Annotated in this window: 55 protein-coding genes, 4 pseudogenes and 1 other annotated feature (1 of these 60 running past the window's edge); of the genes and pseudogenes, 48 read left to right on the forward strand and 11 right to left on the reverse strand. The window is 36.5% G+C overall.

What is annotated here, in order from left to right:
- The first annotated feature begins 254 nt into the window (after window positions 1–254).
- The 12 genes from G7057_RS08795 (at window position 255) to rplT (ending at window position 12,849) form a co-directional block, all read left to right on the forward strand.
- Entirely contained in the window at window positions 255–722 is a 468-nt protein-coding gene (locus tag G7057_RS08795; RefSeq protein ID WP_076766853.1) for a hotdog family protein, read from the forward strand.
- 25 nt (window positions 723–747) lie between these two features.
- Complete coding sequence (gene polA, locus G7057_RS08800) at window positions 748–3,399, forward strand: DNA polymerase I (protein ID WP_166162890.1); 2,652 nt, start codon at window positions 748–750, stop codon at window positions 3,397–3,399.
- Window positions 3,400–3,466: 67 nt separating this feature from the next.
- Window positions 3,467–4,318 carry a DNA-formamidopyrimidine glycosylase gene (gene mutM / locus G7057_RS08805; RefSeq protein WP_166162893.1) on the forward strand — a complete coding sequence of 284 codons (852 nt, stop codon included), beginning with the start codon at window positions 3,467–3,469 and terminating at the stop codon, window positions 4,316–4,318.
- Complete coding sequence (gene coaE, locus G7057_RS08810) at window positions 4,319–4,918, forward strand: dephospho-CoA kinase (RefSeq protein ID WP_166162896.1); 600 nt, start codon at window positions 4,319–4,321, stop codon at window positions 4,916–4,918. It abuts the gene before it with no gap.
- Window positions 4,919–4,982: 64 nt separating this feature from the next.
- A complete protein-coding gene (nrdR, locus tag G7057_RS08815; protein WP_166162899.1) occupies window positions 4,983–5,486 on the forward strand; it encodes a transcriptional regulator NrdR in 504 nt (167 codons plus the stop codon).
- 2 nt (window positions 5,487–5,488) lie between these two features.
- Entirely contained in the window at window positions 5,489–6,919 is a 1,431-nt protein-coding gene (locus tag G7057_RS08820) for a replication initiation and membrane attachment family protein (RefSeq protein WP_166162902.1), read from the forward strand.
- Window positions 6,919–7,845, forward strand: a complete 927-nt coding sequence (gene dnaI / locus G7057_RS08825) for a primosomal protein DnaI (protein WP_166162905.1) — start codon at window positions 6,919–6,921, stop codon at window positions 7,843–7,845. The genes G7057_RS08820 and dnaI overlap by 1 nt, the downstream gene beginning before the upstream one ends.
- A 57-nt stretch (window positions 7,846–7,902) precedes the next feature.
- Window positions 7,903–8,123 (forward strand) — a binding site (T-box leader).
- An 88-nt stretch (window positions 8,124–8,211) separates the two neighbouring features.
- Entirely contained in the window at window positions 8,212–10,146 is a 1,935-nt protein-coding gene (thrS, locus tag G7057_RS08830) for a threonine--tRNA ligase (protein WP_166162908.1), read from the forward strand.
- 65 nt (window positions 10,147–10,211) lie between these two features.
- Entirely contained in the window at window positions 10,212–11,405 is a 1,194-nt protein-coding gene (locus tag G7057_RS08835) for an amidohydrolase (RefSeq protein ID WP_227004588.1), read from the forward strand.
- Window positions 11,406–11,689: 284 nt separating this feature from the next.
- The gene (gene infC, locus G7057_RS08840; protein WP_076766840.1) at window positions 11,690–12,211 is read left to right on the forward strand and encodes a translation initiation factor IF-3; all 522 of its coding nucleotides are present in this window, start codon (window positions 11,690–11,692) and stop codon (window positions 12,209–12,211) included.
- Window positions 12,212–12,232: 21 nt separating this feature from the next.
- Window positions 12,233–12,433: a 50S ribosomal protein L35 gene (rpmI, locus tag G7057_RS08845; protein ID WP_076766838.1), complete on the forward strand. Its 201-nt coding sequence runs from the start codon at window positions 12,233–12,235 to the stop codon at window positions 12,431–12,433.
- Window positions 12,434–12,486: 53 nt separating this feature from the next.
- Entirely contained in the window at window positions 12,487–12,849 is a 363-nt protein-coding gene (gene rplT / locus G7057_RS08850) for a 50S ribosomal protein L20 (protein WP_166162911.1), read from the forward strand.
- A gap of 61 nt (window positions 12,850–12,910) precedes the next feature.
- Here the strand turns inward: rplT and G7057_RS11875 are convergent, their stop codons facing one another.
- The 3 genes from G7057_RS11875 to G7057_RS11885 are packed head-to-tail and all read right to left on the reverse strand — an operon-like array spanning window position 12,911 to window position 14,077.
- Window positions 12,911–13,246 carry a tyrosine-type recombinase/integrase gene (locus tag G7057_RS11875; protein ID WP_319592861.1) on the reverse strand — a complete coding sequence of 112 codons (336 nt, stop codon included), beginning with the start codon at window positions 13,244–13,246 and terminating at the stop codon, window positions 12,911–12,913.
- Window positions 13,247–13,261: 15 nt separating this feature from the next.
- On the reverse strand, window positions 13,262–13,780 hold the full coding sequence (locus G7057_RS11880; protein ID WP_227004709.1) for a site-specific integrase: 519 nt from the start codon (window positions 13,778–13,780) through the stop codon (window positions 13,262–13,264).
- Between the two features lie 18 nt (window positions 13,781–13,798).
- Window positions 13,799–14,077 (reverse strand): Arm DNA-binding domain-containing protein, encoded by a 279-nt coding sequence (locus G7057_RS11885; RefSeq protein WP_227004589.1) that lies wholly within the window; start codon window positions 14,075–14,077, stop codon window positions 13,799–13,801.
- A 58-nt stretch (window positions 14,078–14,135) separates the two neighbouring features.
- Between G7057_RS11885 and G7057_RS08860 the strand changes: the two are divergent.
- From G7057_RS08860 to G7057_RS08885, 6 genes and pseudogenes are all read left to right on the forward strand, one after another.
- A pseudogene (locus G7057_RS08860) lies at window positions 14,136–14,549 on the forward strand (tyrosine-type recombinase/integrase); the annotation flags it as partial.
- Between the two features lie 153 nt (window positions 14,550–14,702).
- A complete protein-coding gene (locus tag G7057_RS08865) occupies window positions 14,703–15,110 on the forward strand; it encodes a MarR family winged helix-turn-helix transcriptional regulator (protein ID WP_166162914.1) in 408 nt (135 codons plus the stop codon).
- A 38-nt stretch (window positions 15,111–15,148) separates the two neighbouring features.
- Window positions 15,149–16,162, forward strand: coding sequence for an NADP-dependent oxidoreductase (locus G7057_RS08870; protein ID WP_166162917.1), 1,014 nt, complete (start codon window positions 15,149–15,151; stop codon window positions 16,160–16,162).
- Window positions 16,163–16,239: 77 nt separating this feature from the next.
- Complete coding sequence (locus G7057_RS08875) at window positions 16,240–16,878, forward strand: nitroreductase family protein (RefSeq protein ID WP_166162920.1); 639 nt, start codon at window positions 16,240–16,242, stop codon at window positions 16,876–16,878.
- A gap of 14 nt (window positions 16,879–16,892) precedes the next feature.
- Window positions 16,893–17,180, forward strand: coding sequence for a putative quinol monooxygenase (locus tag G7057_RS08880; RefSeq protein WP_161903186.1), 288 nt, complete (start codon window positions 16,893–16,895; stop codon window positions 17,178–17,180).
- Window positions 17,181–17,182: 2 nt separating this feature from the next.
- A complete protein-coding gene (locus G7057_RS08885; RefSeq protein WP_161903187.1) occupies window positions 17,183–17,542 on the forward strand; it encodes a DUF1304 domain-containing protein in 360 nt (119 codons plus the stop codon).
- 24 nt (window positions 17,543–17,566) lie between these two features.
- Here G7057_RS08885 and G7057_RS08890 read toward each other — a convergent pair whose 3' ends face one another.
- Window positions 17,567–18,481, reverse strand: coding sequence for a hypothetical protein (locus G7057_RS08890; protein ID WP_166162923.1), 915 nt, complete (start codon window positions 18,479–18,481; stop codon window positions 17,567–17,569).
- Between the two features lie 1,074 nt (window positions 18,482–19,555).
- On the opposite strand from G7057_RS08890, the gene G7057_RS08895 reads away from it, so the two are divergent.
- From G7057_RS08895 to G7057_RS08935, 8 genes and pseudogenes are all read left to right on the forward strand, one after another.
- On the forward strand, window positions 19,556–20,125 hold the full coding sequence (locus G7057_RS08895) for a recombinase family protein (protein ID WP_096741732.1): 570 nt from the start codon (window positions 19,556–19,558) through the stop codon (window positions 20,123–20,125).
- Window positions 20,126–20,290: 165 nt separating this feature from the next.
- Window positions 20,291–22,004, forward strand: a pseudogene (locus G7057_RS08900) (site-specific DNA-methyltransferase); the annotation flags it as partial.
- A 2-nt stretch (window positions 22,005–22,006) separates the two neighbouring features.
- Window positions 22,007–22,387 (forward strand): annotated as a pseudogene (locus G7057_RS08910) (DEAD/DEAH box helicase family protein); the annotation flags it as partial.
- Window positions 22,377–22,517: pseudogene (locus G7057_RS08915) on the forward strand (50S ribosomal protein L20); the annotation flags it as partial. The pseudogenes G7057_RS08910 and G7057_RS08915, both read left to right, overlap by 11 nt.
- Window positions 22,518–22,622: 105 nt before the next feature.
- Window positions 22,623–23,117, forward strand: a complete 495-nt coding sequence (locus G7057_RS08920) for an aldehyde dehydrogenase family protein (RefSeq protein WP_166164196.1) — start codon at window positions 22,623–22,625, stop codon at window positions 23,115–23,117.
- Window positions 23,118–23,288: 171 nt separating this feature from the next.
- On the forward strand, window positions 23,289–24,716 hold the full coding sequence (gene hemG / locus G7057_RS08925) for a protoporphyrinogen oxidase (RefSeq protein WP_166162935.1): 1,428 nt from the start codon (window positions 23,289–23,291) through the stop codon (window positions 24,714–24,716).
- A gap of 178 nt (window positions 24,717–24,894) precedes the next feature.
- Entirely contained in the window at window positions 24,895–25,635 is a 741-nt protein-coding gene (locus G7057_RS08930; protein WP_166162938.1) for an MBL fold metallo-hydrolase, read from the forward strand.
- A gap of 33 nt (window positions 25,636–25,668) precedes the next feature.
- On the forward strand, window positions 25,669–26,682 hold the full coding sequence (locus tag G7057_RS08935; RefSeq protein WP_166162941.1) for a lipoate--protein ligase: 1,014 nt from the start codon (window positions 25,669–25,671) through the stop codon (window positions 26,680–26,682).
- A gap of 315 nt (window positions 26,683–26,997) precedes the next feature.
- Here G7057_RS08935 and trpS read toward each other — a convergent pair whose 3' ends face one another.
- Window positions 26,998–27,987: a tryptophan--tRNA ligase gene (trpS, locus tag G7057_RS08940; RefSeq protein WP_166162944.1), complete on the reverse strand. Its 990-nt coding sequence runs from the start codon at window positions 27,985–27,987 to the stop codon at window positions 26,998–27,000.
- Window positions 27,988–28,323: 336 nt separating this feature from the next.
- Here trpS and spxA point away from each other — a divergent pair, with 336 nt between their 5' ends.
- Complete coding sequence (spxA, locus tag G7057_RS08945) at window positions 28,324–28,728, forward strand: transcriptional regulator SpxA (RefSeq protein ID WP_166162947.1); 405 nt, start codon at window positions 28,324–28,326, stop codon at window positions 28,726–28,728.
- A 48-nt stretch (window positions 28,729–28,776) separates the two neighbouring features.
- Here the strand turns inward: spxA and G7057_RS08950 are convergent, their stop codons facing one another.
- Window positions 28,777–29,673, reverse strand: a complete 897-nt coding sequence (locus tag G7057_RS08950; protein ID WP_166162950.1) for a LysR family transcriptional regulator — start codon at window positions 29,671–29,673, stop codon at window positions 28,777–28,779.
- 186 nt (window positions 29,674–29,859) lie between these two features.
- On the opposite strand from G7057_RS08950, the gene G7057_RS08955 reads away from it, so the two are divergent.
- The 7 genes from G7057_RS08955 to pepF all read left to right on the forward strand — a co-directional run bounded on the left by G7057_RS08955 (window position 29,860) and on the right by pepF (window position 36,554).
- Window positions 29,860–30,255 carry a CidA/LrgA family protein gene (locus G7057_RS08955; protein WP_166162953.1) on the forward strand — a complete coding sequence of 132 codons (396 nt, stop codon included), beginning with the start codon at window positions 29,860–29,862 and terminating at the stop codon, window positions 30,253–30,255.
- A complete protein-coding gene (locus tag G7057_RS08960) occupies window positions 30,248–30,955 on the forward strand; it encodes an LrgB family protein (protein WP_166162956.1) in 708 nt (235 codons plus the stop codon). Before G7057_RS08955 ends, G7057_RS08960 begins: the two co-directional genes overlap by 8 nt.
- A gap of 34 nt (window positions 30,956–30,989) precedes the next feature.
- Window positions 30,990–32,105, forward strand: a complete 1,116-nt coding sequence (locus tag G7057_RS08965) for a lactate oxidase (protein WP_166162959.1) — start codon at window positions 30,990–30,992, stop codon at window positions 32,103–32,105.
- Between the two features lie 221 nt (window positions 32,106–32,326).
- Window positions 32,327–32,968, forward strand: a complete 642-nt coding sequence (locus G7057_RS08970; RefSeq protein ID WP_166162962.1) for an adaptor protein MecA — start codon at window positions 32,327–32,329, stop codon at window positions 32,966–32,968.
- Between the two features lie 141 nt (window positions 32,969–33,109).
- Window positions 33,110–33,529: an HIT family protein gene (locus G7057_RS08975; protein ID WP_166162965.1), complete on the forward strand. Its 420-nt coding sequence runs from the start codon at window positions 33,110–33,112 to the stop codon at window positions 33,527–33,529.
- A 70-nt stretch (window positions 33,530–33,599) separates the two neighbouring features.
- Entirely contained in the window at window positions 33,600–34,664 is a 1,065-nt protein-coding gene (locus G7057_RS08980) for a competence protein CoiA (protein WP_166162968.1), read from the forward strand.
- A 75-nt stretch (window positions 34,665–34,739) separates the two neighbouring features.
- The gene (gene pepF / locus G7057_RS08985; RefSeq protein WP_166162971.1) at window positions 34,740–36,554 is read left to right on the forward strand and encodes an oligoendopeptidase F; all 1,815 of its coding nucleotides are present in this window, start codon (window positions 34,740–34,742) and stop codon (window positions 36,552–36,554) included.
- Window positions 36,555–36,830: 276 nt separating this feature from the next.
- Here pepF and G7057_RS08990 read toward each other — a convergent pair whose 3' ends face one another.
- Together G7057_RS08990 and G7057_RS08995 are read right to left on the reverse strand one after the other, a co-directional pair.
- Window positions 36,831–37,526, reverse strand: coding sequence for a DsbA family protein (locus G7057_RS08990; protein ID WP_166162994.1), 696 nt, complete (start codon window positions 37,524–37,526; stop codon window positions 36,831–36,833).
- A 263-nt stretch (window positions 37,527–37,789) separates the two neighbouring features.
- Window positions 37,790–38,383, reverse strand: coding sequence for a CYTH domain-containing protein (locus G7057_RS08995; protein ID WP_166162997.1), 594 nt, complete (start codon window positions 38,381–38,383; stop codon window positions 37,790–37,792).
- Between the two features lie 158 nt (window positions 38,384–38,541).
- Between G7057_RS08995 and G7057_RS09000 the strand changes: the two genes are divergently transcribed.
- From G7057_RS09000 to mgtE, 5 genes are all read left to right on the forward strand, one after another.
- On the forward strand, window positions 38,542–39,183 hold the full coding sequence (locus G7057_RS09000) for a GTP pyrophosphokinase (RefSeq protein WP_166162999.1): 642 nt from the start codon (window positions 38,542–38,544) through the stop codon (window positions 39,181–39,183).
- A 12-nt stretch (window positions 39,184–39,195) separates the two neighbouring features.
- A complete protein-coding gene (locus tag G7057_RS09005; protein ID WP_166163002.1) occupies window positions 39,196–40,002 on the forward strand; it encodes an NAD kinase in 807 nt (268 codons plus the stop codon).
- A 20-nt stretch (window positions 40,003–40,022) separates the two neighbouring features.
- On the forward strand, window positions 40,023–40,982 hold the full coding sequence (locus G7057_RS09010; protein WP_166163005.1) for an NAD(P)-dependent oxidoreductase: 960 nt from the start codon (window positions 40,023–40,025) through the stop codon (window positions 40,980–40,982).
- Between the two features lie 83 nt (window positions 40,983–41,065).
- Window positions 41,066–42,004: an RluA family pseudouridine synthase gene (locus G7057_RS09015; RefSeq protein ID WP_166163008.1), complete on the forward strand. Its 939-nt coding sequence runs from the start codon at window positions 41,066–41,068 to the stop codon at window positions 42,002–42,004.
- Window positions 41,979–43,352, forward strand: coding sequence for a magnesium transporter (gene mgtE, locus G7057_RS09020; protein ID WP_166163011.1), 1,374 nt, complete (start codon window positions 41,979–41,981; stop codon window positions 43,350–43,352). The genes G7057_RS09015 and mgtE overlap by 26 nt, the downstream gene beginning before the upstream one ends.
- Window positions 43,353–43,387: 35 nt before the next feature.
- Here the strand turns inward: mgtE and G7057_RS09025 are convergent, their stop codons facing one another.
- Window positions 43,388–43,822: a GNAT family N-acetyltransferase gene (locus G7057_RS09025; protein WP_166163014.1), complete on the reverse strand. Its 435-nt coding sequence runs from the start codon at window positions 43,820–43,822 to the stop codon at window positions 43,388–43,390.
- A 258-nt stretch (window positions 43,823–44,080) separates the two neighbouring features.
- Between G7057_RS09025 and G7057_RS09030 the strand changes: the two genes are divergently transcribed.
- The 3 genes from G7057_RS09030 to G7057_RS09040 all read left to right on the forward strand — a co-directional run bounded on the left by G7057_RS09030 (window position 44,081) and on the right by G7057_RS09040 (window position 48,691).
- On the forward strand, window positions 44,081–45,463 hold the full coding sequence (locus G7057_RS09030) for an FAD-dependent oxidoreductase (protein WP_166163017.1): 1,383 nt from the start codon (window positions 44,081–44,083) through the stop codon (window positions 45,461–45,463).
- Between the two features lie 122 nt (window positions 45,464–45,585).
- Complete coding sequence (locus tag G7057_RS09035; protein ID WP_166163020.1) at window positions 45,586–46,953, forward strand: hemolysin family protein; 1,368 nt, start codon at window positions 45,586–45,588, stop codon at window positions 46,951–46,953.
- 160 nt (window positions 46,954–47,113) lie between these two features.
- Entirely contained in the window at window positions 47,114–48,691 is a 1,578-nt protein-coding gene (locus G7057_RS09040; RefSeq protein WP_166163022.1) for a peptide chain release factor 3, read from the forward strand.
- A 54-nt stretch (window positions 48,692–48,745) separates the two neighbouring features.
- Here the strand turns inward: G7057_RS09040 and G7057_RS09045 are convergent, their stop codons facing one another.
- Complete coding sequence (locus G7057_RS09045) at window positions 48,746–49,021, reverse strand: DUF1827 family protein (RefSeq protein WP_076766779.1); 276 nt, start codon at window positions 49,019–49,021, stop codon at window positions 48,746–48,748.
- 204 nt (window positions 49,022–49,225) lie between these two features.
- Complete coding sequence (locus G7057_RS09050; RefSeq protein WP_166163024.1) at window positions 49,226–51,427, reverse strand: ATP-dependent Clp protease ATP-binding subunit; 2,202 nt, start codon at window positions 51,425–51,427, stop codon at window positions 49,226–49,228.
- 381 nt (window positions 51,428–51,808) lie between these two features.
- On the opposite strand from G7057_RS09050, the gene G7057_RS09055 reads away from it, so the two are divergent.
- The 6 genes from G7057_RS09055 to G7057_RS09080 all read left to right on the forward strand — a co-directional run.
- A complete protein-coding gene (locus G7057_RS09055) occupies window positions 51,809–52,075 on the forward strand; it encodes a phosphocarrier protein HPr (protein WP_076766775.1) in 267 nt (88 codons plus the stop codon).
- Window position 52,076: 1 nt separating this feature from the next.
- The gene (gene ptsP / locus G7057_RS09060; protein WP_166163027.1) at window positions 52,077–53,807 is read left to right on the forward strand and encodes a phosphoenolpyruvate--protein phosphotransferase; all 1,731 of its coding nucleotides are present in this window, start codon (window positions 52,077–52,079) and stop codon (window positions 53,805–53,807) included.
- Between the two features lie 132 nt (window positions 53,808–53,939).
- Window positions 53,940–55,145 carry a glycosyltransferase family 4 protein gene (locus G7057_RS09065; RefSeq protein WP_166163030.1) on the forward strand — a complete coding sequence of 402 codons (1,206 nt, stop codon included), beginning with the start codon at window positions 53,940–53,942 and terminating at the stop codon, window positions 55,143–55,145.
- 169 nt (window positions 55,146–55,314) lie between these two features.
- Window positions 55,315–56,184: an NAD(P)-dependent oxidoreductase gene (locus G7057_RS09070; protein ID WP_166163033.1), complete on the forward strand. Its 870-nt coding sequence runs from the start codon at window positions 55,315–55,317 to the stop codon at window positions 56,182–56,184.
- Window positions 56,185–56,294: 110 nt separating this feature from the next.
- Window positions 56,295–56,525 carry a YkuJ family protein gene (locus G7057_RS09075; RefSeq protein WP_076766760.1) on the forward strand — a complete coding sequence of 77 codons (231 nt, stop codon included), beginning with the start codon at window positions 56,295–56,297 and terminating at the stop codon, window positions 56,523–56,525.
- Window positions 56,526–56,707: 182 nt separating this feature from the next.
- Window positions 56,708–57,671 carry the 5' portion of a homoserine dehydrogenase gene (locus G7057_RS09080; protein ID WP_166163035.1) on the forward strand. 278 nt of this gene lie beyond the right edge of the window, so 964 of the gene's 1,242 nt are visible here — the first part of the coding sequence; it begins with the start codon at window positions 56,708–56,710; its stop codon lies off the right edge, out of view.

Genomic DNA, 57,671 nt, shown 5'->3' on the forward strand with positions numbered 1-57,671 from the left:
TGACCTAGTGAAAAAAAGATAAATTTGCCCCATTGCGCGCTTCGCTGCTCGCTAACGCATATCATTCGACTAACCCGCTGAAGCGTGAAGTCTCCTGAAAATTCAGGGTCAAATTTCCTATTCTTTTCATAGGTCAAGGCGGACTTGTCCGCTTTTCTTATTAAACAGGCTGGTAGAATCGCTTGTGATAGATAAGTCGGTTAGAGTTTGCTAAAATAAAGATAATCATAAGTGTGCAGAAAGGAACGATAGCTATGGCGTTGGAGGATATTAAAATCGGTAAAACGATTGATGAGATTGAAGAAGGGGATTCACTGAGTGTAACGGAAGTCATTGAATTGAAAGATATTTTACTCTATCTAGGATTGACAAATGACAACAATCCGCTCTATCTTCAATATGATTACACGCAATTGACAAAATATAAAAAACCAATTGTGCCAGCTGTCTTGATTATTGGAATTTTAACAAGTAATGTTTCCAAACATCTTCCAGGACCAGGTTCAAATGTGGTTGATGTCTCACTCGATATATTAGAACCCATCCACCATAGTACAACGATTACCTTTGAGTTTGAAGTAAAACGGGTAGATGAACGAAGAGAGCAAGTGACGATTGCGGTAGAAGGAAATTCACTTTCAGGTGATCGCTTGTTGGAAGCTGAATTAATTGTTGAGACACCGGAAAAACTGATTGTTTCACATCCGGAAACCATTGAATAAAAATGAGAAAGTTGGTTTTAAACAGATGGCAGAAAAAAAGAAATTATTATTATTAGACGGAAGCAGTTTGGCTTTTCGATCGTTCTACGGTTTATTAGATTTAAATCGTTTTAAAAATCAAAATGGCTTGCATACCAATGCCTTATTTGCTTTTAATCGCTTTTTAGATAAATTGTTAGAAACAGAAAATCCAACACATATGTTGGTTGCATTTGATGCAGGGAAAACAACTTTCCGTACAGAAGCTTACAAAGAATACAAGGGTGGCCGTCAATCGATGCCGTCAGAATTGGCTGAGCAATGGCCTTATTTTAAAGTATTAATTGATGCACTAGGAAGTAAAACCTATGAATTGGTTAATTACGAGGCTGATGATATTATCGGAACTTACGCAAGGCAAGCAGAAAAGCAAGGCTTTGATGTTGTTATTATAACTGGTGATAAAGATTTGACTCAATTAGCTTCAGACCAAACGCGAGTGGATATTACGGTTAAAGGAGTTTCTGAATTAAAGGCTTATACACCAGCTTCTATTCGAGAGGAAATGGGAATTGAGCCCCTTCAAATCATTGATCTAAAAGGCTTGATGGGCGATACATCGGATAATTATCCAGGTGTTAGAAAAGTTGGCGAAAAAACAGCCCTTAAATTAATCCATGAATACGGCTCAGTTGAAAACCTTTATGACCATATTGATGATATGAAAAAAAGTAAAATGAAGGAAAACCTTATTGAAGATAAGGACAACGCCTTCTTATCTAAGCAATTGGCAACCATTGATGTCACTACACCGGTTGAAATGGACCTTGAAGAACTAGCGCTTAGTGAGAAAGATCATGAGAAACTAGTAGCCTTTTACCGTGAAATGAACTTCAATAGTTTCTTAGACAATCTCGGTCATTCAGAAGAAGACCAGTCTGAAGCCTTTAAAGACATCCATTATGAACGTGTGGAAGACATTACAGATAAACATTTTAGCGATAAAATGGGTCTTTATGTTGAAATGCTAGACGACAATTACCACTACGGCAAAATGATAGGTGTGGCTTGGGGAGATGCCAATCATTTATATGTCGCGCCAATCGAACACATTTTAGAATCAGAAGCCTTTAAAAAATGGGCGGCAGATGATAGTAAAGAGAAACTTGTTTATGATGCCAAACGAACGATAGCGATGTTACACTATGGCGGTATTAGCTTAAGGGGCGTATCGTTTGATGTTTTATTAGCGTCGTACATTATTAATACCAATGATAGTGGCAGTGATATTGCAGCTGTTGCTCAAGAGTATAACTATACGGATGTTTCTTTTGATGAAACGATTTATGGTAAGGGTGCTAAGTTAGCTGTACCTGAAGATGAATCGGTTTTGTTTGAGCATTTAGCTCGAAAAGTTCAAGCTATCTTGAAACTAGAAGAACCGCTACAAATCGAACTAGAAAAAAACAATCAGCATGACCTTTATTTTGATATGGAATTACCACTTGCTAAAATTTTAGCCAAAATGGAATTAAGAGGAATTAAGGTAGAGCCAGAGAAATTGGAGAAAATGAAAGTAGAATTCTCTAAACGATTAGATGAAATGGAAGAAGCAATCTATGAAGAGGCTGGCGAACCCTTTAACGTCAATTCACCAAAGCAGTTAAGTGTTATTTTATTTGAAAAAATGGGACTGACACCAATTAAGAAAACGAAGACAGGTTTTTCAACAGCCGTTGATGTGTTAGAAAAATTAAGTGCGACAGCGCCTATCGCTCAAATGATATTAGATTATCGCCAGTTAGCTAAACTACAATCGACTTATGTGGAAGGGTTATTGAAGTTTATTAAAGCTGAAACAGGTAAGGTACATACACGTTATGTGCAAACATTAACCCAAACTGGACGGTTAAGTTCAACGGATCCTAACTTGCAGAATATTCCGATTCGCATGGAAGAGGGGCGTAAGATTCGCCAAGCCTTTGTGGCTGAAAAAGAAGGGTGGAAGATTTTTGCATCTGACTATTCTCAAATCGAATTGCGCGTATTGGCTCATATCTCAGGTGATGTTCATATGAAGGAAGCCTTCGTTGAAAATCAAGATATCCATACCTCAACTGCTATGCGTGTCTTTGGTATCGAAAATGAAGCGGATGTCGACAGCAATATTCGCCGCCAAGCAAAAGCTGTAAACTTTGGAATCGTTTATGGGATTAGTGATTATGGACTGTCACAAAACTTGAATATTACACGTAAACAGGCTAAAGAGTTTATTGACCGTTACTTTGAGAAATACCCAGGCATCCAACAATTTATGGCTGATATTGTTGAAGAAGCTAAGGAAAAAGGATTTGTGGAAACACTCTTCCACCGCAGACGTTACTTACCCGACATTACGAGTAGTAACTTCAACTTACGCTCATTCGCAGAACGAACTGCGATTAACTCGCCTATTCAAGGATCAGCAGCCGATATTATTAAAGTGGCAATGATTCGTATGGAAGATGAGATTGAAAAACGTGGCTTACAAGCAAAAATGCTCCTACAAGTACACGATGAGTTAATCTTTGAATGCCCTGAAGAAGAAGTGGCTATTTTAGAAGAGCTTGTCCCGCAAGTGATGGAGCATGCGGTTGAATTAAGTGTGCCGCTAATTGTCGATAGTAATTACGGTGATAGCTGGTACGAAGCAAAATAAATAATCATTCAGAAAGGAAAATAGGCGTGCCTGTTTTCTTTTCTGTTCTTATAAGGAGAAGATAAGTATGCCAGAACTTCCAGAAGTAGAAGTTGTTCGCAGAGGATTAAATCAAACGATTGCCCATTCGACGATTAGTCATGTGGATGTCTTTTGGAGTCGCATGATTACACCACCATTTTCATCTGAAAAATTTAAAGACGTATTAGCTGGTGAAACCATTCATACGGTTGAGAGACGAGGCAAATATTTGATTTTCCTATTGGATAACTGGGCTATGGTTTCTCATTTGAGAATGGAAGGCAAATACGAAGTCGTTGACAGTAAGGAAGACTATAAAAAGCATACCCATGTGGTTTTTCATCTAAGTGACGGCAGGGATTTGCGTTACCTTGATGTGAGGAAATTTGGTCGTTTTTCACTTGTACCCATTGATAAGCAAGATGATTACGAACCCTTTAAAAAATTAGGTCCAGAACCAACAGCAGAAAGTTTCCGTTTTTCAGATTTTAAACAGCGCTTATCTCGTACTAGTCGTGCCATTAAAACGGTTATTTTAGACCAGCACGTGGTGGCAGGTGTCGGCAATATTTATGCGGATGAATCGTTATTTGAAGCAGGTGTTAATCCTCAAAAACCAGCCAACGAGTTGAATGAAACAGAAAGTCGGCAACTTCATCAAGCTATTATAGCGGTTATTGGCCGGGCTGTTTCAGCAGGCGGTTCGACCATCCGAACCTATAAAAACAGCTTTGGTGAAGAAGGGCATTTCCAAATTTATTTAAATGTTTATGGGAAAAAGAATCAAGCTTGTCCACGTTGCGGCACGCCAATTGAAAAAATAAAAGTCGGCCAAAGAGGCACTCATTTTTGTCCCAACTGCCAGTATTACGCTAGTGAACAAGAGGGGGACAAGTAAATGTTTGTACTTGGTTTGACAGGCTGTATCGCAACTGGGAAATCAAGCGTATCGCGCTACTTAGCCTCTAAAGGAATAGCCCTTGTAGATGCTGATATAGGAGCTCGCCAAGTGGTTGAAATAGGTAGTCCTGGCTTACAGGCCATTGCTGACTATTTTGGTCCAGACGTGTTGTTGGAGGATGGCAGTTTAAATCGAAAAAAATTAGGCAGCCTTATTTTTTCAGATTCTGAAAAAAGAGCAGCCCTCGATGGCTTATTGGACGGGTATATCCGCCAATGGATGCGTGATCAAATTGATTTTCATCGTCAAAATGGCGTTGATTTATTAGTATTAGATATTCCGCTCTTATTTGAAGCAGGCTACGAGCCTCTATGTGACGCTATTATGGTTGTTTATACGCCAAAGGAGTTACAGTGTCAGCGTTTGATGCAACGTGATGACTTAACCAAAGCTCAAGCCATTGACCGCATGAACAGCCAACTATCGATAGAGATAAAAAAAGAAAAAGCAGATATTGTCATTGATAATAGTGGCGATTTGGCAGAAACCTACTTACAAGTTGATCAATGGCTAGCTAAAAGAGCTGTTGAAAACTAGCCCGAGCTCTTGATAAATATGGTATAATTGCCGTAATAAAGAAGACTAGAAAGGGGTTAAGAAGATGCAATGTCCAAAATGTCATTATAATGGAAGTCGGGTTGTGGACAGCCGCCCCATCGATGATAATAACTCGATTCGTCGCAGACGTGAATGTGAGAGTTGCCACCATCGTTTTACAACATTTGAACGAATTGAACAATCACCATTATTGGTTATTAAAAAGAACGGCACACGTGAAGAATTTAGCCGTGAAAAATTGTTACGTGGTCTCGTGCGGTCGTGTGAGAAACGCCCAATTGCACTGGAACAATTAGAAGACTTAGTCAATACCGTTGAAAAAGAAATCCGCTCACAAGGTGAGAATGAAATTTCATCTCTAGAGATTGGCAAGTATGTGATGGATGAATTGGTAAAAATTGACGATGTTGCTTACATTCGATTCGCCAGTGTTTACCGCCAATTTTCAGACCGTCAAACCTTTTTAGATGAGCTGAAAAAATTGGAAAAGAAAGAACCTCGTGAAGCGGATGCCCCAGCATCAGGGCAAGATGGAGAGGATTCTTAACCATGACTTATCCTTGGAAAGAATTAAGCCCAAAAGACCCATTGACGGTTCGCCAAACTGCCTTTATTTCTGATAGTGATAAAACGATAGTCACATTCTTATATCAACCTATTATCGGGCCTCATGCTTATAGTTTATATATGCTGTTGTTAGCCGAAGTGGCGGGTGGCCTTTATAAGAGTGAAGACCGCCTTCATGCTGATTTGTTGAGCACATTAGGGCTAGGTATTCCAGAGCTTTATCAGGCTCGGGTTCGTTTGGAAGCCATTGGATTATTAAATACCTATCTTAAAAAAGAGGGCGATAAGCATTATCTTTATGAACCATGCCCACCTCTGACGAGTAAGCAATTTTTTGAAGATGATTTAATGCGTCTATTGTTAATGGAATATGTGGGAGAGAACAAACTACGATTACTACAAGAAAAGTTTACTTATCCACTCGTTGATCAAGCACATTTTCAAAAGATTACGAAGTCATTTTTAGATGTCTATGATTTATCGAGTCAAGCTTATAGCAATAAAGCTCAAGTATTGCCACAAGGGCAGGCTTATCTACAAGCTAAAAATGGCCAATCACCTAAACTAAGTACAGCGACATTTGATTTTCAATTGTTAAAGCAATTCTTACAAAAGGAATTTTTTAACCAGGACGCTTTAACAGACGAGGTTCAATCTGCCATAGTCGTTTATCACCACATGTATGGTCTGGATGAAATGGCAATGGCGAACCACTTACTTCGTGCAGCTAACTTGGAAACAGGTCACATTAACTTAAGAGAACTCGAAAAAAGTGTTTTAGATGCGAGAGACCAGCCTGTTCATCCTGCTATGCCACTGCAAGATAAGGTGATGTCAACGATTGAGAAACAGAGCCAGAAAGCTGATGACCGCAAAAAAGAATTAACACAAGCGGGTTATACACCGGCGGAAATCGCGTTAGTTCTCCAAAGCGAACGCATGACACCGATGGCTTTTATTAACGGGATAAAGAAGCAAAAAAATGGAACTGTTACGTCTGCTGAGAAGAAATTAGTGTCTGTCTTACTAGCAGACCACAAATTAGAGCCAGCTGTTTTGAATATGCTTATTTATTATTCCTTAGTCATTCAAAAGCACCCGACTTTGGTGAAAAATATCGTTGAGGCGATTGCCAATGACTGGACACAGTCTAATGTGACTAAACCTGAGCAAGCTATTGAAAAAACCAAACAGTTTGTAGGTCAGAAAAAAGCTGCTGCAGAAAAACGAGAAGAAAATCGCTCAGCCCGTTACTACGGTAAAAATGTGGTTCGAAAGGTTGAGAAATTACCTGATTGGGCCAAAGACAATCAAGGTCCTGTTACGGAAGAATTATTACCAGAAGACGTTCAGAAGAAATTTAATGAACGATTGAAGAAATTTAGAAATAGTGGAAAGGCAGGGGATTCATGATGGATCATGTGGGAAAAGGATTTCGAAATTATATGAACCGTCCCGGTAACAGTGAAAAATTTGAACAAATGGTTCAATCCATTCTTGCCGACTCCGATGTTCAACTCTTTTTGTCTAAACATGAAGACCAATTATCGCAAGCAATGGTAACCAATAGTTACTCAAAATTGCATGAATTTGTTCAAGAAAAAAGAAAGTTAGCAAGAGGGGAAGACGGGCAAAATCCTGGTTATATCCCTGAACTTGCGATTAATGCGGGCTATATTGATGTGGTTTATAAACCAAGTCCAGATACGATACGTAAGGAACGTGAGAAAGAATTGCGCAGTCGTATTAACTCGATTAATATCTCTAAGGACGCGCGTTCTGCCACCATGGAGAAGTTTTTACAGACTTCTGATAGAATGGAAGTTTTGGAATTAGCTTTTAATTTCGTTGAAGCCTATCATGAAAATCCTAAAGACCACCACCAAGCTCTTTATTTACACGGACCATTTGGTGTTGGAAAAACCTATCTACTTGGGGCAATTGCCTACGAATTATCCTTGCATGGGCATTTAACGACCTTAATGCATTACCCAACCTTTACTCAAGAGATGAAGGCCTCAATCGCTGATCAAACCGTTCAGGAGAAACTAACGATTATTAAGAACAGCGAAATATTGATGCTGGATGATATTGGCGCTGAAGTCAATTCAACTTGGATTCGTGATGAAGTGTTAGGTGTTATTCTGCAGCACCGTATGCAAGAAAAATTACCGACTTTCTTTTCTTCGAATTTAACCTTTGAAGAATTGGAACACCATTTACGAATCGGGAACCGTGGTGAAGATGAACCGATTAAGGCAAAACGCTTAATGGAACGGGTGAAATACTTGTCTCAGCAAGTTACTATGACGGGTAAAAACCGCCGCTTGGAATCTTAATATAAAAATAAACTTGCTTTTTAAAAAAGATAGTGGTTTAATATGGTCAGATCATAATAAAAATCGTTGAGAAAGACACACAACTAAAGTGTTATTTGTAGAGAGAGATGGCTTGGTGAAACATCTCAATAAGCTTTGGATTGGACCACTTTCGAGAAGACTTTCTGAATTGAGTAGGAAAGGCCGGGCACGCCCGTTATAGCGTCTAAAGAGTTATCAGCCTAATTGGCGGTAACTGAATTTGGGTGGAACCACGTTAAATTTGAAGCGTCCCATTTCTAGGTGTCAATGCACTTAGAAATGGGGCTTTTTTGTTTTTTGGTCCCAAATTAAACACTCATTCAATAAAAAAATGGAGGAATTAAGATGGCAGAAATTAAAATTACTTTTCCAGATGGCAATGTAAAGTCATTTGAACAAGGTGTGACTGTTGAAGAAGTCGCAAAAAGCATTAGTAATAGCTTAGCTAAAAAAGCTTTGGCTGGTAAATTAAATGGCGAATTGATTGATTACACACGCGCAATTGAAGAAGATGGGGCACTTGAAATTGTGACAGCTGACCATGAAGATGCGCTTGGTATTTTGCGCCACTCAACAGCTCACTTGATGGCCCATGCCCTAACACGTCTGTTCCCAGGTATCCACTTTGGCGTAGGTCCAGCAATTGAAACTGGGTTCTACTATGACACTGATATGGCTGAGCAATTAACTGAAGAACAGTTACCGTTAGTTGAAGAGGAAATGAAAAAGATTATCCGCGAAAATTACCCAATTGTTCGCAGAGAAGTGAGTCGTCAAGAAGCACTTGATTTATTTAAAGCAGATCCTTATAAAGTTGAATTAATTACAGCTTTGCCTGAAGATGAAGTCATTACTGTTTATACTCAAGAAGACTTTACCGACCTGTGTCGTGGTGTTCATGTTCCGTCGACAGGGAAAATCCAAATCTTTAAATTACTATCATTAGCTGGTGCATACTGGCGTGGAAACTCAGACAACAAAATGATGCAACGTGTATACGGAACAGCATTCTTTGATAAAAAAGCGTTAGCTGAGTTCTTGAAAATGCGTGAAGAAGCTAAAGCCCGTGACCACCGTAAATTAGGTAAAGAGCTTGACTTGTTTATGATTTCGCCAGAAGTAGGATCAGGCTTGCCATTCTGGTTACCAAAAGGGGCAACGATTCGTCGTACATTAGAACGTTATATTGTCGATAAAGAAGTGAGCTTAGGTTACCAACACGTTTACACACCAATTATGGCGAATGTTGATTTATATAAAACATCTGGTCACTGGGATCACTACCATGAAGATATGTTCCCACCAATGGATATGGGTGACGGCGAAATGCTAGTGCTACGCCCAATGAACTGCCCACACCATATGATGGTTTATAAAAATGATGTTCACAGCTACCGCGAATTGCCAATTCGAATTGCTGAACTAGGTATGATGCACCGTTATGAAAAATCAGGCGCATTGTCTGGTTTACAACGTGTGCGTGAAATGACATTGAATGATGCTCACGTTTTTGTTCGCCCTGATCAAATCAAGGAAGAATTTAAACGCACACTTGAATTAACATTAGAAGTTTACAAAGACTTCAGTATTACAGACTATCGCTTCCGCTTGAGCTACCGCGATCCTGAAGACAAAGAAAAATACTTTGACGATGATGACATGTGGAACAAAGCAGAGAGCATGTTAAAAGAAGCTATGGATGAAATGGGACTGGAGTATTTTGAAGCAGTAGGCGAAGCAGCCTTCTACGGTCCTAAATTAGACGTTCAATTCAAGACTGCTATCGGCCTTGAAGAAACAATGTCGACAATTCAATTAGACTTCCTATTACCAGAACGCTTCGATTTAACTTATGTTGGCGAAGATGGTGAAAATAACCACCGTCCCGTTGTTATCCACCGTGGGGTTATTTCAACAATGGAACGTTTTGTAGCTTACTTGATTGAAGAATACAAGGGTGCTTTCCCAACATGGTTGGCTCCTGTTCAAGCAACAATCATTCCGGTTAACTTAGATCTTCATGCTGATAAAGCTTATGAATTGAAAGCTGAAATGGCGCGTCTAGGCATGCGAGTAGAGGTTGATGATCGTAACGAAAAAATGGGATATAAGATTCGTGCATCACAAACGCAAAAAATTCCATACCAAATCGTTATTGGTGATAAAGAAGTAGAAGAAAATACAGTAACTGTTCGTCGTTATGGTTCAAAAGACATGAATACTCTATCAAAAGCTGAATATTTAGAATCTGTTGTGGACGAAATTAGAAATTTCAAATAAAATAGACGCTAATAAGAAAAACCCCTCATTTAAAAGGGGTTTTTCTTAATAGAGAGGTGAATAAGGTGTTACGAGATAAATTAATGAAACGCTTGACTGAGCGAGAAGAAGAAATGATTGCATTGCGTCGTCATTTTCATGAGAATGCGGAGATTTCTCACCACGAATTTCAAACAGCAGAAACGATTGCTGCTTTTTATGAAGGGAAAGATGTCCATATTCAACGTAATGTTGGGAATGGTGTTGGAATCGTTGTAACGATTGAAGGAAAGTCTCCAGGTAAAAAAATTGGTTTACGAGCAGATTTTGATGCTCTTCCAATAGAAGAAGAAACAGGTTTGCCTTTTTCATCTAAAAATCCGGGTGCGATGCATGCTTGTGGCCATGATGGGCATACGGCTTATTTAATGATTTTGGCGGATAGCTTGATTGAATTAAAGGGTGAATGGTCAGGAACGGTTAAGATTGTCCACCAACATGCTGAAGAAGAACCACCATCCGGCGGTAAGAGTATTGCTGAGTCAGGTGTCTTAGATGACTTAGACGAAATTTATGGTATCCATTTCTTCCCAAATTTTGACGTTGGTGAAATCAATTATACAAGCGGCTGGGCATTTGCTGGCTGTAGCGATTTATCAATTAAGATTAAAGGTAAGGGCGGTCATGGTTCAATGCCGCATTTAAGTAATGATGCTATTGTTGCAGCCTCATCATTAGTAATGAATTTACAAACGGTTGTTTCTCGCCGTGTTAATCCTTACGATATGGCCGTTGTTACGATAGGTTCGTTTGAAGGAGTAGGCGCAAGTAACGTCATTAAAGATAGCCTGATTCTTCGTGGCGATGCGCGCTATATGGATGTTGAAGTCGGTAAGCAAATCGAGAAGGAAATCAGACATTTACTTCGCGGTTTGGAAGAAAGTTTCGGCGTTGAAACAGAATTTGAATACTTATGGGACTATCCACCTGTTTACAACCATCCTGAGCAAACAGAAAAAGTTGTTGCAGTTTTAGAAAAATATGGTGTAGGCGACTACATGGATAAGGTTGTAGCGGGACCTGCTTCAAATGGAGCAGAGGACTTTGGTCAATACTTATTAAAAATACCGGGATCATTTGTTAATGTGGGTTGTAAACCAGACACAGAAGACTACTACATGAACCACCATCCGAAATTTGATTTAAATGAAAAAGCTCTCTTAGTTGCTGCAAAAGCAGTAGGTGATATTGCCTTAAGTGTTTTAGGGGAACAAGATTAAATCATAATAAATAAACTCTTGCAGAAAGACTGTAAGAGTAGTAAAATCGTCTAAGGATGAAAAAAATTGTAAAAACATTTGACATCTTCGGAAGTCCATTATATAATATAAAAGTTGAGAAATGTAAGCAGAAGCACCCGCTTCTCGCCTAAGTCGATAATTGTGTCCTTGGGCTTGATATGTACAAGTTTGTTGCAGTATGGAATACTGTAACTGAGTTGGCGGGTACTTTATGTGCCCGTCAATTTTTTTCTGCCCTTTTCTCTCAAAAATTATGGAGGTGTATGACCATAGCTAAAGATATGATGGTAAATGACGGCATCCGTGCTCGTGAACTTCGAGTTATCGGTAGTAATGGTGAACAAGTCGGAGTTGTAACGAAAGCAGAAGCTTTAAAACTAGCTGAAGCAACGAATCAAGATCTTGTATTAGTTTCGCCAAATGCAAACCCGCCAGTAGCCCGTATTATGGATTACGGAAAATTCCGTTTCGAACAACAAAAACGTGAACGTGAAGCTCGTAAAAACCAAAAAGTGGTCAACATCAAAGAAGTGCGACTAAGTCCTTCCATCGATGAGAATGATTTCCAAACGAAGATGCGTAATGCGCGTAAGTTCTTGGAAAAAGGCGATAAAGTGAAAGCCTCTATTCGCTTTAGAGGACGTGCGATTACTCATAAAGAAATCGGACAAAAAGTCCTAGATCGTCTGTCATCTGAACTTTCAGATGTTTCTACAATCGAATCCCATCCACGTATGGACGGCAGAAGCATGTTCTTGATGCTGGCTCCAAAAACAGAGAAGTAACTTATTTAGGAGGAAAGACTAATGCCAAAACAAAAAACACACCGTGCCTCAGCGAAACGCTTTAAGAGAACTGGTAATGGCGGACTGAAACGCTACAGTGCTTTTACTAGCCACCGTTTCCACGGAAAAACTAAGAAACAAAGACGTCAATTACGTCGCCCATCTATGGTATCTGCATCTGATATGAAACGTATCAGCCAACAGTTATCACAAATGAAATAATTACAAACTAACGAATACAGAAGAGACGAAAGTTCTCATAAGGAGGAATTACCATGCCACGTGTAAAAGGTGGAACAGTAACACGCCAACGTCGTAAAAAAGTATTGAAATTGGCTAAAGGTTATTATGGTTCAAAACATACATTATTTAAAACAGCTAAACAACAAGTGATGAAATCTCATATGTACGCATACAGAGACCGTCGTCAGAAAAAACGTAACTTCCGTAAACTATGGATTGCTCGTATTAACGCAGCAGCTCGTATGAACGGCCTAAGCTACAGCAAACTAATCCACGGTATGAAAGTTTCTGGAAACGAAATGAACCGTAAAATGTTGGCTGACTTAGCAGTTAATGATGCAGCAGCTTTCACTGCAATTGCAGAACAAGCCTCAAAAGCCCTAGAAAACAAGTAATAGGCAACTTTTGAATACCCCGAACCCACTATAATCAGTGGGTTTTTTATTTTGCATTTTGTTATATTTCATTCATGAATTCAGCAAAACGATTAGCTGTTTTATCTCTTTGGTCTTTGGATAAGTGAGTGTAAATGTTCAGTGTCGTTTTCACATTAGAATGTCCAAGTCTTTCTTGAGCTTCTTTAATTGGGATATTTGCTTTGTATAATAAACTTGCATGTGTGTGCCTAAAACCGTGCATTGTGATTGTTTTGATTTCTTTACCAGTCTTTTTCCTATACAATCTCTGAATTGTTAAAAACCACTCTTTAGTTATACCTGATTCGAGATAAGTATTTTTGTAATTAGAAAAAATAATCTGTTTAGGATTTAGCTTAGGTAAATCAAATTTTATTGCTTGTTTTTCCTGCTATGTTTTTAAAGCTACTAATGTGGTATCGTCCAAGCTTATTCTTCTAAAACCAGCCTTTGTTTTCGGTGGGTGAATTAGGGTTTTGTTTCTGTCTCCTTTAGCAACTGTTTTAGTTACTTCTAAATACTTCTCGTCAAAATTAATATCCTCCCAAGTTAAAGCAAATGCTTCTCCTTTGCGTAATCCAGTAAATGCCAATGTTCTAAAAAAGGCATATCTTTCAGAATCAAATTTTTCTTTTGTAAATCTCAGAAACTCGATTAATTCTTCTTTAGTAAAAAAATTTGAAAACTCTTCATACTGATTTAAATTAAGATTGGTTACTGGTTTTTTAACATTAGCCATTGGGTTTTGATAGATTAATTCTAAGAACATAGCATGTTCCATTACTCTATTAAAATAGTAAATAAACCTACTAGCTCTTTTTGGTTTATCTTTATACCATTCATTTACTATTTGCTGACAATAGATTGGAGTAATGTCTTGGATTCTCATTTCTTGAAATTTTGGTAATATAGCATACTTGAATTCACATTAAGCTGTAACTGCAGTACTTTCCTTTACTAAGTTGCAATACTGCTTATACCATAGTGTGAAAATTTCATTAAAGGTATGGTGTTTCTTAGGTACATACTGTTCAGTTGCAACCAAAAGACTTAATTCCGCTAATGCTAAACTAGCTTCTTCCTCTGTTTTAAACCCCCTTCTAGTTGTTTTCTGTTTCTTCCCATTCTTAGGATTAACACCTACATAGTAGTCAAACATGTAATTGATAGTGCCATCTTGCTTTTTGTATGGTTTGATTTGTGCCATAAAAATTCTCCTTTTTATGGCATAGGATAAAGTTAAGAACATTATATGATATCGAGTAATAGAAGATGTGAAAAACAAGACTCAAACAGAAATTATTGAAATAAAAACTGGGAAAAGAAGAACTCTTCATCTAAAATCCTTAACATCAAACATTATTGACTATCTTAATACAGAGCATGATGGTGAATCTGAGTGGCTATTTCCAAGTCCAACAGATAGTAGTAGACAACTAGCCAGTCATCAATATTATAAAATTCTACAGAAAGTTGCTGACAATCTAGATTTAGATTATATTGGCACTCACACACTTAGAAAACCATTTTCCTACTTCTTTTTACAACAGAATAAAGGAGATATTGTTACTCTGATGAAGATTTTCAATCATAGTAGCCAAGCAGTAACTTTGCGATACGCAGGAATCGAAGAGGAAGATATTAAAGCAAAGTTAGAAGATTTTAACCCATTTAATTAGGTGAAGCACAATTTTATTAGATTGTGCTTTTTTATTTGATAATAACGAATAAATTTTTAGAGTTAATTTAGGCAAACTACTTTTCAAAGTAATGAAAATGAGTTATATTTGATTGGTCAACTATTGATTAATCACATATGAAAGGAGTAATAGATGAATTTAAGAAAACTTAGCAAACTATTTTATCAACTTAAACTTGCCAATCAAGAAATGACCACTAAATTTGAAAAAGAAACAGGATTTAGTATTACACGTTATGAATTAATGTTGTTTCTGAAAGAGAATGGACAGTGTTCGCAAACAAACTTGCAGAATGAGTTGAAAATAGATAGTGCTGCGGTCACTAGACATTTAAAGATTTTAGAAGAAAAAAATTATGTTATACGTGAAAGAAACAAAAATAATAATCGAGAAGTTGTTGTTAGAATTACAGAGAATGCAACAAAAGAACTGGAACATTGTGAAAGAGAATTTGGTCATCCAAATAAAACGATGATGTCGCCATTGAATGAGGAAGAAGAAAATACTCTCCTAAATTTATTAACAAAATTAGTGAAATAAATATAGGAAATTAGCTTGGCGAATAAAGGAGAGGACATATGTTTGCGTATCAAATAAAGCAATACGGAAAGCAAGAACAACTTTTTTTGAATGAAATACAAAAACCTGTACTGTCTGAGAATAGTATAATAATCAAAGTTCATTCAGCAAGTTTGAATCCAGTTGATTACAGAATTCGCAATGGTGATACAAAATTTGTTTTGCGTTATTCAATGCCCTTGACACTAGGGCATGATTTTTCAGGCGTTATAGAAGCTGTGGGTTCAAAAATCACACAATTTAGAGTAGGTGATTCTGTATATGGAAGAACACCGATGACAGGGGCTTTCCAAGAATACGTTGTTGTTGGTGAAAATGATATAGCGAAAGCACCAAAAAATCTTTCTCTTGTTGAATCAGCTTCAGTTCCGCTTGCGGGATTAACTGCCTATCAAGGATTGTTTGACTGGCTTCAACTAAAGGAAAAACAATCTATTTTAATTCTTGGTGGGTCAGGTGGAGTAGGTCACATAGCTATTCAACTTGCTCTTTTAACCGATGCAAAGGTTTATACGACGGCAAGTAAGGAAGGACAAGCTTTTTTACAACAATTTGGAAGTATTGAATTTATTGACTATCATAAAGAAAATTTTTATGAAGTGCTGCCTCCAGTAGATGCTGTTTTTGACATGAGAGGCGGAGATGAACTAACGCATTCATTTGATGTTGTGAAAACCGGAGGAAAAATTGCCTCTATCACGAGTATTCCTACGCCATCTTATGCCAAATCAGCAAACATGAATTGGTTTTATCAAATGATTTTGCGAGCATTTACTGCAAAAATGTATCACTTATCAAAAAAAAAGAATATTGTTTTTCATTCTTTTTTAACGCAGTCTAATAGACAAGAACTCGAAAAAATTACAGAGCTTGTTGAGTCGGAAAAATTGACTATTTCTATTCAAAAGATTTATCCTATTTCAGAGATTAATACTGCTATGAAAGAAATAAGCAACGGACGTGTGAAAGGGAAAATTGTAGTTGATTTTACGAATAAAGAGAGAAATGAGTAGAATGAAGACCCATAAAAAGCGTAATAGCATAAATTGGTTTTTAAAAATTATAAATATGAAATGGAAGAGGAAAGAATATGTCCAAAAATTTAGCAAACAATGATTTTTCAGAAATTACATTTGGAAGAAAGTCTGTTCGTGGATATGATGAAACAGTAAAAATATCTCATGAAGAAATGCTTGAAATGATTCAAGAAGCAACGACTGCACCATCATCAGTGAATATGCAACCTTGGCGTTTTGTCGTTGTTGAGAGTGATGAACAAAAATCTAAACTAAAACCATTAATTCGTTTCAATACAAAGCAAAACGATACTTCCTCAGCAATGGTTTTGATTTTTGGTGACATGCAATGCTATGAATTAGGGGAAGATATTTACAACCAAGCAGTTGAAGAAGGTAAAATGTCAGCTGAAGTAAGAGACCAACAATTGGCTGCAATTATTCCATATTACAAAAATTTTACTAAAGAGCAGATGAATGATGTAGTAAAAATTGATTCAAGTTTAGCTGCGATGCAATTCATGCTCATTGCTCGGGCACATGGATATGAAACGAATCCAATTGGAGGATTCGAGTCTGACCAGTTAGCAGAAGCTTTTGGGTTAGATAAAGAGAGATATGTACCAGTAATGATTTTATCTATCGGAAAAGAGAAAGAAGCTGGATATACTTCTGTTCGATTGGCTGCTGAAAAAATCACTGAATTTAAATGATGGGAGGGAGAAAAATGAAAATTATACAAGCAAATTTTTATGTAAAAAATGATAAAAGAGAAGATTTTTTAGCGGATATAGTACCTTTAATCGCTTCTACACGATTGGAAGAAGGCTGCTTGCTATATGATTTATATGAATCAGTGGAAAAGAAAAATCAGTTTGTTATGATTGAACATTGGAAAAACCAAGAATCAATTGATAAACATAACCAAAATCCACTATTAATAAACTTATTTGGAAAAATGTCAGAATATGCTGAGAAGAAAACAGAATTAATTATCACAGAAAAGGAGGAATAGAGATGTCTATAATTTCAACTGTTTTAATCGTATTTGTTGCTTTGGAATTCTTCTATATCATGTATCTAGAGACTTTTGCAACTACATCAGGTGCAACGAGTAGAGTTTTTAATATGACAAAAGAAGAATTGAAAAGAAATTCTGTAAGTACTTTATTTAAAAATCAAGGGGTATATAATGGTCTAATTGGTGTAGGGTTGCTGTATAGCGTATTTTCTTCAACAGCTTCACTTGAAATTAGTCGATTATTATTAGTTTATATAATTTTAGTTGCTTTATATGGTAGTTTAACAAGTAATAAAAAGATTATTTTAACACAAGGTGGTTTAGCCATTCTAGCACTTGTTTCAACCTTCTTTTAAAGAGAAAAGCAAAACCACAATCAATTAAGTTTGTGGTTTTTGCTTATCTTTTTTTAATTGAACAGTATTATACTTTTCTTTATTCAAATAACTTTGAAAATACAAGTCATCTGCATTATCATACTCTGTTTTGTCATTAGAAAGATAAATAGTATCTTTAGAGCCTTTGTTCAGGGTTAAATAATAGAAGAAATCAACTATAGAGGGAATTGCTTGTAATTTATATTGATTATTTTCTTTCACAAAGTAACAGAGTTTGTTAGAATCATTCAGGTAAATCAAAATATCATCCCTGATATAAGTGGTGTTATTTTCCGAGTTTCTAAACGAGACATCTGCTAAGTTAGATTGTATTGCTGGAATAAACTCTTTAGTGGGAATAGCTAATACATCAACAGTTTCTAAAGAGGTTGTATAATATTTTTCTTGTAGTATATCTGAAAAAGAAGCTACTCTAATTGGGAATTTAGTCAATTCGTTGACGATAAAATGGGCAAAATATTTTCTGTCTTGTTCATGAATTAATTGATTGACTATCATATTTGCAAGTTTTTTTATAGATTCATCATTTTTATAGTTATACTTACCTGAGGCATATACTGAAATATAGAGCTGTTTATTCTTATCTAAGGAATCATTCACTTGAATTTTATTGGTATACAAGCCAATTGTAACCAAATATTGAACGACCATTGACTGCAAGTCTAAATCTTTCATATGTTTCAAGTCATAGTTATTAACATAATAGAAGTGTTTATTTAATTTTCCTCTAGATATTATTTTATTCTTTTTTAAGGTCTTTAATCGTGACTCTAAGCTGATGCGATTGCATTGTAACAGCTTAATCAAGGTGTTTTCATATATTCCGTTCGATTGAGCAATGATATCTAATAATTCCTCATAATCAATAGCCCGATTGTTTACAATAAGTGTGTTCATGTTCACTCCCTCCTATAGTTTTATCTGTTTTATTTTTAAAAGTATACATTCTCGTAAATATCCATTAGTAACCCAACACTCATAACTATCCATTTTCATTTCTATCCATCATTTGGTGATGGTATTCAGATAGAAAATTTTTCCATTTTTTGCTTATGCAGCTGCTTTGGAAAATTCACGGAGGTTTCCATTGTAATTTCTCCGAATTCACCTCATAAATGACATAGTTTTCAAAAAGTTATCACAAAAGTTATCATTTTGTTATCATTTGATTTTTTGAAAAAACCTCTTTTTTAGGGTTGATGTAGGGATTAGGTAGGGGTTCGTAATTCAATAAAGTATCCCAGGTTTACGAAAATATCTATCTCATAAGTATCCTTTAAAGATTATCCACCCCTACATTACCCCTTCATTATACCATCCGTTTCTTAGTACTGGAAATTTGAGTGTTGTGTGTAAGTCTACTTGTCTATAAAAGTGATGTGTGATTAATAAATTAGTGTTATTTAGATTTTTGTGTATTCTAATTCTGTAACGCTTATTATTTACAGACACAAAAATAATTTATTTGGAAGTAGAAATTGGATAATCTTGGTATCAAAAAGAATCTAGGTGAAAGTATGAAAGAAATGGTCCTCAGAGATACACTTAATAAAAGATTTACAGTAATTGAGGTGTTACGACCGATTAGTTACGATTACAACGACTACTGAAAGTCCAAAACTTGTTCCGTTTTTCATAAAACAGTCTCCTTTATTAGTTATTTTATTGTTTTCCGAAATTATACCTATTTCAAACTGTTTTACAAATTATAGCGTCTCTTATTGGTTAGAAAACATTATTATAACAGTGTTTTCTACTGACTTTAAAGGTAAATAATAGAAAAGAAAAGGCATAAGTTATTTGCTGGACAATCGTTATATTTGATGTGATAATTAAATTACCTTAACGAGAAGTATTTTAAATCATCTCTGTTTATATTGTTTATTTACCCTGACTTATAAGAGAAGTCAGGGTATTTTTAATATTTCAAAAAAATCATTACACTAATATGGAGGAAAGGAGGAGTATATAATGGCAAATAAAATTATTGGTTATATTCGAACGAGTAAAAACACACAAGATTTAGGATTAGAAGTGCAAAGGAAGGCTCTAGAAAACTATGAACCAGATGAATTATTTTCTGAACAGATTAGTGGTAGGAAAGAGAATCGAACAGAACTCGATAAAGCATTAAAACGTTTAGAAAAAGGAGATACTTTACTTATTTACAATTTAGCTAGATTAAGTAGGTCAAGCAGGCAATTAGTGAACTTGATGTCTGAGTTGAATGAGAAAGAAATTTATCTGAAAAGTATTCAAGAATCGATTGATACCAGAACAGCAAGTGGACGATTATTTTATACTGTCTTAGCTGGAATAGCAGAATTTGAAGCTGAAAATATTAGCATCAGAACAAAGGAAGCCTTAGCTAATACTGACAAGACCTTGGGAAGACCACCAATAAAACAAAGTAAACGTAAGAAAATCATTGTTTTATATAAGGGGAATCAGCTATCACTGAAAGAAATTGCTGTAAAATGTGGTGTGTCTGAGAAAACTGTTTATAACATTGCTAAAAAAGCTGGTTTGTCCCGAAAATGAGACTTGATAAATTATCAATCTAAGGGTAACATTATTGGAGGGAAGCAAGATTTTACCGGCAATAAATCAACGTTTTTTACCGATACTACATAAAAAAATAATTTACATAAAGAAGACGATTGTATCAACATTTTTGAAGTTGATGGAATGGTCTTATTTTGTTGTGGCAAAAACGTTCAATATAATACTGATGTGGTGTTAGACTTTCCTTATAAAGATTGTGTTCTAGAGGGTGAAATGACTAAGGAAGATGCTGGGAAAGAAGAAGTTTTCTATAATGAGGTTATTGCAAGAGATGAAATAGATACCCTTTTAGCACCAAAAGCATTAGTGAATGTAGAAAAATATGATGCTGATGGAGAACATACAGTTGATTCTTTCAGTGATGAAGATAATTTAATTATCAAGGGAAATAACTTATTAGCTTTACATTCTCTGAAGGAAAGATATGCAGGAAAAGTAAAATGTATTTATATTGACCCACCCTATAATACTGGTAATGATTCCTTTAAATATAATGATAGATTTAATCATTCTACATGGCTAACTTTTATGAAAAATAGATTAGAAATCGCAAGAGAATTACTTGCTGATGATGGTGTTATAGCAGTTCACATAGATGATAATGAAGGTGCATATCTAAATATATTATTAGATAATATATTTGGTAGAGAATCTAAATTAACTACTCAACATATTTTGGTTAGATATGCTGAAAAGACTCTAAAGCAAGATATGGATTACCATAAACAAATTGAACAAATTCATTATTATGCTAAAAACAAATCAATGGTAACTCCGAACAAACCAAAATCTGAATATTCATATGATAAATTTATTTTTGATATTAAAACTAAAGAACCTAATAAAGTTTTAAATTTAGGTAATAAGAAAGTAGAGATGTTTTCACCTAACAATTATGTTATAAAAAAATCACAACAGGGGTCAAAAAAACTCTTAAAAGAAATTTGGGCTTCAGGGACAATTCTAGATGGAAACTCATCAGGTAGATTTTTTAGAGATTATTTAACAGGCAGATATGAAGAAGATGGATTAGGGATATTGTATAAAGTTTATGGTATAGGTGATGATGAGAGAGATTACAGATATTTCACTGGACCTAAAAAAGAAGGTGCAACTAAAGGTAAATATTATCAAGGTGTGCCGAATGATATTTTAGAAGGAAATATAATTGGAAAAGAATTACCAATACTTGATTTTATAGATTTGGCTGGGAGTTTTGGTAATATTAGACATGAGGGAGGAGTAGAATTAAGAAGTGGCAAAAAACCTGAGTTAATGCTTAAAGGAATAATTGAAACTTTTTCAAATGTTGATGATATTGTTTTAGATTTTTTTCTTGGAAGTGGAAGCACTGCAGCAACAGCAATGAAAATGAGAAGAAAGTTTATTGGTATAGAGCAAATAACAGGACAACTAAGTAAAGCAAAAAAAGATTAGAAAATGTAATTATAGGCGATTATACTGGTATTTCTAAAGATGTGGACTGGCAAGGTGGAGGTTCATTTGTTTATGCTGAATTGATGGAATTAAATCAATTATATATGAACAAAATTGACCAAGCTCAACTAAAGAAGAATTAGCTGAATTATGGGATGAATAAGATAACAATGCTGATTTGAACTTCCAATTGGATAAAGAAAAGCTAACTAATGAACTTTTAAAAGAACATGATAGTGAAGAAGGTTCAGTTACTTTTAATGACCTACCTTTTGACGAACAAAAAGAAATTTTCAAAAAAGCATTAGATAAGAATCAATTATATGTGCCTTATTCTGAAATTGAAGATAAGAATGTCATCATTTCTGATAATGATAAAGCCTTTAATCATAGTTTTTACAACAATGAGGGGGAATAGTTATGGCAAAAAAACGGTTATACGAATGGTTAGATAGAGAAATGAGAACCATTACTTATGCTATGAATCCTCATGAAGTTCCTGAATATATAAAAGCTAATTTAAAAGATGAACTTCGCCATTATCAAGAAGAAGCTTTCAGACGTTTTCAATTTATGCAAGATAATAGTTTGATTGCTGGCATTAGTGATGCAGGATTTCAGAGAAAACATTTGCTGTTTAATATGGCAACAGGCTCAGGAAAAACGATGGTTATGGCGAGTTTGATGTTGTATTTATATAAAGAATTCAATTATCAAAACTTTATTTTTCTTGTGAATACAGATGCGATTATTAAGAAAACCCATGAGAACATGTTGAATAGTAGTTCCAGTAAGTATCTTTAACCTAATTCACGGTATGAAAGTTTCTGGAAATGAAATGAACCGTAAAATGTTGGCTGACTTAGCAGTTAACGATGCAGCAGCTTTCACTGCAATTGCAGAACAAGCTAAAGCAGCACTAGCTAAATAATTTAAACCAATTTGAGAGAGGTCAGGCGAATGCCTGATCTCTTTTTTATCTTTTTGTAGGTACAAAGTGGAAAAATGTGCTGTGAGATTTTTGTTAATCACCTAAATAAGCGATGTCGGCCCCCTTATAAACGATGAAGCAAGAGATACGATTGATCAACAGTTGAAAGATGCCTTAGAAAAAGGTGCTAACTTGTTAATTGGTGGCAATCGTCTTACAGAGGGTAACTATCAAAATGGCTTTTTCTATCAACCAACTGTTATTGATGGTGTGACCCAAGATATGAACATATTCTATGAAGAAACTTTTGGACCAGTTATTCCTTTAATTGAATTCGAAAGGGAAGATGAAGTCATTGAAAAGGCCAATGATAGTGACTTTGGTTTAGCTTCTTATGTCTTTACAAATAGTTTAAGAAAGGCAGAAAACTTATCACGCACCCTTGAATACGGCTTAGTAGCTATTAACAACACAGGGGTATCGTTTGCAGAAGCTCCATTTGGCGGTGTGAAATTTTCCGGATTAGGACGAGAAAATGGTAGGCAAGGTGTTGAGGAGTTTATCGAAACAAAATTTGTTCATACTTTATACTTAAATTAGATAAAAAAAGCCTCTTTTAATGGACGATACGTTTATTAAATGAGGCTTTTTTACTGTCTTTAACCTTTTTATTTAATTTGTAACAGTTTAGTCACACAAAAAAGTTTGTATTAGAGTATCATAAGGTAAAGCATAACTTGTATAGGTAGTGATTATGGAAAAGGTGAGTAAATGGAGCGAGCGAAAAATAGAATAGCAATTATCGGAAGCGGTATTAGCGGTTTAGTTGCAGCTTATGAAGTGAATAAGTATATTCAAAAAGAACAACTGCCTTTTGAATTTCTCGTTTTAGAAGAGCGACTAAGTCCTGGTGGCACGATTAAAACGGTTGAAACTGAAGATGGCTATGTGGACGTGGGGGCCAGTAGCTTTGATCTGAGGCACAGCGATGTTCGGCCTTTTATAGAAGAATTAGGTTTGTCTGATGAACTTCAATATAGTATTGGAGAAAAAATGGATCGATTCAGTGGTCATGAATTTATTCATACCGAAAAACCAACCTACCATGGTATTCCTATGCAATTAAAGGATATAATGCACGATAAAGAGCTTTCTCTGAAGGATAAATTGACTGTTATTGTTAATAGTTCGTTTAATGATATGAGAAGGGGAGCCGACCTTTGTATCTCAACAGCTAATTTCTTAGAATATCGTTTCTGCAAAGAAGTTAGTGATCTGATTGCCTATCCCAATTATCCTGAAAATATTTATGGATCAATTGAAATCAGCCCACCTGAAATTTTTGATACTAATCTTATCACCTTATTTGAGTATACAGACTCTAAAATGAAGCTTGATCCTGAAAAAATTGACTTCTATACAGACGGTTCGGGGAAAGAATACACCTTTAAAAAGGGCATGTCGACCTTAGTAAAACGTTTGTTAAGAGATGTTGAGGGATTTATTCAAACAGATAAAAAATTAGAAAAAATCACGCAAATTGATAAAGGTAATCATTTACTCACTCTAAATAAACAAGAAGAGTTACGAGTGGGATGTGTCATTTCCACCTTGCCACTCTCAGAGAACTATGATTTGTTTTCAGAGCAAATTGATGATCAGTTACTTATACCTAAACCAATCAGTGCCAGTATGGGAACTGTGTTTTTTCAGTTTCCTAAAGGGGTTATTGGGAGATATCCAGTAGGGCATGGCTTTGTTATTCCTAAACGAAGTGAGTTTCAAATTGCCAAAGCTACTTTTCTCAACCGTAAATGGCCATCTTTTGAGAATGCTAAGTATGACAATATCGTTGTTGATATTGGTCGACGTCAAGAGGATACCATTATCGAGTTACCAGACGAGGTAATATTGGAATTCATTGAGAAGGAATTACAAGAAATAATAAATTTAAAAGCAAGCTATCATTATGCACGCGTTTATCGCTGGCCAGATGTGATTCCTCATATGTCCGTAGATGATCGACAAAGATTAATAAAGAACAGAGAAACTTACAATCAACTGTTTGCTGATAAAGGATTATTTATTGGTGGAAATGGTCTGAGGGGATATGGCTTAAGAAATGCCATTGGTGAAGGCAAGCGGTTAGCAGCGCAAGCAATCGCCTACATGAAAGATAAAAATGCAACAGCTTTTTAACCTGTTTTCTAAAAAGAGATAGGTTAAAAAGCTTTTTTTATGTATAATAAAATAGGAAGCTAGTTATGTTTTTGAATCTGTATTATCTTTTGTAGGTTACTGTTACATCTTGTTTCTTTCCTATCTTCTTGTCCTATCATGTTATAATACATAAAAAGATTTTAGAGGGGGCTAGAAGATGGAATTAACAATATTAGGCTTTATGGGTGGTTATCCGTCAAAGGGAATTGGTACGACCTCTTATTTACTAACGTCAGCTGATTTTAGACTGTTGATTGATGTGGGTAGCCAAGCAGTTATCGCTTTAGAAAGACATTTAGATCCCTTAGATTTGGATGCGTTGATTCTAACTCATTATCATCCCGATCATATTGCGGATTTGGGCGTTTTGCAACATACATTCTTGCTAAAAGAAAGACAAAATGGTAAAGAAAAAACTATTTTACCAATCTATGGACACCAGGAATCAGAACTAGAAAAATTGCGAAATTTTCCTCATGTATCAGAAGCTATCAACTATCAAGCGGACGAAACCTTGCAGTTGGGACCATTTGATATCCAATTTCTAAGGACTGTTCATCCCGTTGTTTGCTATGCCTTGTCAATCGTTGAGCGAGACAGTGGTAAAAAGTTTGTCTTTACAGCTGACTCTGGTTACTTAGCTGATTTAGTTGATTTTTCTCGAGATGCAGACCTCTTATTAGCGGATACTAATTTTTATGCGGGAAATGAAAATCATCCAGTCCATATGACCTCTAAGGAAGTAGGCGAGCTGGCAAAAGCTGCCGATGTTAAATCGTTAGTTTTAACCCACTTACCACCAGATGGCGATTGGCAACGTCTATTAGACGAAGCACAATTAGCAGCTGGCCATATTAAAGTAACATTAGCAAAAGAAGATTTAACGATTCAACTATAAAATCAAAGATGTGAAGAAGGGATGATGTTTCCAATGTATTTCGTAGACAATCAAAACCATTTAGATCCAAGTGTTAATATTGCACTTGAAACGTTTTTGCTAAAAGAAAAGAAATTAGATGAGCCGATTCTACTTTTCTACATCAATGAACCGTCCATTATTATCGGACGTAATCAAAATACAATTGAAGAGATCAACCAAGGCTATGTCGAAGACCAAGGGATTCATGTCGTACGTCGTATGTCAGGTGGCGGGGCAGTTTACCATGATTTAGGAAACTTCTCATTCTGCTTTATTACAGAAGATGATGGGCAATCCTTCCGTGACTTTGCTAAATTTACTGAACCAGTAATTGGATTCTTACATAGTGTTGGTGTGAAGGACGCTGCCTTGAAGGGACGCAATGATCTGACAATTGGAGAGAAAAAGTTCTCTGGAAATGCCATGTATTCAACGAATGGTCGAATGACAGCTCATGGTACGATTCTGTTTGATTCCGATTTAGATGCTATAACGAGTGCATTAAAACCACGTAAAGAAAAAATCGAATCAAAAGGGATTAAATCAATTCGTAGCCGCGTCACAAATATAAAACCGTTTGTGGACGATAAATATAAAGAGCTAACAACAGAAGAATTCCGTGACCTTATGCTACTCTACATTTTTGATGTTGAAGACCGTCAAGATGTGAAAGAGTATCAGTTAACAGAAGAAGACTGGAAACGCGTTTATGAAATCCGTGACCAGTACTTTGGAAACTGGGATTGGAACTACGGTAAATCACCACGCTTTGATGTTGAAATTCGCAAACGTTACCCAATTGGAACGATTGATTTCAATTTTAACATTGAATCATCAACCATTAAACGCGTTAAAGTTTATGGGGATTTCTTTGGTCTGGGAGAAATCGCTGATGTGGAAGAAGCGTTAGTAGGAACTCATTTTACAAAAGCGGCTGTAAAAGAAAAGCTTGAATCACTAGATTTGAAAAAATACTTTGGTAACATTACAGCTGATGAGTTAGCTGAATCATTATTTGAACAATAAAAATTAAAAAGTAGCAATGAAATAATCACCATTCTGATTGTTTCATTGCTATTTTTATTTTATTAAGGGCTGAATTCTTTCTTAGCTCCTTTTCATTTACTCAAGTGTGCGATACAGCTCCAAAAATTGAGCTGTATCGCACACTTTTACCTTGAAATGTAAGATACAGGCCGCTTCAAATAGTCTGTATCATACATTTAGGCTATTGGATGTAAGATACAGCTGATATTTTTAGTCTGTATCTTACATCTCGAAAAAAGAGAATGGAAAAAAAGAAGCAAGTAACAGTTAACTGCTACTTGCTTCTTTTAATTTTTATGCAAGACCAATTGCGGTTTCCATGCGTTTAAGGGTTGCATGAGCCACTTTATTAGCACGCTCTGCGCCTTCTTTTAATACATGGTCTAATTCATCTGATACTAATAGTTCTTGATAACGATTTTGAATAGGCTCTAATACAGCGATAATGGCTTCTGCTAATTGAACTTTAAAGTCACCATAGCCACTGCCAGCAAATTCAGCTTCTAGTTCTTTAATCGATTTTCCGCTAAAGGCAGAGAAAATAGTCAGTAAGTTTGAAATACCAGGTTTATTTTCCTTATCGTATTCAATGACGCCACTTGAATCAGTTTTAGCACTCTTAATTTTTTTCAAAATCACATTAGGTGGGTCTAATAAGGAAATAAAGCCTTTTTGATTAGTATCCGATTTGCTCATTTTTGAAGTTGGTTCTTGTAAGCTCATAATGCGACTTCCTTCTTCAGCGATCATCGGTTCTGGCATTACTAAAAGCTCATCTTTTTTGCTGTAACGGTTATTAAAGCGTTGCACGAAGTTTCGTGTTAACTCTAAATGTTGTTTTTGGTCATCGCCAACGGGCACGAAATCTGTATCGTATAAAATAATATCAGCAGCCATTAGTGGCGGGTAAGTTAACAAACCAGCAGAAACTGATTCTTGCTTGCCAGATTTGTCTTTGTATTGGGTCATACGTTCTAATTCGCCAATCGATGTGTGACATTGGACAATCCATGCTGCCTGTGCATGAGCAGGGACATCAGATTGAACAAAAATAGTTGATTTATTTGGATCAATGCCAAGCGCTAAATATAAAGCAGCTAATTCTCTTGTTCGACTTCTTAGTTCACTCGGATCTTGAGGAACGGTAATCGCATGTTGGTTTACAATACAGTATGTACAATCATATTCATCTTGTAATTCTACAAAATGCTTCATGGCTCCCACATAGTTTCCGATGGTTGGGATACCACTTGGCTGTACTCCAGAAAATACTTTTTTCTTCACTATCAATCACTCTCCTGAATTCTTCTTATCTATTATAACGTATTTTAGTCAAGAGGGCAGTTATTTCTCTGAATTTTCTTTGAAATAGCTTAATTATAACCATTCTAATTAAAACTTTTATAAAAAGTTTTAATTCGTTTGTTGATGTTGGTATAACAATGTTTTTAGGATAATTCAAAAAAAATTAAAAACAATTATGAACGATATTTGACTAAAAATAGAAAAAAGTTTACAAAATGAGTAGTAATATGACAATCCTTATTGTATAATAATAGTCGTAAAGCACATTGGTTTGACTAGATGAGCAATCGCTTATATGAAAGGGGAGATCCACTTATGGTTACTCTATATACTTCACCAAGCTGCACGTCATGTCGTAAAGCACGAGCATGGTTAGAGGAAAATAACATTCCTTACACTGAACGAAATATCTTTTCTGAACCCTTGTCAGAAATTGAGATCAAAGGTATCTTAAAAATGACAGAAGAGGGAACAGAAGAAATTATTTCTACACGTTCGAAAGCATTCCAAGAAATGAACGTGGATCTTGACGATTTACCGTTAAATACTTTGTTTACGTTAATTCAAGAGAATCCTGGTCTGTTGCGACGTCCAATTATTTTGGATGAAAAAAGATTACAAGTGGGCTACAACGAAGATGAGATTCGTCGTTTCTTACCTCGTGAGGTACGCGCAATCGAATTAAAAAAGCCCAAGAGTTGGCAAACTTCTACTAATTAAACCATAAAAACCATGTCCGATAAGTCGGTCATGGTTTTATTTTTTTTATTAAGGACGAATCATAAAGTCTTCTTGAATGACAGCCATTAGTGCATCATTGAATTGCTGTTGAATTAAGGAGTGTTTAGACTCAATATTAATAACGAGGCTCACATAAAATTTAGGCGCATCTTTCAATTTTACTTTCACTAAATCTTTACGGTCATCTAGTAGTATCTCCGACATAAACGCAATCATGTGAGTTGATGCAGCGATTGTTTGCACAGTTTTAATTTCTTTTGCATAAACAATATTTGGCTCTTTAATGTGGTTGGCTTGGGTCCATTTTTCAAAAATACGTTGATGGGTGTAACCTTCTGAAAGAGAAATAAAGACCTGGTCTTTAATATCTGTTACAGAAACAATCTCTCGATTAGCCAAAGGATGGTTGGCTGATACCCACAAGCTCATTTCTTCCTCACGTAAAAGTAGCTGTTTGATTTTGTTTTGCATAATAAACGGTGTCGGATGTCCAAGAATGGCAATGGGCACTTTTTCTTGTAGAATCAATTTCAACATAACGTCTGAGCTTTCTTCTTCAACAAATTTTAAAGAGGGAGTAAATCGACTTATTTTTGGTAATATTTGTGGCAAAAAGTGGCCGCCAATCGTAGGTAAAAAGCCAAAATAAACAGCCTCCATTTTGATATCTTTGATTTGTTTTTTTGTTTGCTCGATAATTTCAAGAATTGTTTCAGCGCTTTTATATAATAGCTGACCGCTAGAGGTCAATTCCATCCGCTTCAAGGTTTTTCTTCTGTCAATTAAGATAGTGTCTAGTTCGGTTTCTAAACGTTTTAAAGCCATTGAGATGGACGGCTGTGAAATATAAAAATGATCAGCGGTTGCTGTAAAACTGAGACTTTCAGATAGGTGATGAAAATAGATTAAGTCTTGTAAATTCAAAGTCATCTTCCTTTTGTGATTTTATTAACATAAGTGTTATATATAAGCTTGCGGTAAGTCATAAATTTTATTTATCATATCATAAAGAAGCGATATGAGACAATTTATAAGTACCGTGCTAAGATAGATGTGTTAAGAAAAACGGTTACAAAATAAAATTGTCATACAAGATATGGAGAGAATGTTGTGAAAATTATTAAGCAATTATTTTGGATTTTTCTCTTTTCACTGCTAGGCGAAATCGTGTCTAAAGCCATTGCAAGTGTTGTTGCAATTCCAGGTAGTGTGATAGGAATGGTATTACTATTTATAGCCCTTCATTTTAAATGGTTAAAAATGGAGAAAGTAGACGAAGTTGGAACTTGGCTAACGGATAACATGGCGATTTTCTTTGTTCCAGCTGGTGTAGGATTAATGACTAACTTCGATGTTTTAGCTGAGGTATGGTATCAGTTATTGATTATTATGGTGGTGACTACCGCAATTATGATGTGGTTCGTTGGTAGTCTCGTTCAAAAGATTAAAGCTGTCACAGATAAAAAAGATCAGCAGCTTCAAGAAGGGAGTGACGCTAATGTTTGATGCTTTGTTAGCGAGTCCTTATCTATGGGTGAGTTTGACGGCCGGTTTTTACTTAATTGCAGCTCAGCTACATAAAAAGTGGCCGATACCCTTGTTTAACCCCTTGCTGTTTTCAATTGTAGTCATTATTGCATTACTGTTGATTACGAAGATTCCTTATGAAACCTATCAATCAGGTGGTTCTCTCATTGCAACCTTTGTGACACCAGCAACTGTTGCTCTAGCAATTAAGTTGGAAAAGAACTTTATTTACTTAAAGAAAAACTATATTGCTATTTTAAGCGGGATAGTATCTGGTGTCGTTATTCATACGCTAATGATTATCGGATTCGGTTTATTGTTTAAGTTTGATGTTGAAATGGCATCTACTTTATTTCCAAAATCAATTACGACAGCCATCGCTGTTGGGGTATCTGAATCACTAGGTGGCATCGTTTCCCTAACTGTGGCCGTCGTTGTCTTTACCGGAATCGTTGGCGCTGTGATTGGACCAACCTTGTTCCGTTTAACAAAGATAACAGATCCTGTTGCACAAGGTGTAGCCTTTGGATCATCAGCACATGCTATGGGAACAGCTAAAGCCATTGAAATTGGAGAAGTTCAAGGCGCTATGTCGGGCTTGTCAATCGTAGTAACGGGGATTGTGGTTGTTGTTTTAGCACCATTTGCCCAACCCCTCATTCAACTTATTTTTGGATAACATAAAATAACTTTAAAAAATGGAGGAATTAATTATGACAATCGAACAAACAATTAAATATGAAGCACCAACTGTTGTGCAAGATATTGAAGTCGTTAATACGTATGAATTGGAAGACCGCGCACGTGAAGTGGTTCCTGCAGGAGGATTTGGCTATATCTCTGGTGGATCGGGTGATGAATATACATTAAGACAAAATACAAAATCTTGGAATAACAAAGGGATTGTACCGCGTGTATTAGCAGACGTTGAAAATCCAGACCCTTCAACATCAATTTTAGGACATGACATTAAAGTACCATTCATTATGGCACCAATCGCTGCTCATGGTTTAGCCCATGAAACAAAAGAAGCAGGAACTGCAAAAGGTGTATCAGAATTTGGAACAATTATGTCGATTAGTGCTTATTCAGGTGCTAAATTTGAAGAAATTGAAGAAGGATTAAATGGTAGTCCACGTTGGTTCCAAATCTATATGAGTAAAGATGACGAATTTAACAAAAATATTATTGATGAAGCAAAAGCAGATGGTGCAACTGCCATTATCTTAACAGCTGATGCAACATTAAGTGGTAACCGTGAGACAGATATTCGTAACAAATTTGTTTACCCATTCGGTATGCCAATCGTTTCTCGTTACCTAACGGGATCTGGTAAAAATATGTCATTGAATAATATCTATTCACAATCGAAACAAAAAATTAATCGTGATGATGTGAAGTTCTTGAAAGAATATTCTGGATTGCCTGTCTTTGTTAAAGGGATTCAATCACCAGATGATGCCTTGATGGCAATCGGTGCTGGAGCTGACGGAATTTGGGTTTCTAACCATGGTGGTCGTCAATTAGATGGTGCACCAGGTTCATTTGAAACACTAGAAGGCATTTCAAAAGCAGTTGCGGGTCGTGTGCCAATCGTCTTCGATAGTGGTATCCGTCGTGGCGAACATATCTTTAAAGCACTAGCAAGTGGTGCAGATATCGTTGCCATTGGTCGTCCAGTTCTTTACGGACTAGCTCTAGGTGGTTGGAAAGGTGTTCGCTCAGTTCTTGAATACTTTGAAAAAGATTTGAAACGTGTGATGCAATTAGCTGGAACACAAACCATTGAAGATGTTAAAAATACAACTTTATTTGATAATAAAAACTAGTCCAATAGTCGAAAAAGGGAACCTGCACCTAGGTTCCCTTTTTTGATGCTTAGTTAGAGTTGACATCATTAAGACTTTCTTAAAGTAAGCAGCTTCATTGCAAAAGGTCAGCGCTTATTGTATAATTTTAATTTGTACAGCTAGATAGAAAAAGAGATGAATCCATTCTCTTTCACTAGCTATTAGGGTACAATAAGAACAAGGAAAAGAGGTGTGGCATTATGGAAATGGAAAATATTAATGAGAATACCATTCGTGTTTTGATTGAAAATGAAGATTTAGAAGAACGTGGCATTACCTTTTTAGATCTCTTAGGTAATCAAAAGCAAATTGAAAGTTTCTTTTATAGTATTTTGGAAGAAGTCGATGTCGAAAATCAATTTCAAGAAACAGATGCCATTACATTCCAAGTGCTGCCTAAAGGAAATGGACTTGAACTGTATATTAGTAAGGGTGAACACGATGATTTCGATTCATTTGAAGGTTTTGACCCAACAGAACAAGTCATTGACTACATAAAAAAACACACAGAAGCAACTGATAAAGACGACAAACCAACTGAAGTAGAACAACCAAGTCACTTAGAAATAACAACTGAATTTTACAATTTTGAAAACTTTTTAGAAGTATCAAAACGTCTCGTATTAGAGAGTGGTACATCACAACTTCATTTCTTTGAAGGCTATTATTTCTTAACAATAGACTTCCATTTAGATGAGATGATTGAAACGGATTTAGAAGCGCAATTAATGATTTTAGCTGAATTCGGTGACGAATCACCACTAACGAAAGAAGTCCTCTCAGAATACGGACAAGTTGTTATGAGCGACGACGCATTAAATACAGCAAGACAATATTTCTAAAAGAGCAGCTGAGCTGCTCTTTTTTTATTGACGAAAAGCTCTCACAGTCTAATTTAAAATGAATAGCCTTTTTTCAGTCAACTCGATTAAACGCTTACTATGTTATAATGCAATAAAAATTGATAGTTGGAGGCTGGAAAAATGGTTGATCAAAATTGTGCATATTGTGTAGAAGGCGAATTACTAGCAGCATTTGGGTATCCGTGCGCTGAACTGGACCACAGCAAGGTTTATATTTTTAAAGAACAAAGTCATAAAGGACGTGTCATTGTCGCTTCGAACCAACACGTTAGTGAATTGACAGAACTAAGTGATGAAGATAGAAATGGCTTCTTTAGCGATGTTGCTAAGGTTGCTAACGCTCAACACCAAGCCTTCCATCCAGATAAAGTAAACTACGGTGCCTATGGTGACACAGGTCATCACTTACACTTCCATCTTGTACCAAAATACAAAGATGAATTTGAATGGAATGCACCATTTGCTATGAACCCAGGTCAAGTGACCTTAACAGATGATGATTACGAAGCATTAGCTGAAACACTTCGCCGTTACTTATAATCCAAAAACGACATTCCTAAAAAACGGGAATGCCGTTTTTTTGCGGATATATAAGTAGGAGGGTGAGTCTATGATATATGCAGAAACCGCAAACGGCTTAAAAATAAAAGCAGGAGACGCCAGCAATCAGCAATCGTTCAGATGTCCAGGCTGTAAATCACCTGTCTTTCTGAAACAAGGGCAACTAAAAATAGCCCATTTTTCCCATTACCAACAGTCTGACTGCCGACAATTTTCAGAAGGAGAAACCGCCACTCATTTATTGGGTAAAGAAGTGATTTATGAATGGCTAGTTAATCAAGGGTTAAGTGTCGAACTAGAAGCATGGTTGCCCAAATTACAGCAGCGTCCGGATTTACTCGTCACCACAGTAGAAGGCAATCAGATTGCGATAGAATACCAATGCAGTCCCATTTCCTATGGGGATTTATTGAAACGGACAAGTGGCTATGAAGAAAATGGTTATCAAGTCATTTGGATATGTGGACCAAATTATCAATTGAAGAAACGATTGAAGAATAGTCATTATTTATTTTTACGTCATCATAAAAGGAGATTTCATTTCCTATATTTTGACAGTCAATCCAGACATCTCTATGTTTATGACCATGTTCATTACAATCAGCATAACCATCTCGTAGCGGTTTGTTATCGTTATTCCCTTAATAGCTTGTCATGGCAAGTCTTTAAAGAACTTTATCAAACAGGGAGTAGGCGGACTTGCTCAGATCAACAAGATAAAAAACGTTATTACTTGTCTGACTATAAGCGGATGGCTTTATTAAGACAGCAAGGAGAAGAAAATAAAGCATTTTTAGAGCAGTTGTATTGTAATCGTCATTCATTAGCCGACTTACCGAACTGTCTCTTTTATCTCCCTACTAAAACACTTTGCTTGCAAGAATCTGCCTACATTTGGAAGTATCACGTCTTGTGTGAGTTTGAAAAAAAGGGCAGCATCACATTGTCAGATTGGACTATTATTCTAGAAACATTAACAGTTTTCCAAATGCCTTTTATTTCAAAAGAAGTGTTGGAACAGCCATTTCAGACCTTTATGGCTGATTTAGTGGCTTTAGGTTATTGTGCTGGGGTGGCTGAAAATGTGTGGCAGCAGAAAAAGCGCTTTTTTTAATCATTTATTTTTAATATTTTACTTAGAATATGATAAGATTATAGGAGTGAATCATTATTTTGAGGAGGAACGTGAATGTCAGAAGTTAAAAAATTATCAAAACGTCATGAATTAGCTGAAGAAACAACATGGGATTTAAGTGCCATTTTTGAATCTGACGCGGTTTTTGAAAAAGAATTAGAAGAAATAACAGAGCTTGCTAAGGAAGTGAAGGCTCTTCAAGGAACGGTTGGGGAAAGTAGCCAAGCTTTATTAACGGCTATTGAAGCGATCTTAACGGTTAACCAAAAACTTGAGCGTGCTTACGTTTATTCTCATTTAAAAAATGACCAAGATACAGCTAACAGTACTTACCAAACCTTGCATGACAAAGCAGTTGCAGTGTTGACGCAAGTGAATGAAGCAAGTTCATGGTTTAATCCAGAAGTATTGGCTATTCCAGAAGAGACATTGAAAGCTTATATGACAGAAAATGATGGGTTGAATGCTTATCGTCATATGTTGGAAGATTTAACATCTCAACGCGATCATGTATTGTCTGCAAGAGAAGAAGAATTACTAGCTGGAGCTGCTGAAATTTTCTCAGGTGCTAGCCGTACATTCTCTATTTTAAACAATGCTGATATTGAGTTCCCAACTGTTAAAGACGAAGAGGGCAATGATGTGAAATTGTCTCATGGTCTATACGGTAAGTTAATTGAAAGTTCAAACCGTGAAGTCCGTGAACAAGCCTATAAAGCCTTATATAAAACATACGATGGCTTGAAAAATACGTTTGCAACAACATTAGGAACTCACGTTAAAGCGCACAACTATCAAGCTAAGGTTCGCAATTTCCCGTCTGCTCGTGCAGCAGCATTGGCAAACAACAACATTCCCGAAAGTGTTTACGATACACTATTAGATGTTGTGAATAAAAATCTGCCGTTGTTGCATCGTTATGTGGCATTGCGTAAGAAATTATTGAATGTGGATGAGTTATATATGTATGACATGTATACGCCACTAACAGGGGAAGCGCCAATCAAGTACAATATTGAAGAAGCGAAAGAAAAAACTTTGGACTCGTTACAACCACTAGGTGATGATTACCAACGTATTTTGAATGAAGCCTTTGATAACCGTTGGATTGACTGGTATGAAAATGAAGGAAAACGCTCAGGTGCGTATTCTTCTGGTGCCTACGATACAAATCCATACATTTTGATGAACTGGCAAGATTCATTAAACCAATTGTATACATTGGTTCATGAGCTTGGTCATAGCGTTCACAGCTACTATACACGCAATAACCAACCGTATGCTTATGGGGATTATTCTATTTTCCTAGCTGAGATTGCATCAACAACTAACGAAAATATTTTAACGGACTATTTGTTAAAAACACAAACAGATCCAAAAGTACGTATTTATGTATTGAACCATTACTTAGATGGCTTCAAAGGAACTGTTTTTCGTCAAACACAGTTTGCTGAGTTTGAGAATTATATTCACCAACAAGCACAAGCAGGCGTACCGTTGACACAAGATTTCTTAACAGACTATTACGGTAACTTAAATGCACGTTACTATGGTCCAGCAGTAGAACGTGATGAGCAAATTGCTCTAGAGTGGTCACGTATCCCTCACTTCTACTACAACCACTATGTGTACCAATACTCAACAGGATTCTCTGCAGCAACAGCATTAGCTAAGAAAATCATTGATGGAGAAGAGGGTGCGCTAGACAAGTATATTACTTACTTGAAATCTGGTAGCAGCGATTACCCAATCGAAGTTATGAAAAAAGCTGGCGTGGATATGACACAAGCGGCTTATATTGAAGATGCTATGAAAGTCTTTGAAGAGCGTCTAAACGAGTTAGAAGCGTTAATTGAAGCTGAACTGTAATAAAAAAAGAAACGCAGGGAGCTGGGGATTTTCCCCAGCTCTTTTTTGTCGAGATGTAAGAGACAGTCTGTTTGAAGTGGCCTGTATCTTACATTTCAAGGTAAAAGTGTGCGATACAGCTCAATTTTTGAAGCTGTATCGCACACTTGAGTAAATGAAAAGGAGCTGAAAAAATTCAGCTCCTGAATAAAATAAACATTGCAATGAAACAATCAGAATTTTGATTGTTTCATTGCAATGTTCTTATTTGAGACTAGTTTTTTTGCCAGAACCCTTTTACTTGATAACTCTTAAGTAGTCTTTGCCGATGGCATGGACATTCTTTTTTTGGAGGAGTTTGTTGTGTTGCTGGTTTTGAATACCTAAATGATGTAGGGATTCTTCAATTAAATCGCTAGACAACTTGTCATCGATGAGCACACCGTAGTTTTGATTCATACTATCAAAGATGACCAAAGAGGGTGTTCTAACAATATTCATTTCTTGCGCAATACGTTGGTCTGATTCATAAGCACTCTTCACAAATTCTGAATTCTTATCTTCAAAAAACATATCAACATCTAACCGCGCACCTTTTGCAACAGTAGCTAATAAGTCGTCACTGTATTCAATGGGATTAGTTGTTAGTTCCTTTTGAAGTAATAACAGAAAATTTCTTCCACGCTTTTTACCTTGCATGAGGGCAGCCTTGTAGGCGAGACAAGCATCATATATGGTATGGTAAGTCTGGTTACGAAGTTGTAAATTATTAGAAGGTAGATTCATTCTTTTCATATAATGAGAGACAGTGTTGAAGTTATGGAAAGTGACAAAACGGAAATGAATTTTAATATCCGTCAACTTATCAATAATCTTCAAGACTTCTTGTTCTGCTCGGTAGCATTTTAACCCAATAGGATTAACAAAAAGATATACTTCATAAATTTTCGGCGAAGAAGAGAGAGCATGAACGGCATTTTGATTTCTGTACATAATATCCCTTCTTATCACTTTATTTTGAACAAAAAGGCTCTTTCGTCCTTTATTCACTACCTATTATAATCGTAATAGTAAACAAAAGTAAAATATCTTGCTTTTCTTACTTTTACTAAGAAGGCAGACGTTCACACATTCGTCAAAATGAGCACATAAAACTTTCTAATGCGCAATATAACAACAGGTAATAGAGTTAAACAAAGCTAATAAAAGTAAACTTAAGTTCATAAAGACGCCAACTATTCAGCTGGCGCTCTATTTTACTCTGCTTTTTCGCTGTTTGGGTATTGAAGAGCGCGTTGTATTTTTTGAGTGGTCTTTCTCTTTTTGATTTCATGGTGGGTTAAGAAGGTGTTAAAGAGGATTAATCCTTTTTCTAAGTCTTCTGTTTCAAATTCGAGTTCATAATCTTTTTGATCTTGGTAATAACTCTTGTCTAAAAAGTAAACGCCACCCTCACCAGAGAACGTATGACGAACGGTTGATAATTGGCCAACTGGTTTTAATCGATCAAGATCGATGGTTTCCTTTTTTAACATGGAAGCGACATGACCAGCATTTTTGATTTTTTTATCTGAAATCAATTGGTTTGCTTCAACCAAAGAAAGGGCGTCCGTAATTTCTAGCTGTTCGTTTTCTTGAAGGAGAACTTTTAACGTCAGTTCTGCATCGTCATCATACGTTCGAATTCTTAATCCCATTTTTAAGGATTGTAGTTGGCGATCATCGGTATCGTAATAAGTGTTGGTTTGATGGATAGCCGCTGACTCATCTAATTGGTAGTGGACCAATAGTTGTTCGTATTCTTCTTTTGTTAGTAAATTTTTAAATTCTTTTTCAATTTGTGTACTCATGACAGCTCCGTCCTTTCTGTGTAAGCCTAGCTAAATAGTATCACATAACTATTAAGATAGTAAAAAGATTACATTGAATCATCTTCTGTTTCAGGAAAAGAATGAATTATGTTAAAATACTAATGATAGTTAAAAACTGATAAATAAGGTGTTTGAGTATGGAAAATAAATTTGTAACAGATTGGGATTCCTTTCTTGCTCCCTATGAACAAGCAGTTGAGGAATTGAAAGTAAAGTTAAAAAGTATACGAAAACAGTACCGAGATAATCAAGAACACGCACCAATAGAATTTATTACTGGAAGAGTAAAGACCAAAGAAAGTATTTTAGAAAAAGCGGAAGTGAGAAATATCCGCCTTGATCGTTTGGAAGAAGATGTTCAAGATATTGCTGGCATTCGAATCATGTGTCAGTTTGTTGATGACATCCATGAAGTTGTTAAATTATTAAAAGCTAGAAATGATTTTAAAGTGATTATCGAACGTGACTATGTGACTAACCGCAAAGAAAGTGGTTATCGTTCTTATCATTTAGTGATTGAATATCCTGTCCAACGTATTATGGAAGAAAAAGTTATTTTATGTGAAATTCAAATTAGGACTCTTGCGATGAATTTTTGGGCAACGATTGAACATACCTTAAACTACAAGTACAAGGGCGAATACCCAAAAGAATTGCATAACCGATTAATTCGTGCAGCAGAGGCTGCCTTCCTATTAGATAATGAAATGTCAGAAATTAGAGAAGAAATTAAGGAAGCCCAGTTTTATTTTAGTGATAAGAAAAAGAATATCAATTAGAGGTGTTTGAGCATGAAAGTCGCGTTGGTTAATAACCATACAGCTGAATCCATAAAATTGGCTGAAGAATTTTTAAGTAAAATAAAGGCCAAAGGAATTCAATTAGATGATGAAAACCCAAACTTGGTTGTCACCATTGGCGGAGACGGCACGTTATTATCTGCTTTTCATAAGTACCAACATTTACTAAGTACTGTCCGCTTTGTTGGGGTTCATACGGGTCATCTTGGTTTTTATACGGACTGGCGTGACTATGAAATCGATGATCTTATTGAAAGTTTGGAGCACGATCGGGGCGAGAGCGTGAGTTATCCGTTACTCGATATACGAATTGACTACCGTGATAGCGACCAATCAGACAGGTTAATTGCATTAAACGAAGCTGTTCTAAAGAAAGTTGATGGCACAATGGTCTGTGAAGTTTTCGTTAAAGATGAATTATTCGAGACCTTTAGAGGAGATGGCCTTTGTGTTGCGACACCAACTGGTTCAACGGGTATCAGTAAATCATTGGGTGGAGCAGTCATTCACCCACGTACCGAAGCCATTCAGCTAACAGAGATGGCCTCTGTTAATAATCGGGTCTACCGAACTCTCAGTTCACCGATGATTATTGCTAAAGATGAATGGATTGTCGTGAAACCCATTGAAGAACATGGGCTCATTGTGACGGTTGACCATCTGACTTTCCGTGATAAACATATTGAAAAACTAGTTTACCGTGTAGCAAATGAAAAAGTTCATTTTGCCCGTTATCGCCATATGCATTTCTGGAATCGTGTTGAAAATGCCTTTATTGGGATTGCTAACAAGCGTTAATTGAAGAGAGGATGATTGGTTTGTCAGATAAGCCACTATTACTGTTAATGACTGATTTAAAAAATCATCATATAAAAGAACTAGAAGACTCGTTAGCGGGTTTTGAATTAATTAGGACCATTCCTGATGATAAACGTCAGTTATCTCGTATTGAGATTGTCGTTGGGTGGACAAAAGAATTGACCGAGCTCTGGCAGCAAGGTGATTTAATATCTTTAAAATGGATTCAAGCGATTTCTGCGGGTGTGAATTCATTACCTTTAGATAGCCTAAGAGAGCATGGTGTTATGTTAACCAATGCTTCTGGCATCCATAAAGATACGATTAGTGAGCATGTCATTGGTCTAATATTATATCATGCACGCTCGTTTAATCAGATCAAACTGAATCAACAGAATAATCATTGGGATCAAGCGATTTCTGTTCAACAATTAGAGGGTAAAACGGCTATTATTTTTGGTATTGGAAATATTGGACGACGGCTAGCAACTTTACTAAAAGCTTTTGGGGTTCACACAATCGGTGTGAATACGAGAGGTAACAAAGTAGCAGAGGTTGATCAGACTGTTTCTCAAGAAGAGAGCAATCGCTATTTAGAACAAGCTGACTATGTTATCAATATTTTACCACAAACTGACGAAACAAAAGGTTTCTTTAACAGCGACCGCTTTAAAGCTATGAAAAAAGGAACAGCTTTTTTTAATGTAGGTAGAGGAAACGCCGTTGATACGGAGGCCCTATTAACCGCTCTAGATTCAAACCAGCTCGCTTTTGCAGCTCTCGATGTCTTTGAAACAGAGCCGTTAGAAGCGGACAGTCCATTGTGGCAACACGACCGTATTTTTATTACCCCTCACGTATCTGGGATGGTGGAACATTTTCGTGATGCTCTCTTTTCAGTTGTTGGCCCTAATGCCCAAGCTTATGGTGAAAATGGAAAACCAAGCTTGAATATGGTAGACTACGAGAAACGTTATTAAGAGAAAAATAAACGCTTAAACCTGCTGATCTGTTAGTCCGCAGGTTTTATTTAATGAAGCAATGAGAAGTGGAGCAAGTTAATGTGATTTATGAATGGCACTACGACGATGAACAATCAATTCTATTACGTACTTTTTTAAGAAATCAAGGCATTTCCAAGCGCCTATTAGCAAAAATAAAATTCCATGGCGGCGAAATTCGCCTCAATAATAAAACCGAAAATGTATTGGCCAAATTACAAAAAGGAGATCATATCTGGGTTCAAGTTCCGGACGAAGGGGAGCATGAAACGACAGTGCCAGTTGATATTCCGATTGCGATTGTGTATGAAGACGACCACATTTTAATTGTTGATAAACCAGCTGGTGTGGCATCGATTCCCTCTCGTAAAAATCCGCATCTGTCTATGGCAAACCGTGTAAAAGGCTATTACAAAAGACAGAATTATGCTGATCAAGTCATTCATATTGTGACACGACTTGACCGAGATACAACAGGGTTGATGCTATTTGCAAAGAACCGTTATACCCATGCGCTTATGGATCAGCAATTACGAAACAAAACGATTCAAAAGTATTATTATGCTCTAACGTCACCTTATAATCGCTTAGAAGAAGAGCATGGCTTTATTAATGCTCCTATTGCTCGAACTGATGATTCAATTATTACCCGGCAGGTGAAAGAGGGCGGGAAAGATGCCTTAACTGAATATTGGACAGCTAGAAGATACCGAGATGGTCATCTTTATCGGATTCAGCTGCATACGGGACGGACTCACCAAATTCGCGTACACTTCACCCATATGGGAGCACCGTTGGTTGGTGATTCGTTATACGGTGGCCCTGATAATGACATTGTTAAGCGTCAAGCCTTGCACTGTAAGGCGTTAGTATTTAATCATCCCTTAACGGGAGAAAGATTGACAATTGAAACTGATTTTCCAACTGATTTTAAAGATTGGTTGGCACAAGAAGAAGAGAAAGAAGGGAGATCATATGATGGAACCGCAATACGAATTTGATTTGGAGCTAGAGACTAATCACATTCAATCAGTCCTAGACTTAGATGATATGGAGGCTTTTCGAGAAACTTTTTTTAGCTATCCACTCTATGACCAAGCCCAGGTTTATCGTAATCTACCCTCTGAGAATCGTTTGAAAATTTATAACTACCTCTCACCTAAAGAAATTTCAGATATGTTTGAAATTCTGGAGGAAGATGTCGAATCCATTGAAGTTTATATTTTAGAGATGAATAAGCAGTATGCCGCTGATATGTTGGCCAATATGTATACCGATAATGCGGTTGATATGTTGAAACAGCTTGAACCTGATATGGTTCCCAAATATTTACGTTTAATGGATGATGAGCAAGCTGCCCACTTACGTGAGGTCTTGGTCTATGAGGATGCTACAGCTGGTGCGATTATGACAACGGAATATATTGCCATTAAATCAAATCAGACTGTTCGTTCTGCTATGGCAATTTTAAAGAGTAAAGCACCTGAAGCGGAAACGATTTATTATATCTATGTCATTAATAATAAAGAGCAGTTGTTGGGGGTTATTTCCTTACGTGACTTAATTATTTCTCACGAGGATCAGATGATCCATGATATCATGAGTGATCGTATCGTCCGAGTTAATGTGGATGACGATCAAGAAGATGTTGCTCACGTTGCTCGTGACTACGACTTCCTAGCATTACCGGTTGTGGATGATAATAATGTTTTATTAGGTATTATTACAATTGATGATATTATGGACGTTATGCACGAAGAAGCGACTAGTGACTATTCTGGTTTGGCTGCCGTTGACGTTGATGAAACAACGCTCAATCCGTTTCGTGCGGCATCCAAACGTTTGCCGTGGTTGATTACTTTATTATTTTTAGGAATGGGAACATCCACTCTAATTAGTCAATATGAAGGGTTGATTGCTAATGCGGCTATTTTATCAGTCTTTGTGACGCTGATTACTGGGACAGCAGGGAACGCAGGTACCCAATCGCTAGCGGTTGCCGTTCGTAAAATCGGTTTGCCAGATGCAGAAAAACGTAGTTGGTTAGCTGTTGTTATTCAAGAAACAATGACAGGCTTAATCGAAGGTATCATTACCGGAGCGACAATTATGTTGGTCGTTGGCATTTGGCAGAAAAGTTTTCTATTAGGTGGGATTATTGGCTTCTCTATGATGGTTGCCATTACCGTTGCCAACTTAGCAGGAAGCTTAATTCCGATTTTAATGGATAAATTAGGATTTGATCCTGCCGTAGCAAGCGGACCATTTATATCGACCTTTAGTGACTTAACGAGTGTTTTGATTTATTTTAATATCGCTAAGCATTTTTTAGTTATTTTAATGAAATGATGAAAAAGGAAGTGGGACTAGTTCCACTTCTTTTTTCATAAGCTTTTTTCCATATCGTAGTGAGGAATTCCTGCTTCTAGGTACTCATCGCTGTTAATCACATAGCCTAATTTCTCATAAAATGGAATAGCATAGCTTTGTGCACCAAGTATAAAGCGCTCACCACCAAGTTCTTTTCCAGCTTGCTCAAGGGCTAACAACAAATGGTTACCATAATGTTTCCCTCTCTCTTCAGCTAAAACAGCTACACGCTGTACTTTAAAAGACTTGTCGTCTAATTGATAAAGTCTTGCAGTTGCAACTGCTTTATCATTTTGGTAAGCAACAACGTGTAAACAGGCTGCCTCATTTTCATCTATTTCAATGTCTTCTGGAACGTTTTGCTCTTCTATAAAGACAAGTCGTCTAATCATAATTGAGTCTTGATAGGTTGACGATTGTGTATCTCGTGTTTGTTTGAAGGCTAGCATAGCAATCTCCTTTTCAAAAATCTGATGATTATTATGGTAACATTAATAAAAAATGAAAGGAAGAATCTTAATAAACTATTTTTTTATTTTTCAAGTCGTTTTAGTTGCAAAAGTAAAAAAATAGAGTAGAATCTATACTTGCAGACAGGGATTATCCAAGTTTGTTAAAAAAATCATATGTGAAAGATTCAAAGTGGTGAGCATTTTGGGGTCTTTTGTTCGAAATAGAACAATTATAATTTAGGGGGACATACATAATTGAAGATCGTAGTAGTGGGATGTACACATGCAGGTACATCAGCAGTCAAAACTATCTTGTCAGAAAATCCGGGGGCGGATGTAACAGTATACGAAAGAAACGATAATGTTTCGTTCTTATCCTGTGGGATTGCACTATATGTAGGTGGCGTTGTAAAGAAAGCTGAAGAGTTATTTTACTCAAACCCAGAAGAATTAAAAGCAATGGGTGCAGATGTTCGCATGGAACACAATGTTACAAACATTGACATTAACAATAAGAGATTGGCTGTTGAAAATCTAAAAACAGGTGAGCAATTTGAAGATTCATTTGATAAACTTGTTTTAACAACTGGTTCATGGCCAATTATCCCTCCAATTCCAGGAATTGAGAGCAAAAACGTTGTATTATGTAAAAACTATAATCAAGCACAAGAAATTATTGCGCGTAAAACAGACAAACAAAAAATCACTGTTGTCGGTGGTGGATACATCGGTATCGAGCTTGTAGAAGCTTTTGCTATGGACAACAAAGATGTAACACTTGTTGATGGTTTAGACCGCATCTTAAACAAATACTTAGACCACGAATTCACATCAGTTCTTGAAGATGAATTAAGAAATCGTGGCGTTAAAATCCAACTAAACGAAATGGTTAAAGGATTTGAAGACAGCGAATCAGGAGATATGACAACTGTTGTAACAAGTGGTGGAGCTTACGAATCTGAACTTGTTATTCTATGTGTTGGTTTCCGTCCAAGCACTGAACTAGTTAAAGGTCAAATCGATATGTTACCAAATGGCGCAATCATCGTTGATGACTATATGCGTACAAGCCACCCAGATGTATTTGCTGCTGGAGACAGTTGTGCAGTAAACTACAATCCAACTGGTGGACATGCTTATATTCCATTGGCAACTAATGCAGTTCGTATGGGACTTTTAGTTGGTAAAAACATTGCTGGTCCAAAAATGAAATACCGTGGTACACAATCTACTTCAGGTCTCCATTTATTTGGATTCAACATCGGATCAACTGGTGTTAATGCTGCGAGTGCTGCAGCATTTGGTTTGGAAACAAATTCAGTATTATTCGAAGACAACTACCGTCCAGAATTTATGCCAACAAACGAAAAAATCTTGCTAAAACTTGTTTATGAGAAAGATACATTACGTATTGTTGGTGGACAAGTAATGTCTAAATACGATGTTACACAATCTGCAAACACGCTATCATTAGCGATTCAAAACCGCATGACAGTAGAAGATTTGGCATTGGTAGACTTCTTCTTTCAACCACACTTCGACCGTCCTTGGAACTACTTGAACCTAGTTGCTCAAAAAGCACTAGAACAAGAAAATACACTAAACGCAGTTGATGTCGAAAGTTTTGACAAAGCTTAATCTATAAAATTTCAATAAACAGCAAGGACGATTCAGACTTTTACTGATTCGTCCTTGTTTTTTTGATAAAATGACGGCATAATACGATTAACACATTCTATTTTAAAGGGGAAAAAAGATCTATGAATGCTGATCCTGATAGTCAGACGTTATTATGGCAAATTTTATTAATAATCGTGCTGACATTAATCAATGCTTTTTTTGCTTCGTCAGAAATTGCATTTGTGTCATTGAATAAAAATAAGATTGCCAATGAGGCAATAAAAGGTAGCGAAAAAGCTCGTAAAATATTAGCCTTACTCGATAACTCTGATGACTTTTTAGCCACAATTCAAGTTGCCATTACCTTTGCCGGATTCCTATCCAGTGCGGCTGCTGCCAATACTTTTGCCAGCAAACTTGAACCATTATTGGCCAATATTCCAGGTGGTAAACAAGCATCTATCCTGATTGTAACCTTGTTATTATCTTATATCACGCTTGTGTTTGGAGAGTTGTTGCCCAAACAAATTGGTATGCAAATACCTGAAAAGATTGCCTATGCCGGAGCAGGTTTTATTACAACCATTCAAAAAGTATTAAAACCATTTATTCGTTTGCTTTCTTTTTCAACCAGTCTGTTACAAAAGATAACACCAATTAAGTTTGATGATAACCGTGATGTCTACACACGTTCAGAAGTGAGCGGTTTATTAGAGAGAAGTAGTACTGAAGGAGCCATTGAAGCAGCTGAATTTAATATGCTAAAAGGTGTTCTTGAAATGGATAATAAAATGGCGAGAGAAGTTATGGTTCCAAGAACAGATACTTTCATGCTAGACCTTCAAGAAGATACTTATGAGAATATTCAAAAGACTTTGAATTCGCCGTATACGCGTATTCCTGTCTATGATGACGATAAGGATGATATTGTCGGTGTCCTTCATTTGAAAAACCTATTAAAAGAATCACGTCACACCCCATTAGAAAAAATTGATTTAAGAAAGATTTTAAATCCGCCACTATTTGTTCCAGAAACCATCTCAACCGATGAATTGATGGCTTTCTTGAAGAAGAGCCATAACCAATTAGCCATCCTTTATGATGAGTATGGTGGGGTTGTCGGTATCGCAACTTTAGAAGATATTCTAGAAGAAATTGTCGGTGACATTGCTGATGAGTACGATGAAAAGTACATTTTAATTGAAAAGATTCGTGATGGTTACTATGAGGTTGATGGTGCGACACCACTTTACCGCTTCAACAATTTCTTTAAAACAACCATCGAGACAGCCTTTGTAGATACCATTGCTGGCTTTGTTCTGACTGAATTAGGTGACTTTCCAGATGGTGATGAAATAAAGAGTATTGAAGTTGAGGGCTTACGCCTGTCTGCTTTAGAATTTGATAACAGACGTCTAGCTAAAATTGGAGTCGAGTACTTAGAAACGCAACCGATTAAATTAGAAGACCGCTTAGTTGTCGAAGAAATTCCTAAACAAAAATCATAATGATTAAGCACCAGTTTCCGACTAGGAGATTGGTGTTTTTATACTTTCATTTACTTGTTAGAAGATGTACTTTCATATATAATGACAAAGGCATGTTTAAAGTGAACAATATGTGATAAGAACTCATATCCAAGACAATGAAAGACAGAAAGGACATATCATGACACAAACATTATTAGATAAAGTGAAAACAAGAAAAACTTTTGCAATCATTTCTCACCCGGATGCTGGTAAAACAACAATAACTGAACAATTATTACTTTTTGGTGGTGCAATCCGTCAAGCCGGTACAGTAAAAGGTAAAAAAACAGGGAAATTTGCAAAATCTGACTGGATGGAAATTGAAAAACAACGTGGGATTTCAGTAACCAGTTCCGTTATGCAAGTTGATTATGATGGATTCCAAGTTAATATTTTAGATACACCTGGTCATGAGGACTTCTCAGAAGATACTTATCGTACCTTGATGGCAGTTGATAGTGCAGTCATGGTTATTGATAGTGGTAAAGGGATTGAGCCGCAAACGAAGAAATTATTTAAAGTTTGTCGGATGCGTGGTATTCCTATTTTTACGTTTATCAATAAATTGGACCGCGATGGTAGAGAGCCGTTGGATTTAATTGCTGAATTGGAAGAAGTGCTAGAAATTGATGCTTATCCAATGAATTGGCCAATGGGGATGGGGAAACAATTCTTAGGTTTGTATGATATTTACAACAAACGTGTTGAATTAACGCATCCTGAGCAAAACGGCGGCAATGATTTCTTACCACTCAATGAAGATGGTGAAATTGATGGTGATTTCCCAATCAAAGAATCAACGATTTACACTCAAGCGATTGAAGATGCAATGCTATTGAATGAAGCTGGAAATGCTTTTTCAGAAGAAGCGATTGCTAAAGGAGAGCTAACACCTGTCTTCTTTGGATCAGCTTTAACTGGTTTTGGCGTTCATACTTTCCTAGATGCTTATATTGATTTTGCGCCAAGTCCAAGTGCACATAAGACAGAAGAAGGCGACTATGTTGATACAGCTAAGGAAGAATTAACTGGTTTTGTTTTCAAAATCCAAGCTAATATGAACCCAGCCCACCGTGATCGTATTGCTTTTGTGAGAATTTGTTCGGGTGAATTTGAGCCTGGTATGGATGTTATCGTTAACCGTACAAGTAAGAAAATGAAGCTAGCGCATACAACACAATTTATGGCTGACTCAAGAGAAAGCGTGAAGAGTGCAGTTGCTGGTGATATTATCGGATTATACGATACAGGTAATTTACAAATTGGTGATACCATCTATGAAGGGAAAGAAGCTCTTCAATATGAGGCGCTACCGCAATTTACACCTGAATTATTTATGAAGGTAACACCTAAAAACGTGATGAAACAAAAATCATTCTACAAAGGTATTCAGCAGTTGGTTCAAGAAGGAGCCATTCAACTTTATAAAACTTACCATACCGAAGAATTTATCCTAGGTGCGGTTGGACAATTACAGTTTGAAGTTTTTGAGTACCGTTTGAAGAATGAATATAATGCAGAAGTCGATATGACACCGATGGGCTCTAAGATTGCCCGTTGGATTGATGAGGATGTCTTAGATGTGAATATGTCTTCAAGTCGTAACCTACTTTGTAAAGACCGCTTTGATAACCCAGTGTTCCTATTTGAAAACCAATTTGCAATGCGTTGGTTTGCAGATAAGTATCCAGATATCGAACTAAAAGCATTACTATAAAATGACGATAAAAAAAGGAGTGGGAATTTTCCCACTCCTTTTTCTCTTATCATGTTACTTAATATATGAAAGCTCTACAAAGTTGTGTCCAGGCATCACTTCAACATCATCTACTGTCATTTGTAATAACTTATTTAAAACAAAATCAATCTCATTTTGTTTTACACGTCGATTACGATTTAGTAATATAATGTCTTCGTGTGTCGGGGCGCCAGTATAAATGACTGTCGTTTGACCAAGTGAGAATACCTTCACCATTGAAGCGTCAGTATTCGCTAATTGTTCACGAACCAAGTCAAAATGGCTGTTTGTTACATCGATTAATTTCATGTGACACACCCCTCGCTAAGTTAAATTGTATTGTTAAAACTATTATAAACCTTTTAATGAAATTATAAAAGTATCAAGATTGCTAAACTGTCAATTGTTTTTTGAAAAAGAGATGAAAACGTGACGCAACGAATAAATTTTAGTGATCAAAAAAGTTTATTGATATTAAAAAGCACCCAAGTTCAACTTGAGTGCTTTTTAGCTTTAATCATCTATCTGGCTGTCATTCTCCTTAATAACAATGTCATTATCTTCATTGACATCAAATAGAATCGTTTTAACGTGCGGGTTATCTAAATAATAGTCAGCTACTCGGTCTTCAATATGTTCTTGAATCACACGGCGAAGGGGACGAGCACCCATTGCAGGATTGTAGCCGACATCTATTAGTTTCTCCTTAGCCTTGTCACTAATAGTAATAGTGATATCTTTATCTTGAAGAATACGATTAACGTCCTCCAACATCAACGACAGAATCTCGGATAGATTTTCCTTAGATAGAGAGTTAAATTCGACAATCGCATCGAAGCGGTTGATGAACTCTGGCTTAAAGTAATCACTTAAACGATTCAAAATCGATTTTGTTTGACCAGATAGAGCAGCGCCAAAGCCGACATTGGCTTCTTGACTTCCTGTGCCAGCGTTAGAGGTCATAATAATAATGGTATCTTTGAAGCTAATAGAACGACCTTGAGAATCAGTCAAACGACCATCATCAAGAATTTGTAGGAAGAGGTGCATCACGTCTGGATGAGCTTTTTCTACTTCATCAAGTAAGACAATACTGTATGGGTTTCTTCTGACACGTTCGGTTAATTGTCCAGCCTCTTCATAACCAACATAACCAGGAGGCGATCCAATGAGTTTTGAGACAGCGTGTTTTTCCATATATTCACTCATATCAAAACGAATAATCGCATCTTCTGTGCCAAACATTTCAATTGATAATTGTTTGGCTAATTCTGTCTTACCAACACCTGTTGGTCCAACAAATAAGAAGGAGCCAATTGGACGATTTTTACGAGCGAAGCCAATGCGGTTACGGCGGATTGCTTTAGCAACTTTATCAACGGCTTCATCTTGACCGATAACATGTGTCTTCAAGTCTTTATCCAAGTTTCGTAATTGCTCTTGTTCTTTTTCAAGCAAATCACCAACTGGAATATTGGTCTTGATTTCGATAATAGTCTGAATGTCTTTTTCAGTAACGGTATTATCTTCACCACTTGCTTGTGGATTTTCTTTCATATTTTTTAAGTGAGTAATTTGATCACGATAGTAGGCTGCTTTTTCATAGTCTTCAGCGTGAAGAGCAGCTTGTTTTTCTTGCTCAGCTGTTTCCATACGGTCATCAATTTCTTTGGGATCAACTAATTTTAGTGATAGGTTCTTTTTAGAACCTGATTCATCGAGTAGATCAATTGCTTTATCCGGTAAAAAACGGTCTTGGATATAGCGGTGTGATAAATGAACCGCAGCCTCTAGAGCTTTATCTGAATAGCTTACCTTGTGATAGTCTTCGTACTTGCTGCGTAAACCTTGTAGAATAATCAAGGTTTGCTCCGGTGTAGGTTCATTAACACGAACGGGTTGGAAACGACGTTCAAGGGCAGGGTCTTTTTCAATTTTACGGTATTCATTTAAGGTTGTGGCACCGATTAATTGTAGTTCACCTCTAGCCAAGGCTGGTTTTAGAATATTACCTGCGTCCATACTGCCTTCAGCGCTTCCTGCTCCAACGATTTCATGAATTTCATCGATAAATAAAATGATTTTCTTGTTTTCTCTTACTTCATTCATCAGTTGTTGCATCCGTTCCTCGAATTGTCCGCGAATGCCTGTTCCTTGAACAAGCGAAACAACATCTAATCGGATGACTTCTTTATCGAGTAGCTTTTGAGGCACATCGCCATCGACAATGTTTTGAGCAAGTCCTTCTACAACAGATGTTTTACCAACACCTGCTTCACCAATTAAGACAGGATTGTTTTTATTGCGTCGATTTAGAATTTCAATGACACGAGCAATTTCACTGTCACGGCCAATAACGGGATCGATGGCACCTTGTCTAGCTAGCTCCGTTAAATTAACACCAAATTGGTCTAGCAAGCCGCTACCACCTTGAGCACCTTGTCCTTTACTAGCACGATTAGCAGGGTCTGGTGATGGTTGTTGACGATTTTGATTAGGTAGCTGACGGAAGAACTGTTCCAAATCACCCATATTAAAAGGGTTACCGTTATTAGCAGACGAACCAAAGAATCCCATACCGCCGCGGTTTCTATTTTGTGAAGCTTGCCACTGTTGATAACAATTTTGACAAAGGTCTAATTTTTGAGTTTGACCATTGAGGGTTGCATACAAATGAATGGATGCTTCATTTTTTTCACAATTCATACATTTCATGGGCTTAACTTCCTTTCTGATGAGTATTATTATTTAATTACTTTTTTTATCAATTCAAGGTCATTTAACCTTGTGCTCTTATTATACATTGACCAATTTTGACTTTCAAGTTTTTTAACTTAGATGTCTTACAAGCAAGATGAGAAAGGCTTAAGGATAACCGTCATCAATAAATCATCGATTTATAATAATTGATGAGATTTTCTCATCAAAAATGAGATTTAGTTTGAAAATAGTTGTTCTTATTGAGAAAAAATGGTAATCTTATTCTATGAAAGGGTTATATTTCCTGTTTTTTATTTTGCTTATTTTTAAAAAATTTGTGGAGTAAAAGGAGAGGTCTTTTAACCTATAAATTCATAAAAAAAGGGGATTAGCACAATGGAGAAAAAAGATTTTCATATTACTGCTGAAACAGGGATTCACGCAAGACCTGCAACATTACTTGTACAAACTGCAAGTAAATTCAACTCTGATATTAACCTTGAATATAAAGGTAAATCAGTAAACTTGAAATCAATCATGGGAGTTATGTCACTTGGTGTTGGCCAAGGCGCAGATGTAACAATTACAATTGAAGGTCAAGACGAAGCTGAAGCTATGGCTGGTATCGTTGAAACACTTAAAAAAGAAGGGTTAGCTGAATAATATGGAAAACCGTTTAATGGGTATTGCTGCTAGCGATGGTATCGCAATCGGTAAAGCCTATCTATTAACGGAACCTGATTTAACCTTTGCTAAAAAAACAATAGATAATCCAGAAGGCGAAATTACTCGACTTCTGGATTCTTTTGAGAATGCGAAGAGTGAAGTTCAGGCAATCCGTGATCATGTTGCTATTGCAGTAGGTGAAGAAGAAGCACAAGTGTTTGATGCACATGTGATGGTTCTTTCGGATCCAGAAATGTTAGATACAATCAAATCAAATATTACTGATAACAAAGTAAATGCTGAACAAGCATTAGCAGATGTATCAGGACTGTTTATTGCTATGTTCGAAGGTATGGTTGATAACCCATATATGCAAGAACGCGCAGCTGATATTCGCGACGTAACTGAACGTGTTATGGGGCATTTGTTAGGGGTTAAAATTCCTAGCCCAGCAACAATTAAAGAAGAAGTTGTTATTGTTGCAAAAGACTTAACACCAAGTGATACAGCACAATTAAACCGTCGATATGTCAAAGGTTTTGTAACCGATATTGGTGGACGTACATCTCACTCAGCTATCATGGCTCGTTCGTTGGAAATACCAGCTGTCGTTGGAACAAAAACGATTACAGAGTTAGCTGCTGATGGCGTAATGGTAATCATCGATGGATTAGAGGGGAATATTATTGTTAATCCAGATGAAGCAACATTAGCAGAATACAAAGAAAAACAAACAGCGTTTGAAACGCAAAAAGAAGAATGGGCTAAACTAAAAGATGCTGAAACTGTCACAAAAGATGGCAAGCATGTTGAGCTAGCTGCAAACATCGGTACACCTAAAGATTTACAAGGTGTGAATGATAACGGTGCAGAAGCAATTGGTTTATACCGTACTGAATTCCTATACATGGATTCAGAGCAATTTCCAACTGAACAAGAACAATTCGAAGCTTACAAAGCAGTTCTCGAAGGTATGAATGGCAAAGCTGTTGTTGTTCGTACAATGGATATCGGTGGTGACAAGGAATTACCATATCTTCAATTACCTGAAGAGATGAACCCATTCCTAGGTTACCGTGCAATCCGTATCTGTTTAGCAGAACCTGATATGTTCCGTACACAATTACGTGCGTTATTACGTGCTTCTGTATATGGTAAACTTCGTATTATGTTCCCAATGATTGCAACTTTAAATGAATTTAGAGAAGCAAAACAAATGTTGGAAGAAGAAAAAGCTAAATTAGTTGCTGAAGGTCAATCAGTATCTGATGAAATCGAAGTAGGGATTATGATTGAAATTCCAGCTGCTGCTGTATTGGCGCACCAATTCGCTAAGGAAGTTGACTTCTTCAGTGTTGGTACTAACGATTTAATTCAATACACAATGGCTGCAGACCGTATGAACGAACGCGTATCATACTTATATCAACCATATAACCCAGCTATCTTAACACTGTTGAAACACGTTATCGATTCAGCTCATGCTGAAGGTAAGTGGGTTGGTATGTGTGGCGAGATGGCCGGAGACCAAACAGCAGTACCATTGTTATTAGGACTAGGCTTAGATGAATTCTCAATGAGTGCATCAAGTATCCTAAAAACAAGAAGCTTACTAGCTAAACTAGATTCAAAAGAAATGGAAGCTCTTGCTCACAAAGCAATTAATGAGTGTTCAACTGTTGAAGAAGTTATTGCGCTAGTTGAAGAACTAACAGAATCATTAAGTTAAAAAGGGTGGAGGCTGGACTTAATTGTCTAGCTCCTTTTTTTGTTTATTGGACTAAAGCCCAGTGCTTTTTTGAATGGTTTCCTATATACTTAATTTATAAAAAAACTCACTGGAGTGATAGAGGGTGAAAACATGCGAGTAGGAATGTTTACGGACTCATATTTTCCACAAATTAGTGGTGTATCGACTTCCATCAAAGTTCTGAAAGATGAACTTGAAGCACAGGGGCACGATGTGATTATCTTTACAACAACAGATCCCAACGCTCCTGATAGCGAAGACGGTATTGTTCGACTGAAAAGTATTCCATTTTTCTCATTTAAGGACCGAAGAATTGCCATAAAAGGATTTTCTAAGGCTTTAAAAGAAGCTAAAAAACAACGGATTGATATTGTGCATACTCATACAGAATTTAGTTTAGGACTGACTGGGAAATTTGTTGCCTATATGTTAAAAATACCGACTATTCACACTTACCATACGATGTATGAAAAATACTTGCATTACATTGCCAATGGTAAAATTATTAAGGTAAGAGATGTTAAAATGGTCTCGCGTGCGTTCTGTAACCGAACAAAGGGCGTGATTGTTCCTAGCCAACTCATGAAGGATACGTTACTTTCGTATCATGTCTCTAAAGAAATAAGAGTAATTCCAACTGGCGTGACACGAGCAGAAAAAAATCCTTCTATAAAGAAAGAATTAAGACAAAAGCTAAGCTTAAATGAAGAGGATATTGTTTTATTATCCTTATCACGGTTAGCTTTTGAAAAAGACCTTGATAAAATGATTATCGCTTTCCCAAGTATTTTAGAACGCCAATCAAATGCCAAATTAGTATTTGTTGGCGATGGTCCTGCGCGACAATCACTAGAAGAATTAGTGGCAGAAAAAGGGTTAGAGGAAGTTGTGATATTTGTAGGAGAAGTGAACAACGAATCTGTTTATGAATACTATCAAATGGCAGATGTTTATGTGAGTGCGTCTGCAAGTGAAACACAGGGACTCACTTATTTAGAGAGCATTATGAACGATTGTCCAGTCGTAGCGAAGGAGAATGATTACCTAAAGGGTATTATTAAAAATCCGATGCTTGGTTTGCTTTACAAGGATGATCATGAACTGGCAGCTGCTGTTAGCCATGTAATCGAACAAAAACAGGCTGAAATAAATCAAGAGTGGGTAGACCAGCGACAAGAATTGATCAAAGAATTATCTTCAGAAACCTTCGGAAAAAAAGTCATTAGCTATTATAAACACGTCATTGAAAATTATTATTTTGAAACCGAAGACGAGCCAATGTCCTTATTGAAGTATTACTCAAGACTAAAATCATAATAAAAGATTGGTAAAAAGCCGTGTAGATGTTACATACATTTACACGGCTTTTTGGCTACATCAATCGCAATTCGAACTTATTTAAATCGACTGTTTTACATGACAGTTAACTTTTTAGGGGGTTCAATGCTATACTAATTGATAAGAACTGATTATTGGAGGAATGGATATGACAAAGACAATTGGATTTATTGGAACGGGTGTAATGGGCTCTTCGATGGTGAGACACCTTTTAAAAGCAGGCTATCACGTGAATGTCCATAACCGTACAAAAAATAAAGCAGATGCCTTAGTTGAAGAAGGTGCTATTTGGCAAGATACACCGGCAGAAGTAACAAAACAGTCTGATGTCATTATTACAATTGTGGGTTACCCAACCGATGTGGAAGAAACTTATTTTGGTGAAACTGGTATTCTGAATGCTGCTAAAGCAGGCGATATTGTGATTGATATGACAACAAGTACGCCATCATTAGCGGTTAAAATTTATGAAGCTGCTAAAGAAAAAGGCGTACTAGCGCTTGATGCACCTGTTTCAGGTGGAGACATGGGTGCTAAAAATGGAACATTAACAACCATGGTCGGTGGCGATCAAGCAACATTTGATGCAGCAGAAGCAATTTTAAATACCTTCTCAAGTAAAGTCATGTTGCAAGGAGTAGCCGGAAGTGGCCAACATACGAAAATGGCTAACCAAATTATGATTGCTGGAACAATGACAGGAATGACTGAATTAATGGTTTATGCTAAAGCAGCAGGCTTGGATATTGAAAAAGTAATCGAACAAGTTGGGGCTGGTAGTGCGGGAAACTGGTCGTTGAGTAACTATTCACCACGTATCTTAAAAAAAGATTTTACGCCAGGGTTCTTTGTTAAACACTTTATTAAAGATTTGAAGATTGCCTTGGATGAAGCAGATAAAATGGGGATTGATTTACCAAGCACAACTTTAGCTAAAGATCTCTATGAAAAATTAGCAGATAAGGGCATTGAAAATGATGGCACGCAAGCTTTGATTAAACTTTGGTGGGGAGAGTAAAGGAAATCCTCAGACTGATAATAAAATTCTAAAATTACGCATAATTTGATGCGATGAAAACGAAATAATGCTAGAATAGATAAGAAGTCAGTCTGGAAAGGGGAAAAACTATGAAACCTTCACAATTATCTGCAATCATCCGACGACTAGAAGTGATGATGGAAGACAACGGAGAAATCGAAGTTCGCCGTTTTGAAAAAGATGGAAACGAGCGATGCGTTGTTAAATATAACCGAGATGCTGAAACATTTGAGTTAGAAGAGCACGCAAGTAATCAAACTTATCAATTTGATGATTTAGATTTAGTAGCAATTGAAATCTTTGAGTTACTACAAGACTAAAATAAAATGATGTCTACTAAAAATCCCGCTGAGTCATTCTGACTTTTGCGGGATTTTTTTCTTTTATTATAATGTATGCGTTATCATTGGTGGTTTCTAATTTATTTTTAACTTTTGGGTAGAGAAATTTAAAAATATTAAGTATACTGGGGAATAATAGATAAGGGATAGGGGAGACGACAGTGAAGGAAACAGTGAAAATAGGGTTATTAGGATTTGGAACAGTTGGTTACGGTGTCTATGATATTTTGAAAAACAATCAAGAGAAATATGCATCGCTAACGCAAACAAATATTGAAGTTAGTAAAATTCTTGTTCATGATACGGCAGCTTTTCCTGAAGCGCTAGCAGCTGGGATTCCCTTGACGGACCAATTTGAGGAGATTGCTCAAGATGACAGCATTTCAATTGTTGTTGAAGTAATGGGAACAGTTGATGTTGCAAGAAACTTTATTACTAAAGCTCTTAATAGTGGAAAAAACGTTGTAACAGCAAATAAAGATTTATTGGCTGTTCATGGTGAAGAACTTTATGCGCTAGCTGAAAAAGTGGGTAAAGACCTTTACTTCGAAGCGAGTGTGGCAGGTGGTATTCCGATCTTACGGGCCCTTAACGAGAGTTACATTGGTGATAATTTGCAAGAAGTGCTGGGTATTGTTAATGGAACAACCAACTTTATGCTGACAAAAATGCAAGAAGAGCATTATAGCTACGCAGATGCATTGGCTTTGGCTCAACAATTAGGTTTTGCAGAGAGCGATCCAACAGGAGACGTTGAAGGATTGGATGCAGCACGTAAGGTAGTTATTTTGACTAAGTTAGCATTCGGCAAAACCATTACAATGGAGCAGCTGCCAACAACGGGTATTTCTGCTCTTGACCTAGCTGATTTTGAGCGTGCAAAAGCACTCGGATATACCATTAAATTAATCGGTAGCTCAAAAGTCGTTGACGGCCATCTTAATGTTGAAGTAGCACCGATGTTAGTTCCGAGTGATCATCCACTAGCGCATGTTAAAAATGAAAATAATGCCGTTTATGTGACGGGAGAAGCTGTCGGTGAAACGATGATGTATGGACCGGGAGCAGGTCGTATGCCAACTGCAAATAGTGTGGTCGCTGATATCTTACAAGTTGCAAAAAATA

It is taken from the genome of Jeotgalibaca arthritidis (genome assembly GCF_011100465.1).
GTDB classification, from domain to species: domain Bacteria; phylum Bacillota; class Bacilli; order Lactobacillales; family Aerococcaceae; genus Jeotgalibaca; species Jeotgalibaca arthritidis.

What these genes read in the sequence shown, in the direction of transcription:
- G7057_RS08795 (WP_076766853.1), top strand. Translation starts at nt 255, where the DNA reads ATGGCGTTGGAGGATATTAAAATCGGTAAAACGATTGATGAGATTGAA.
- polA (WP_166162890.1), top strand. Translation starts at nt 748, where the DNA reads ATGGCAGAAAAAAAGAAATTATTATTATTAGACGGAAGCAGTTTGGCT.
- mutM (WP_166162893.1), top strand. Translation starts at nt 3,467, where the DNA reads ATGCCAGAACTTCCAGAAGTAGAAGTTGTTCGCAGAGGATTAAATCAA.
- coaE (WP_166162896.1), top strand. Translation starts at nt 4,319, where the DNA reads ATGTTTGTACTTGGTTTGACAGGCTGTATCGCAACTGGGAAATCAAGC.
- nrdR (WP_166162899.1), top strand. Translation starts at nt 4,983, where the DNA reads ATGCAATGTCCAAAATGTCATTATAATGGAAGTCGGGTTGTGGACAGC.
- G7057_RS08820 (WP_166162902.1), top strand. Translation starts at nt 5,489, where the DNA reads ATGACTTATCCTTGGAAAGAATTAAGCCCAAAAGACCCATTGACGGTT.
- dnaI (WP_166162905.1), top strand. Translation starts at nt 6,919, where the DNA reads ATGGATCATGTGGGAAAAGGATTTCGAAATTATATGAACCGTCCCGGT.
- thrS (WP_166162908.1), top strand. Translation starts at nt 8,212, where the DNA reads ATGGCAGAAATTAAAATTACTTTTCCAGATGGCAATGTAAAGTCATTT.
- infC (WP_076766840.1), top strand. Translation starts at nt 11,690, where the DNA reads ATGACCATAGCTAAAGATATGATGGTAAATGACGGCATCCGTGCTCGT.
- rpmI (WP_076766838.1), top strand. Translation starts at nt 12,233, where the DNA reads ATGCCAAAACAAAAAACACACCGTGCCTCAGCGAAACGCTTTAAGAGA.
- rplT (WP_166162911.1), top strand. Translation starts at nt 12,487, where the DNA reads ATGCCACGTGTAAAAGGTGGAACAGTAACACGCCAACGTCGTAAAAAA.
- G7057_RS11885 (WP_227004589.1), bottom strand. Translation starts at nt 14,077, where the DNA reads ATGGCACAAATCAAACCATACAAAAAGCAAGATGGCACTATCAATTAC.
- G7057_RS08865 (WP_166162914.1), top strand. Translation starts at nt 14,703, where the DNA reads ATGAATTTAAGAAAACTTAGCAAACTATTTTATCAACTTAAACTTGCC.
- G7057_RS08870 (WP_166162917.1), top strand. Translation starts at nt 15,149, where the DNA reads ATGTTTGCGTATCAAATAAAGCAATACGGAAAGCAAGAACAACTTTTT.
- G7057_RS08875 (WP_166162920.1), top strand. Translation starts at nt 16,240, where the DNA reads ATGTCCAAAAATTTAGCAAACAATGATTTTTCAGAAATTACATTTGGA.
- G7057_RS08880 (WP_161903186.1), top strand. Translation starts at nt 16,893, where the DNA reads ATGAAAATTATACAAGCAAATTTTTATGTAAAAAATGATAAAAGAGAA.
- G7057_RS08885 (WP_161903187.1), top strand. Translation starts at nt 17,183, where the DNA reads ATGTCTATAATTTCAACTGTTTTAATCGTATTTGTTGCTTTGGAATTC.
- G7057_RS08890 (WP_166162923.1), bottom strand. Translation starts at nt 18,481, where the DNA reads ATGAACACACTTATTGTAAACAATCGGGCTATTGATTATGAGGAATTA.
- G7057_RS08895 (WP_096741732.1), top strand. Translation starts at nt 19,556, where the DNA reads ATGGCAAATAAAATTATTGGTTATATTCGAACGAGTAAAAACACACAA.
- hemG (WP_166162935.1), top strand. Translation starts at nt 23,289, where the DNA reads ATGGAGCGAGCGAAAAATAGAATAGCAATTATCGGAAGCGGTATTAGC.
- G7057_RS08930 (WP_166162938.1), top strand. Translation starts at nt 24,895, where the DNA reads ATGGAATTAACAATATTAGGCTTTATGGGTGGTTATCCGTCAAAGGGA.
- G7057_RS08935 (WP_166162941.1), top strand. Translation starts at nt 25,669, where the DNA reads ATGTATTTCGTAGACAATCAAAACCATTTAGATCCAAGTGTTAATATT.
- spxA (WP_166162947.1), top strand. Translation starts at nt 28,324, where the DNA reads ATGGTTACTCTATATACTTCACCAAGCTGCACGTCATGTCGTAAAGCA.
- G7057_RS08960 (WP_166162956.1), top strand. Translation starts at nt 30,248, where the DNA reads ATGTTTGATGCTTTGTTAGCGAGTCCTTATCTATGGGTGAGTTTGACG.
- G7057_RS08965 (WP_166162959.1), top strand. Translation starts at nt 30,990, where the DNA reads ATGACAATCGAACAAACAATTAAATATGAAGCACCAACTGTTGTGCAA.
- G7057_RS08970 (WP_166162962.1), top strand. Translation starts at nt 32,327, where the DNA reads ATGGAAATGGAAAATATTAATGAGAATACCATTCGTGTTTTGATTGAA.
- G7057_RS08975 (WP_166162965.1), top strand. Translation starts at nt 33,110, where the DNA reads ATGGTTGATCAAAATTGTGCATATTGTGTAGAAGGCGAATTACTAGCA.
- G7057_RS08980 (WP_166162968.1), top strand. Translation starts at nt 33,600, where the DNA reads ATGATATATGCAGAAACCGCAAACGGCTTAAAAATAAAAGCAGGAGAC.
- pepF (WP_166162971.1), top strand. Translation starts at nt 34,740, where the DNA reads ATGTCAGAAGTTAAAAAATTATCAAAACGTCATGAATTAGCTGAAGAA.
- G7057_RS08990 (WP_166162994.1), bottom strand. Translation starts at nt 37,526, where the DNA reads ATGTACAGAAATCAAAATGCCGTTCATGCTCTCTCTTCTTCGCCGAAA.
- G7057_RS08995 (WP_166162997.1), bottom strand. Translation starts at nt 38,383, where the DNA reads ATGAGTACACAAATTGAAAAAGAATTTAAAAATTTACTAACAAAAGAA.
- G7057_RS09000 (WP_166162999.1), top strand. Translation starts at nt 38,542, where the DNA reads ATGGAAAATAAATTTGTAACAGATTGGGATTCCTTTCTTGCTCCCTAT.
- G7057_RS09005 (WP_166163002.1), top strand. Translation starts at nt 39,196, where the DNA reads ATGAAAGTCGCGTTGGTTAATAACCATACAGCTGAATCCATAAAATTG.
- mgtE (WP_166163011.1), top strand. Translation starts at nt 41,979, where the DNA reads ATGATGGAACCGCAATACGAATTTGATTTGGAGCTAGAGACTAATCAC.
- G7057_RS09025 (WP_166163014.1), bottom strand. Translation starts at nt 43,822, where the DNA reads ATGCTAGCCTTCAAACAAACACGAGATACACAATCGTCAACCTATCAA.
- G7057_RS09035 (WP_166163020.1), top strand. Translation starts at nt 45,586, where the DNA reads ATGAATGCTGATCCTGATAGTCAGACGTTATTATGGCAAATTTTATTA.
- G7057_RS09040 (WP_166163022.1), top strand. Translation starts at nt 47,114, where the DNA reads ATGACACAAACATTATTAGATAAAGTGAAAACAAGAAAAACTTTTGCA.
- G7057_RS09045 (WP_076766779.1), bottom strand. Translation starts at nt 49,021, where the DNA reads ATGAAATTAATCGATGTAACAAACAGCCATTTTGACTTGGTTCGTGAA.
- G7057_RS09050 (WP_166163024.1), bottom strand. Translation starts at nt 51,427, where the DNA reads ATGAAATGTATGAATTGTGAAAAAAATGAAGCATCCATTCATTTGTAT.
- G7057_RS09055 (WP_076766775.1), top strand. Translation starts at nt 51,809, where the DNA reads ATGGAGAAAAAAGATTTTCATATTACTGCTGAAACAGGGATTCACGCA.
- ptsP (WP_166163027.1), top strand. Translation starts at nt 52,077, where the DNA reads ATGGAAAACCGTTTAATGGGTATTGCTGCTAGCGATGGTATCGCAATC.
- G7057_RS09065 (WP_166163030.1), top strand. Translation starts at nt 53,940, where the DNA reads ATGCGAGTAGGAATGTTTACGGACTCATATTTTCCACAAATTAGTGGT.
- G7057_RS09070 (WP_166163033.1), top strand. Translation starts at nt 55,315, where the DNA reads ATGACAAAGACAATTGGATTTATTGGAACGGGTGTAATGGGCTCTTCG.
- G7057_RS09075 (WP_076766760.1), top strand. Translation starts at nt 56,295, where the DNA reads ATGAAACCTTCACAATTATCTGCAATCATCCGACGACTAGAAGTGATG.